This is a genomic window from Pseudomonas soli, assembly GCF_900110655.1.
Lineage (GTDB): Bacteria > Pseudomonadota > Gammaproteobacteria > Pseudomonadales > Pseudomonadaceae > Aquipseudomonas > Aquipseudomonas soli.
Genome location: NZ_FOEQ01000006.1, coordinates 111,502 through 169,172 on the forward strand (window position 1 = coordinate 111,502; position 57,671 = coordinate 169,172).

General features: G+C 64.3%; 46 protein-coding genes and 1 pseudogene (1 of these 47 running past the window's edge). 21 read left to right on the forward strand and 26 right to left on the reverse strand.

The features are described from left to right. Positions 1-168 precede the first annotated feature (168 nt). From BMY03_RS15050 to bioB, 6 genes are all read right to left on the reverse strand, one after another. The gene (locus BMY03_RS15050) at positions 169-465 is read right to left on the reverse strand and encodes a hypothetical protein (protein ID WP_038707227.1); all 297 of its coding nucleotides are present in this window, start codon (positions 463-465) and stop codon (positions 169-171) included. Positions 466-574: 109 nt separating this feature from the next. Then, on the reverse strand, positions 575-1,255 hold the full coding sequence (bioD, locus tag BMY03_RS15055) for a dethiobiotin synthase (protein WP_094011529.1): 681 nt from the start codon (positions 1,253-1,255) through the stop codon (positions 575-577). 1 nt (position 1,256) lies between these two features. Beyond that, complete coding sequence (bioC, locus tag BMY03_RS15060; RefSeq protein ID WP_038707226.1) at positions 1,257-2,081, reverse strand: malonyl-ACP O-methyltransferase BioC; 825 nt, start codon at positions 2,079-2,081, stop codon at positions 1,257-1,259. After that, positions 2,074-2,805 carry an alpha/beta fold hydrolase gene (locus BMY03_RS15065; RefSeq protein WP_023633172.1) on the reverse strand — a complete coding sequence of 244 codons (732 nt, stop codon included), beginning with the start codon at positions 2,803-2,805 and terminating at the stop codon, positions 2,074-2,076. Before BMY03_RS15065 ends, bioC begins: the two co-directional genes overlap by 8 nt. Continuing rightward, on the reverse strand, positions 2,798-3,970 hold the full coding sequence (gene bioF, locus BMY03_RS15070; protein WP_094011530.1) for an 8-amino-7-oxononanoate synthase: 1,173 nt from the start codon (positions 3,968-3,970) through the stop codon (positions 2,798-2,800). Before bioF ends, BMY03_RS15065 begins: the two co-directional genes overlap by 8 nt. 2 nt (positions 3,971-3,972) lie before the next feature. Continuing rightward, on the reverse strand, positions 3,973-5,031 hold the full coding sequence (bioB, locus tag BMY03_RS15075) for a biotin synthase BioB (protein ID WP_094011531.1): 1,059 nt from the start codon (positions 5,029-5,031) through the stop codon (positions 3,973-3,975). An 89-nt stretch (positions 5,032-5,120) separates the two neighbouring features. Here bioB and BMY03_RS15080 point away from each other — a divergent pair, with 89 nt between their 5' ends. The 4 genes from BMY03_RS15080 (at position 5,121) to rarD (ending at position 8,685) form a co-directional block, all read left to right on the forward strand. Next, a complete protein-coding gene (locus tag BMY03_RS15080; RefSeq protein WP_094011532.1) occupies positions 5,121-5,858 on the forward strand; it encodes a ComF family protein in 738 nt (245 codons plus the stop codon). Positions 5,859-5,915: 57 nt separating this feature from the next. Then, positions 5,916-6,680, forward strand: coding sequence for a TOBE domain-containing protein (locus BMY03_RS15085; RefSeq protein ID WP_094011533.1), 765 nt, complete (start codon positions 5,916-5,918; stop codon positions 6,678-6,680). A 78-nt stretch (positions 6,681-6,758) separates the two neighbouring features. Continuing rightward, entirely contained in the window at positions 6,759-7,733 is a 975-nt protein-coding gene (locus BMY03_RS15090; protein WP_094011534.1) for a serine/threonine protein kinase, read from the forward strand. Positions 7,734-7,797: 64 nt separating this feature from the next. Continuing rightward, entirely contained in the window at positions 7,798-8,685 is an 888-nt protein-coding gene (rarD, locus tag BMY03_RS15095) for an EamA family transporter RarD (RefSeq protein WP_094011535.1), read from the forward strand. Between the two features lie 252 nt (positions 8,686-8,937). Here rarD and BMY03_RS15100 read toward each other — a convergent pair whose 3' ends face one another. After that, entirely contained in the window at positions 8,938-9,456 is a 519-nt protein-coding gene (locus tag BMY03_RS15100; protein WP_023630882.1) for a glycine cleavage system transcriptional repressor, read from the reverse strand. A gap of 461 nt (positions 9,457-9,917) precedes the next feature. On the opposite strand from BMY03_RS15100, the gene BMY03_RS15105 reads away from it, so the two are divergent. Next, on the forward strand, positions 9,918-12,095 hold the full coding sequence (locus BMY03_RS15105; protein WP_023630881.1) for a malate synthase G: 2,178 nt from the start codon (positions 9,918-9,920) through the stop codon (positions 12,093-12,095). Between the two features lie 67 nt (positions 12,096-12,162). Here the strand turns inward: BMY03_RS15105 and BMY03_RS15110 are convergent. Next, a pseudogene (locus BMY03_RS15110) lies at positions 12,163-12,619 on the reverse strand (response regulator). Between the two features lie 205 nt (positions 12,620-12,824). Here BMY03_RS15110 and BMY03_RS15115 point away from each other — a divergent pair. From BMY03_RS15115 to BMY03_RS15145, 8 genes are all read left to right on the forward strand, one after another. Next, on the forward strand, positions 12,825-14,762 hold the full coding sequence (locus BMY03_RS15115; RefSeq protein ID WP_094011536.1) for a putative nucleotidyltransferase substrate binding domain-containing protein: 1,938 nt from the start codon (positions 12,825-12,827) through the stop codon (positions 14,760-14,762). Further along, complete coding sequence (locus BMY03_RS15120; RefSeq protein WP_094011537.1) at positions 14,759-15,469, forward strand: 3'-5' exonuclease; 711 nt, start codon at positions 14,759-14,761, stop codon at positions 15,467-15,469. Before BMY03_RS15115 ends, BMY03_RS15120 begins: the two co-directional genes overlap by 4 nt. A gap of 123 nt (positions 15,470-15,592) precedes the next feature. Then, positions 15,593-16,111, forward strand: a complete 519-nt coding sequence (locus BMY03_RS15125; RefSeq protein ID WP_038707220.1) for an RNA polymerase sigma factor — start codon at positions 15,593-15,595, stop codon at positions 16,109-16,111. Beyond that, on the forward strand, positions 16,108-17,052 hold the full coding sequence (locus BMY03_RS15130) for a FecR domain-containing protein (RefSeq protein WP_094011538.1): 945 nt from the start codon (positions 16,108-16,110) through the stop codon (positions 17,050-17,052). Before BMY03_RS15125 ends, BMY03_RS15130 begins: the two co-directional genes overlap by 4 nt. Positions 17,053-17,200: 148 nt before the next feature. Continuing rightward, complete coding sequence (locus tag BMY03_RS15135; protein WP_094011539.1) at positions 17,201-19,636, forward strand: TonB-dependent siderophore receptor; 2,436 nt, start codon at positions 17,201-17,203, stop codon at positions 19,634-19,636. Between the two features lie 75 nt (positions 19,637-19,711). Next, positions 19,712-20,824 carry a PepSY-associated TM helix domain-containing protein gene (locus BMY03_RS15140; RefSeq protein WP_094011540.1) on the forward strand — a complete coding sequence of 371 codons (1,113 nt, stop codon included), beginning with the start codon at positions 19,712-19,714 and terminating at the stop codon, positions 20,822-20,824. After that, positions 20,821-20,997: a hypothetical protein gene (locus BMY03_RS26375; protein ID WP_167335923.1), complete on the forward strand. Its 177-nt coding sequence runs from the start codon at positions 20,821-20,823 to the stop codon at positions 20,995-20,997. Before BMY03_RS15140 ends, BMY03_RS26375 begins: the two co-directional genes overlap by 4 nt. A gap of 65 nt (positions 20,998-21,062) precedes the next feature. After that, positions 21,063-23,849, forward strand: coding sequence for a dermonecrotic toxin domain-containing protein (locus BMY03_RS15145; RefSeq protein WP_094011541.1), 2,787 nt, complete (start codon positions 21,063-21,065; stop codon positions 23,847-23,849). On the opposite strand, the gene BMY03_RS15150 is transcribed toward BMY03_RS15145, so the two are convergent. The 8 genes from BMY03_RS15150 to glnE all read right to left on the reverse strand — a co-directional run bounded on the left by BMY03_RS15150 (position 23,810) and on the right by glnE (position 33,921). Beyond that, complete coding sequence (locus BMY03_RS15150) at positions 23,810-25,252, reverse strand: lipopolysaccharide kinase InaA family protein (protein ID WP_094011542.1); 1,443 nt, start codon at positions 25,250-25,252, stop codon at positions 23,810-23,812. The genes BMY03_RS15145 and BMY03_RS15150 overlap by 40 nt on opposite strands. After that, positions 25,252-26,004, reverse strand: a complete 753-nt coding sequence (locus BMY03_RS15155; RefSeq protein WP_094011543.1) for a lipopolysaccharide kinase InaA family protein — start codon at positions 26,002-26,004, stop codon at positions 25,252-25,254. Before BMY03_RS15155 ends, BMY03_RS15150 begins: the two co-directional genes overlap by 1 nt. Next, on the reverse strand, positions 26,001-26,735 hold the full coding sequence (locus BMY03_RS15160) for a lipopolysaccharide kinase InaA family protein (RefSeq protein WP_094011544.1): 735 nt from the start codon (positions 26,733-26,735) through the stop codon (positions 26,001-26,003). Before BMY03_RS15160 ends, BMY03_RS15155 begins: the two co-directional genes overlap by 4 nt. Continuing rightward, on the reverse strand, positions 26,735-27,541 hold the full coding sequence (gene rfaP, locus BMY03_RS15165; RefSeq protein WP_094011545.1) for a lipopolysaccharide core heptose(I) kinase RfaP: 807 nt from the start codon (positions 27,539-27,541) through the stop codon (positions 26,735-26,737). The genes BMY03_RS15160 and rfaP overlap by 1 nt, the downstream gene beginning before the upstream one ends. Then, complete coding sequence (locus BMY03_RS15170; RefSeq protein WP_038707213.1) at positions 27,538-28,662, reverse strand: glycosyltransferase family 4 protein; 1,125 nt, start codon at positions 28,660-28,662, stop codon at positions 27,538-27,540. The genes rfaP and BMY03_RS15170 overlap by 4 nt, the downstream gene beginning before the upstream one ends. Further along, positions 28,662-29,720, reverse strand: a complete 1,059-nt coding sequence (gene waaC / locus BMY03_RS15175) for a lipopolysaccharide heptosyltransferase I (protein ID WP_038707212.1) — start codon at positions 29,718-29,720, stop codon at positions 28,662-28,664. The genes BMY03_RS15170 and waaC overlap by 1 nt, the downstream gene beginning before the upstream one ends. After that, on the reverse strand, positions 29,721-30,770 hold the full coding sequence (waaF, locus tag BMY03_RS15180) for a lipopolysaccharide heptosyltransferase II (protein ID WP_094011546.1): 1,050 nt from the start codon (positions 30,768-30,770) through the stop codon (positions 29,721-29,723). 217 nt (positions 30,771-30,987) lie between these two features. Then, a complete protein-coding gene (glnE, locus tag BMY03_RS15185) occupies positions 30,988-33,921 on the reverse strand; it encodes a bifunctional [glutamate--ammonia ligase]-adenylyl-L-tyrosine phosphorylase/[glutamate--ammonia-ligase] adenylyltransferase (protein WP_094011547.1) in 2,934 nt (977 codons plus the stop codon). Positions 33,922-34,304: 383 nt separating this feature from the next. Here glnE and aceE point away from each other — a divergent pair, with 383 nt between their 5' ends. From aceE to BMY03_RS15210, 5 genes are all read left to right on the forward strand, one after another. Then, the gene (aceE, locus tag BMY03_RS15190) at positions 34,305-36,950 is read left to right on the forward strand and encodes a pyruvate dehydrogenase (acetyl-transferring), homodimeric type (RefSeq protein WP_023630463.1); all 2,646 of its coding nucleotides are present in this window, start codon (positions 34,305-34,307) and stop codon (positions 36,948-36,950) included. A 13-nt stretch (positions 36,951-36,963) separates the two neighbouring features. Continuing rightward, positions 36,964-38,595: a dihydrolipoyllysine-residue acetyltransferase gene (aceF, locus tag BMY03_RS15195; RefSeq protein WP_094011548.1), complete on the forward strand. Its 1,632-nt coding sequence runs from the start codon at positions 36,964-36,966 to the stop codon at positions 38,593-38,595. A gap of 253 nt (positions 38,596-38,848) precedes the next feature. After that, positions 38,849-41,542 carry a putative bifunctional diguanylate cyclase/phosphodiesterase gene (locus tag BMY03_RS15200; RefSeq protein WP_038707208.1) on the forward strand — a complete coding sequence of 898 codons (2,694 nt, stop codon included), beginning with the start codon at positions 38,849-38,851 and terminating at the stop codon, positions 41,540-41,542. A gap of 118 nt (positions 41,543-41,660) precedes the next feature. Then, the gene (gene msrA, locus BMY03_RS15205; protein ID WP_023632108.1) at positions 41,661-42,329 is read left to right on the forward strand and encodes a peptide-methionine (S)-S-oxide reductase MsrA; all 669 of its coding nucleotides are present in this window, start codon (positions 41,661-41,663) and stop codon (positions 42,327-42,329) included. 3 nt (positions 42,330-42,332) lie between these two features. After that, positions 42,333-42,947 carry a glutathione S-transferase gene (locus tag BMY03_RS15210; RefSeq protein ID WP_038707207.1) on the forward strand — a complete coding sequence of 205 codons (615 nt, stop codon included), beginning with the start codon at positions 42,333-42,335 and terminating at the stop codon, positions 42,945-42,947. 177 nt (positions 42,948-43,124) lie between these two features. Here the strand turns inward: BMY03_RS15210 and creD are convergent, their stop codons facing one another. From creD to rloA2, 4 genes are all read right to left on the reverse strand, one after another. After that, positions 43,125-44,453, reverse strand: a complete 1,329-nt coding sequence (gene creD, locus BMY03_RS15215) for a cell envelope integrity protein CreD (RefSeq protein ID WP_023632663.1) — start codon at positions 44,451-44,453, stop codon at positions 43,125-43,127. Between the two features lie 129 nt (positions 44,454-44,582). After that, a complete protein-coding gene (gene creC / locus BMY03_RS15220) occupies positions 44,583-46,016 on the reverse strand; it encodes a two-component system sensor histidine kinase CreC (RefSeq protein WP_094011549.1) in 1,434 nt (477 codons plus the stop codon). Next, positions 46,016-46,696, reverse strand: a complete 681-nt coding sequence (gene creB / locus BMY03_RS15225) for a two-component system response regulator CreB (protein WP_038707205.1) — start codon at positions 46,694-46,696, stop codon at positions 46,016-46,018. The genes creC and creB overlap by 1 nt, the downstream gene beginning before the upstream one ends. 108 nt (positions 46,697-46,804) lie before the next feature. After that, positions 46,805-47,305: a retropepsin-like aspartic peptidase RloA2 gene (gene rloA2 / locus BMY03_RS15230; RefSeq protein WP_094011550.1), complete on the reverse strand. Its 501-nt coding sequence runs from the start codon at positions 47,303-47,305 to the stop codon at positions 46,805-46,807. Between the two features lie 182 nt (positions 47,306-47,487). On the opposite strand from rloA2, the gene BMY03_RS15235 reads away from it, so the two are divergent. Together BMY03_RS15235 and BMY03_RS15240 are read left to right on the forward strand one after the other, a co-directional pair. Then, positions 47,488-48,375 (forward strand): acyltransferase, encoded by an 888-nt coding sequence (locus tag BMY03_RS15235; protein WP_094011551.1) that lies wholly within the window; start codon positions 47,488-47,490, stop codon positions 48,373-48,375. A gap of 171 nt (positions 48,376-48,546) precedes the next feature. Continuing rightward, entirely contained in the window at positions 48,547-49,896 is a 1,350-nt protein-coding gene (locus tag BMY03_RS15240; protein ID WP_094011552.1) for an APC family permease, read from the forward strand. Positions 49,897-49,949: 53 nt separating this feature from the next. Here BMY03_RS15240 and BMY03_RS15245 read toward each other — a convergent pair whose 3' ends face one another. Both BMY03_RS15245 and BMY03_RS15250 read right to left on the reverse strand, forming a co-directional pair. Continuing rightward, entirely contained in the window at positions 49,950-50,513 is a 564-nt protein-coding gene (locus BMY03_RS15245) for a DUF2780 domain-containing protein (protein ID WP_094011553.1), read from the reverse strand. 210 nt (positions 50,514-50,723) lie between these two features. Further along, on the reverse strand, positions 50,724-51,032 hold the full coding sequence (locus tag BMY03_RS15250) for a hypothetical protein (RefSeq protein WP_143067553.1): 309 nt from the start codon (positions 51,030-51,032) through the stop codon (positions 50,724-50,726). A 401-nt stretch (positions 51,033-51,433) separates the two neighbouring features. Between BMY03_RS15250 and BMY03_RS15255 the strand changes: the two genes are divergently transcribed. Beyond that, positions 51,434-52,285: an RHS repeat-associated core domain-containing protein gene (locus BMY03_RS15255; RefSeq protein ID WP_094011632.1), complete on the forward strand. Its 852-nt coding sequence runs from the start codon at positions 51,434-51,436 to the stop codon at positions 52,283-52,285. A gap of 326 nt (positions 52,286-52,611) precedes the next feature. Here the strand turns inward: BMY03_RS15255 and fdhA are convergent, their stop codons facing one another. From fdhA to BMY03_RS15275, 4 genes are all read right to left on the reverse strand, one after another. Then, the gene (gene fdhA / locus BMY03_RS15260) at positions 52,612-53,811 is read right to left on the reverse strand and encodes a formaldehyde dehydrogenase, glutathione-independent (protein WP_046787516.1); all 1,200 of its coding nucleotides are present in this window, start codon (positions 53,809-53,811) and stop codon (positions 52,612-52,614) included. Positions 53,812-54,017: 206 nt separating this feature from the next. Next, the gene (gene purU / locus BMY03_RS15265; protein WP_023631289.1) at positions 54,018-54,875 is read right to left on the reverse strand and encodes a formyltetrahydrofolate deformylase; all 858 of its coding nucleotides are present in this window, start codon (positions 54,873-54,875) and stop codon (positions 54,018-54,020) included. Between the two features lie 11 nt (positions 54,876-54,886). Continuing rightward, the gene (locus BMY03_RS15270; protein WP_038707202.1) at positions 54,887-55,519 is read right to left on the reverse strand and encodes a sarcosine oxidase subunit gamma; all 633 of its coding nucleotides are present in this window, start codon (positions 55,517-55,519) and stop codon (positions 54,887-54,889) included. A 144-nt stretch (positions 55,520-55,663) separates the two neighbouring features. Further along, positions 55,664-57,671 carry the 3' portion of a sarcosine oxidase subunit alpha gene (locus BMY03_RS15275; RefSeq protein ID WP_094011555.1) on the reverse strand. 1,010 nt of this gene lie beyond the right edge of the window, so the window shows 2,008 of its 3,018 coding nt (coding positions 1,011-3,018); the start codon falls outside the window, past its right edge — the gene reads right to left on this strand; it ends in the stop codon at positions 55,664-55,666.

Consider the following 57,671-nt stretch of genomic DNA (forward strand, 5'->3'; position numbering starts at 1 on the left):
TGAAACTTACGTTTAGGACGCCTCGCTGTCAAGGTGGGCTAACAATGGCATTTATGCCGCCTAATATGACAATTCGGCCAAACACCCTCAAACGTATCGCGGGGCAAGCCCGCTCCCACGAATGGAAGCGGGCTTGCCCCGCGAAGTAAGCGAATGTGGTTCAGCGAGTCAGGCGTAGGTGTCGATGAATCGGCCGAGCATTTCATCGGAAGCCTTGGCGACTTTGGCACCCAGTTCGACTTCGTGCTTGCCCAGGGCCAGTTGCACGGTGCTGGTGGCCAGATCCATCTGTTGGCTGCGGTCAACGCTGCGCAGACGCTCTGCCTGGTAGTCGCTGGACTGCCCGCTGGTGCCACGCTCGACGGCGCCGCTGGCGATCTGCTGGGCGGCCTGATCGACCCGGTTCTGCCCGTTCTGGATGGCACCCAGGCCCGCGTAGAAGGCGGAACTCGCATTGATTTCCATGTCAGGACTCCATGACGCTGGATGATGAACAGACCTTATTAAAGCAGCAGACCGGGAAAAAGGCCCGTTTAAATCCCTAATAGCCTAGTGCCAGCTGATAGGCAAAGGCCTAATCCAGCAGGTCCAGGTGCAAATGCTCTGCCACCGCAGCGGCGCTCGCTTGTTTCAACCAGGGTATGCGCCCCAGGCATGGCGCGGGCAGCCGCTCAGCCAGGCTCGACAGGTTCTCCTCCAGGCGCGATGTCCGCGGATCGACGATGTTCGCCACCCAACCGGCCAGTTGCAGGCCGTCGCGGGCGATGGCTTCGGCGCTGAGCAAGGCGTGGTTGATACATCCCAACCGCACCCCTACCACCAGGATTACCGGCAGTTTCAGGGCAATGGCCAGGTCTGACAGGTTGGCATGGTCGGACAACGGCACCCGCCAGCCGCCGGCCCCTTCGATCAAGGTGAAGTCGGCGTGCTGCGCCAGCACCTGCTGCATCGCATCACGCAGCACCGGTACGCTCAACACCACCCCCGCCTCGTGCGCCGCCACGTGTGGAGCGATGGCCGGCTCAAAAGCGAAAGGATTGACCGCTTCATACGGCATTTTGACCGAGCTTTCATCGATCAACGCCAAGGCATCGCTGTTGCGCAACCCTCTGGGCGTCACCATGCACCCGGATGCCACCGGCTTGGCCGCCAGCGTGCTCAGCCCCGACTGCATCGCCGCATGCAGCAGACCCGCGGCGATGGTGGTCTTGCCGACATCGGTGTCGGTGCCGGCAACAAAATAGGCCTGGCTCATGTCACTGCTCCCCGGCCAGCGGTTTGCGCAAGACGCCATACACCACCTGATAGGTGGCAGGCAGCCCCTGAGGCTGGCGGAACTGTTCATAGGCCTGCAACAGGCCCTGCATCCGCGCGCGTCCGGTCAACCCCGATGGGCGCCCCGGATTGAGGTTGTGCGCACCCAGTGCCTTGAGCTCGTGGGTCAGGCTGCGCACGTCGAGGTAATGCAGTACATGGGGACGTCGCTCCAGGTCGATCAGCTCCAGGCCGCTGTCCCCGCATAGACGCTGGTAATCCTCGAAACGCCGGAAGCGATTGACATGCACCATGCCATCGACGGCTTGCCAGCTGGCACGCAACTCATCGAGGGTGCCCACGCACAAGCTGCTGAATGCCAACACCCCGCCTGGGCGCAGCACCCGCCGTGCCTCACCCAGCACGCTGGCGAACTGGCCGCACCACTGCACCGCCAGGCTGCTGAACAGCAGATCTACACTGCCATCGAGCAACGGCAGACGCTCGGCGTCACCTGCCACATGGTGCCGGGCGCCGCCGTGCTCACGGGCATGGCGCAACATGCCCTCGGCGATGTCCACCGCCACACCATCGGCATCGTTGAAGCACTCGGCCAGGACCCGGCTGAAATGGCCGGTGCCACTGCCCATGTCCAGCCAGCGCGCTGGGGCGAGCCCTGCGGGCAGTTTATCCAGCAGCGCCATGCCTACGGCGCGCTGCAGGGCCGCGACACTGTCGTAGCTGGCCGCGGCGCGGGAAAACGAAGCCGCCACCTGGCGCTTGTCCGGCAGGGCACCGGGCAAGGTGGGCTGGGAAAGATCAGTCATCACCACTCTCATGCAGGAAACTCTTGATGCCCGCCGCCAGCTCCTGCGGGTACTCCAGCAGGAAGGCGTGGGAACTGTCTTCGACCAGGCCGACTTCCACGTCAGGCAACAGGTCGCTCAGGGCCTTGGCAGCCTCCACCGGTACCAGCGCGTCACTACCGGCGAACAGGTGCAACTGCGGGCCGCCGTATTGCTCCAGGGCAGCGCGTGTATCAAGGCTGGCCAGCACCTCCAGCCCAGTGGCCAGGTACAGCGGATCGGTGTCGGGCACGCCGACGCCCAGCTGGCGCAGCAAGGTGCGCGGTTGCAGCGCGCCGTCGCTGCACAAGGTACGAAAGCGCTTGAGTGTCACCTGGGTATGGCTGCGGCAGCCATCAAGGAAGGTGCCGAAGGTATCCGGCGCCATTCCGTGCGGCCAGTCCGGCCGAACGACGAAACTGGGGTTGCTGGCCAGGGTGAGCAAGCCGCAGCAATGATCGCCGCGCTTGTGCGCCAGGGCGCTGGCAAGCATGCCACCCAGCGACCAGCCGCCCAGCCACACGTCGTTGGGCAGCTTGCGGTCGAGGTAGTCGACCCAGGCCAGCGGGTCGTTGTCAGGCAGATCCGGCAACGGCATCAGTTCGACCTGCAGGCGCGGGTCCTGGGCACGCAGGCTGGCGGCCAGCGGCTCCAGTGAGGCGGTGCCCAGCCCCCAGCCGGGCAGAAGGATCATTCGGTTACGCATCGGCGGACTCCAGCTGTGGATAACACTCGGCCAATGCATTCAACAATAGCTGCACCTGCGCCTCACTGTGGGCAGCGCTCAGGGTCACCCGCAGACGGGCACTGCCGGCGGGTACGGTGGGCGGGCGAATCGCTGTGACCAGCAGGCCGCGTTCGCGCAGCAAGCGGGACAATGCCAGCGCCCGCCCCGCATCGCCGATAAGGATCGGCTGGATTGCAGTGTGGCTATCCATCAGGGTCAGGCCGATCGCCTCGGCCCCGGCACGGAACTGCCGGACCAGCGCGGCCAGGTGCTCACGCCGCCAGCGCTCCCGGCGCAGCAGCTCCAGCGCCTTGAGCGTGGCGCACGCCAATGCCGGCGGCTGGCTGGTGGTGTAGATGTACGGCCGGGCGAACTGCACCAGCGCCTCGATCAGGTCCTCGCTGCCGGCAACGAAGGCGCCGGCGGTACCACAGGCCTTGCCCAGCGTGCCGATCAGCACCGGCACATCATCGACACCCAGACCGAAATGCTCGACCAGGCCGCCGCCGTTGACGCCCAAGGTACCAAAGCCATGGGCATCGTCGACCATCAGCCAAGCGTCGCGGCTGCAGGCGGCATTGGCCAGGGCCGGAAGGTCGGCGCAATCGCCATCCATACTGAACACGCCGTCGGTAACCACCAGGGTATTGCCGGTAGCTTTCTCTAGACGACTGGCCAAGCTGGCCGGGTCGTTGTGCAGGTAGCGGCTGAAACGGGCGCCACTGAGCAGCCCGCCGTCGAGCAGGGAAGCGTGATTGAGGCGGTCCTGCAAGACTGTGTCGCCCTGCCCCACAAGCGCGGTGATAGCCCCCAGGTTGGCCATGTAGCCGGTGGAGAACAGCAATGCCCGGGGCCGCCCGGTCAACTCGGCCAGCGCTTCTTCAACGGCATGGTGCGGCGTGCTGTGGCCGATCACCAGATGCGAGGCACCACCGCCGACACCCCAGCGCTCGGCGCCATCGCGCCAGGCCTTGATCACCTCGGGGTGATTGGCCAGGCCCAGGTAGTCATTGCTGCAGAAGGCCAGCAGCGGCTGGCCATCGACCACCACCTGCGGCCCTTGCGGGCTTTCCAGCAGCGGCCGTTGACGATAGAGGTCCGCGGCACGCCGTTCGGCCAGCCGCGCGGCGAGATCGAAGGCCATGCTCAGGCCGAGGCTGCGTCGTAGAACAGCTCGCTGCTGCGCTGCTCGACCAGCGCCTGCTCGATAGCGGCCTGGTGCACTTCGTCGGCGTGCTCTTCGCGAGCTTCCGGCTGGATACCCAGGCGGGCGAACAGCTGCATGTCCTTGTCAGCCTGCGGGTTGGCCGTGGTCAGCAGCTTCTCGCCGTAGAAGATCGAGTTGGCTCCGGCCATGAATGCCAGGGCCTGCATCTGCTCGTTCATCTGCTCACGGCCTGCCGACAGGCGCACGTGGGACTTGGGCATGAGGATCCGGGCCACGGCAAGCATGCGGATGAAGTCGAACGGATCGACGTCTTCCTCGTCGGCCAGCGGCGTGCCGGCAACCTTGACCAGCATGTTGATCGGCACCGACTCCGGGTGCTCGGGCAGATTGGCCAGCTGGATCAACAGGCCTGCGCGGTCGTCCAGCGACTCGCCCATGCCAAGGATGCCGCCGGAGCAGATCTTCATGCCGGCGTCACGCACGTAGGCCAGGGTCTGCAGGCGGTCGCTGTAGGTACGGGTGGTGATGATGCTGCCGTAGAACTCCGGCGAGGTGTCGAGGTTGTGGTTGTAGTAGTCCAGGCCGGCCTGGGCCAGGGCCTGGGTCTGCTCCTGGTCGAGCTTGCCGAGGGTCATGCAGGTTTCCAGGCCCATGGCCTTGACCCCTTTGACCATCTCCAGCACGTAAGGCATGTCCTTGGCCGAAGGATGCTTCCACGCCGCGCCCATGCAGAAGCGGGTCGAACCGATGGCCTTGGCCCGGGCGGCCTCCTCCAGCACCTTCTGCACTTCCATCAGCTTCTGTTTTTCCAGCCCGGTGTTGTAGTGGCCGGACTGCGGACAATATTTGCAATCTTCCGGGCAGGCGCCGGTCTTGATCGACAGCAGCGTGGAGACCTGCACACGGTTGGGGTCGAAATGCGCGCGGTGCATGGTCTGGGCCTGGAACAGCAGGTCATTGAACGGCTGCTGGAACAGTGCCTTGACCTCGGCCAGGGACCAGTCGTGACGGGTTGTTGCAATTGCGCTAGCGCTCATCGGCGTTTCCTTATCTATGGTCTGACTGACGCCGGGACAGGAAAACCTTCCAGCGCATCACGGATAGCTCGCATAGTCACGGAAGGCCCATGAACTGTCAACCAATCAAGAACATACTGGTTTACATCTGTACAAATATCGATCAACCCTGTTTGCTCTGCGACGAGCCCGCAGGGCAGCCCTATTCCCTGTGCCTCGCCTGCGAACAGGCGCTGCCCTGGCTGCAAGAGCAATGCCGCCGATGCGCGCTGCCACTGGCCTTGGACGACCTTCTCTGTGGCAGCTGCAGCCGCCACCCACCGGCATTCAAACGGGTAATCGCGCCCTGGCATTACGGCTTTCCCGTCGACACCCTGATAAGCCGCTTCAAGCACAACAGCCAGTGGCCCTTGGGGCGGTTACTGGCCCAATTGCTCGGCCAGAGCCTGAACCAGCACTATTACGAAGGCTTGCCACGGCCTGACTGCTTGTTGCCCGTTCCCCTGGCCGGACGACGACTGCGCCAGCGCGGCTTCAACCAGGCAGCGATGCTCGCCCGCTGGCTGGGCAGACAATTGCGCCTGCCCTGCGACGAGCACCTGCTGCAGCGGGTGCGTGATACAACGGCGCAACAGGCGCTCGGCGCCAAGGCCCGGCAACGCAACCTGCGGCAGGCTTTCGCCCTCATCCCCGGCAGGGAACTGCAAGGCCTGCACCTGGCGCTGGTCGACGACGTGCTGACCACCGGGGCGACCGCGCAGACCATCGCCCGGTTGCTGCGCAAAGCCGGTGCCCGGCGGGTGGACATCTACTGCCTGGCACGCACACCGCGCCCGGGGCAGGCTTGACTTGCCCCTGTGGCGGCGGCAACGTCGCAGGACCTACACCACGCCTGATGTCCGCCCATGTCCCTACCCGCCTTGCTCGCCCAGCACATCACCCGCCGCCCACAGCGCATCGCCCTGCTGCAACATGTCGCCGAGCAAGGGTCCATCACCCGCGCCGCCAAGGCTGCCGGTATCAGCTACAAGGCCGCCTGGGATGCCATCGACGAACTCAATAACCTGGCGGCGCAGCCGCTGGTGGAGCGCAGCACTGGGGGTCGGGGGGGCGGTGGTGCCCGGCTGTCCGCCGAAGGCGAACGCATCCTGCGCCTGTACCAGCGGCTGCAGGCGTTGCAGGCAGAGATCCTGGAATCCGCCGAGGACAGCAACGACCTCGCGTTGCTCGGCCGGCTGATGCTGCGCACCAGTGCGCGCAACCAGTTGCAAGGGCGGATCAGCGGGCTGCGCCGCGAAGGCCGGCATGACCGCATCAGCCTGGACTTGGGCGGCGGTCTGGAGATCGAGGCCTTGATCACCCGGGGCAGTACCGAGCGCCTGGAACTGGCGCTGGGCGGCACCGTCGTGGCATTGCTGAAGGCGGGGTGGGTACAGTTGCTGGGGCCGGACGAACTGGCGGCGCAAGGCAGCAATTGCCTGCAGGCCAAGGTCGAGGAGCTTGTCGGTGAGCAGGACGGTCCCGTCGAGGTGCGCCTGGCGCTGGGTAACGGACAGACTTTGTGCGCTTTCGCCGAGGCTGACTGGCTGGCGCAGTATCAAGTCGTGCCGCAGAGCATGATGCGGGTGCAGTTCCATCCGTCGTTCGTGTTGCTGGGGGTGCCAGTCTAACCGTATACGACAAGGGCGGGGCCTGCCACGTGATTGGGGTAACATGCAGCCACGCCGTTCCCGCGCCTGGAGCCTTTCATGTCCCACCCCTTCGACACCCTCACCCCCGACCTCGTGCTGGACGCCGTGGAAAGCCTGGGCTTTCTCAGCGATGCGCGGGTGCTGGCGCTCAACAGCTACGAAAACCGTGTCTATCAGGTGGGCATCGAGGGGGAACAACCGCTAATCGCCAAGTTCTACCGCCCTGGGCGCTGGAGCGATGCGGCAATCCTCGAAGAACACGCCTTCACCGCCGAGCTGGCGGAGTGCGAAGTGCCCGTGGTGGCTCCGCTGCTGCACGAGGGTCGCTCCCTGTTCGAGCACCAGGGGTTTCGCTTTGCCCTGTTCCCGCGCCGTGGCGGCCATGCTCCGGAGCCGGGCAACCTCGACCAGCTGTATCGCCTGGGTCAGTTACTCGGGCGTTTGCATGCCGTGGCGGCCATCCGGCCATTCGAACACCGTGAACAGCTGACTGTGGACAACTTTGGCCATGCTTCGCTCAACACCCTGCTGGACGGGGGCTTCGTTCCTCGCGAGCTGCTGCAGGCCTTCGAATCCGTGGCCCGCGACCTGCTCAAGCGGGTCGAGGATATCTACGCCCGCACCCCGCACCAGCGGATCCGCCTGCACGGCGACCTGCACCCCGGCAACCTGATGCACCGCGACGACGTCTACCATGTGGTCGACCTCGACGACTGCCGCATGGGCCCGGCGGTGCAGGACCTGTGGATGATGCTTGCCGGCAGCCGCGAGGAGCGCCTCGGCCAACTGGCCGAGCTGATCGACGGTTACAACGAGTTCCACGATTTCGACCCGCGCGAGCTTGCCCTGATCGAGCCACTGCGCGCCCTGCGCCAGCTGCACTACAGCGCCTGGCTGGCACGGCGCTGGGATGACCCGGCGTTCCCGCCGAGCTTCCCGTGGTTCGGCCAGCCGCGTTACTGGGGCGACCAGATCCTTGCCCTGCGCGAACAGATGGCCGCGCTGGATGAACAACCGTTGAAATTGTTCTAGAAGCGCGCCGCGCTCTGTCTACAATAGGCGTCGCTTTATTTAGCTACCTAAGCAAGGATTCTGCATGCACGCCGCAAACCCGCGTCGCGGGTATATTCTGGGCCTTGGCGCCTACATCATCTGGGGCCTGTTCCCCCTGTACTTCAAAGCGATCCAGAGCGTCCCGGCGGTGGAGATCATCGTCCATCGGGTGCTTTGGTCGGCGCTGTTCGGCTCGCTCCTGCTGCTGGTATGGAAACACCCCGGCTGGTGGCGCGAACTGCGCGACAACCCCAGGCGCCTGGCCATTCTGGCCCTGAGCGGCACGCTGATCGCAGGCAACTGGCTGACCTATGTATGGGCGGTGAACAACGGGCGCATGCTCGAAGCAAGCCTGGGCTACTACATCAACCCGCTGATCAACGTACTACTGGGCATGTTGCTGCTCGGTGAGCGCCTGCGCCGCCTGCAATGGCTGGCAGTGGGCTTGGCGGCCCTGGGCGTGGCGCAACAGGTCTGGCAGGTCGGCAGCCTGCCCTGGGTATCGTTGGCGCTGGCCCTGTCGTTCGGCTTCTACGGCCTCATCCGCAAGCAGGCGCCGGTAGCGGCGCTGCCCGGTCTGGTGGTCGAGACCTGGATGCTGGTACCCCTGGCGATCGGCTGGCTGCTGCTGCACCCGACGGCCAACAGCGCCAGCCTGGCGTTTTTAAATAACAGCGAGGCCCTGTGGCTGATCGCCGCCGGCCCGGTCACCCTGATACCCCTGGTGTGCTTCAACGCCGCCGCGCGCCACCTGCCCTACACCACCCTGGGCTTCCTGCAGTACCTGGCGCCGACCTTGGTGCTGCTGCAAGCGGTGTGGCTGTTCGATGAGCACCTGACCTCCAGCAACCTGCTGGCGTTCGCGTGCATCTGGGCGGGGCTGGCGGTGTACAGCGTCGATGCCTGGCTGAGTTTGCGCAAGCGCGCCTGATCAATTAATGATCAAACAGCTACACGCCACGAAATTCGTAGCCTGTAGCGAGGTCTCCAGAGGTTATCCACACCCTCGTCCCCGTGGTTTGTGCACAAGCGACTGATTACTGAGTGTTTTTTGCTCAATGCTGGCTAACTAGCGTGGTTATTGGGCTGCAGCGGTACGCCCCCAGGTTATCCACAGGGGCGTCCCCGTTAAATCGGGATAACCGTGGGAGCCGTCTTGCCCCGCGATTGCCCGCTATCGCTATCAATCCTCCGACCGTAACTTCAACTCCACCATCAGATCATCCGCCAGACTCTCCAACCTTGCCTGCAAATCATCCAGCGACAGGGTCAACGGCAGCGCCAGCAGCGCATCGGCCTGGAACAACGGCTCGCTGCTCATCGGCGCCGGGCGCACCTCGGTGCTAAGACGCTCCACGTTCACCCCAAGCTCTGCCAGCAAGCGGGTAATGTCGCGAACGATGCCGGGCCTGTCGTTGCCCACCAGCTCCATAGCGATCGGTTTCCAGGTGCAGGACGGCTCTATGCCGCTTTCGGCGATCAATACGCGAATGCCGTGGTCGCCCAGTTTCTGCAATGACTCGACCAGTTCGGCGTAGTTCTCCGCCGGTACCGCCACTCGCAGGATCCCGGCGAACTGGCCGGCCATGCGTGACATGCGGCTTTCCAGCCAGTTGCCGTTGTGATCGGCGATGCACTGGGCGATACGTTCTACCTGCCCGGCCTTGTCAGGGGCAATCACGGTCAGTACAAGATGGTCCACGGTGCCACTCCTTCATTGCTCTGCAAGCGCCGCCGCAGATGGGGGCGATACGGGGATCGAATCAGTATAGGCAAGGCGCGGCAACCTGCCGCAGGACAGTCAGGGCAACTCATCGTGTACTGTTTCAAGATTTATCTGGAACAATCCACCTGTTTTTTGCGAACATATCGTCTCCCAGCGTGACCCCATGCGACCAATCGGTCGCAGAGCGACGCTTTTAGTCTGATGTTTACCTGCCTGCTGCTTCATGTAGTATGCATCGGCGCGGACTACAAAAACGTCGTTTCGATGTCTGCCAAGGCGCCTGTGAAAATACGCCAACCGCCCGCCGGCCCGTCTGGCGAGCCGCACCCAGCCGCCCCGGATCACGCGGGCATGCACTGGTGCCGTGTTTAGAGAAGCGCTACAGGCTTAATACAGAAGAGCGAAAGCGAAATAGCTGAGCAGAGGTGAGGCAAGCAATGACTGGATACGTTCAAGTCGGTGGCCTTCAGGTCGCCAAGGCCCTGTACGACTTCGTCAACGACGAAGCGATCCCTGGAACCGGCATCAAGGCCGATGCGTTCTGGGCCGGGGCGGCAGAGATCATTAAAGACCTCGCTCCGAAGAACAAAGCCCTGCTCGCCAAGCGCGACGAGCTGCAAGCCAGGATCGACGCCTGGCACCAGGCCCGCAAAGGCCAGGCCCACGACGCCGTGGCCTACAAGGCGTTCCTCGAGGAAATCGGCTACCTGCTGCCAGCCGTCGAGGACTTCCAGGCCACCACCCAGAACGTCGATGAAGAGATCGCGGTCATGGCCGGCCCGCAGCTGGTGGTGCCGGTGATGAACGCCCGCTTCGCCCTGAACGCCGCCAACGCCCGTTGGGGCTCGCTGTATGACGCGCTGTACGGCACCGATGCCATCAGCGAGGAAGGCGGCGCTGAAAAAGGCCAGGGCTACAACAAGGTCCGTGGCGACAAGGTGATCGCTTTCGGCCGCGCCTTCCTCGACCAGGCCGCGCCACTGGCCGCCGGCTCCCATGTCGACTCCACCGCCTACCGCATCGAAGGCGGCAAGCTGGTAGTCGCGCTCAAGGGCGGCAGCAACAGCGGGCTGCGTGACGATGCCCAGCTGATCGGTTTCCACGGCGATGCCGCTGCGCCGACCGCGGTGCTGCTCAAGCACAACGGCCTGCACTTCGAGATCCAGGTCGACGCCAGCACCCCTGTCGGCAGCACCGACGCCGCCGGACTGAAAGACATCCTGATGGAATCGGCACTGACCACCATCATGGACTGCGAAGACTCGGTCGCCGCCGTCGACGCCGACGACAAAGTGATCGTCTACCGCAACTGGCTGGGCCTGATGAAAGGCGACCTGGCCGAAAGCGTGAGCAAAGGCGGCAAGACCTTCACCCGCACCATGAACCCGGATCGCGAATACGCCGCGCCCAATGGCGGCAGCGTGACCCTGCACGGCCGCTCGCTGCTGTTCGTGCGCAACGTCGGGCACCTGATGACCAACCCGGCGATCCTCGACGCCCAGGGCAACGAAATCCCCGAAGGCATCCAGGACGGCCTGTTCACCAACCTGATCGCCCTGCACAACCTCAACGGCAACACTAGCCGCAAGAACACCCGAACCGGCAGCGTCTACATCGTCAAGCCGAAGATGCATGGCCCTGAAGAGGTGGCGTTCGCCGCCGAGATCTTCAGCCGCGTCGAAGATCTGCTCGGGATGAAACGCAACACCGTCAAGGTCGGCATCATGGACGAGGAGCGCCGTACCACGGTCAACCTCAAGGCCTGCATCAAGGCCGCGGCCGAGCGCGTGGTGTTCATCAACACCGGCTTCCTCGACCGCACCGGTGACGAGATCCACACCTCCATGGAAGCCGGCGCCGTGGTGCGCAAGGGCGCCATGAAGAACGAGAAGTGGATCGGCGCCTACGAAAACAACAACGTCGACGTCGGCCTGGCCACCGGCCTGCAGGGCCGCGCGCAGATCGGAAAGGGCATGTGGGCCATGCCCGACCTGATGGCCGCCATGCTCGAGCAGAAGATCGCCCACCCGCTGGCCGGCGCCAACACCGCCTGGGTACCGTCGCCGACCGCCGCCACCCTGCACGCCCTGCACTATCACAAGGTCGATGTGCAGGCCCGTCAGCGCGAGCTGGCTTCGCGCACCCCAGCTTCGGTCGACGATATCCTCACCATCCCGCTGGCGGCCAACACCAACTGGTCGGCCGAAGAGATCCGCAACGAGCTGGACAACAACGCCCAGGGCATCCTCGGCTACGTGGTGCGCTGGATCGACCAGGGCGTGGGCTGTTCGAAAGTGCCGGACATCAACGATGTCGGCCTGATGGAAGACCGTGCCACCCTGCGGATTTCGGCCCAGCTGCTGGCCAACTGGCTGCGCCATGGCGTGGTCACCCAGGAGCAGGTGCTGGAAAGCCTCAAGCGCATGGCCGCGGTGGTGGACAAGCAGAACGCCGGTGACGCCCTGTACCGCCCGATGGCGCCGAACTTCGATGACAACATCGCGTTCCAGGCGGCGATCGAGCTGGTGATCGAGGGTGCCAAGCAACCGAACGGCTACACCGAGCCGGTCCTGCACCGTCGTCGTCGCGAGTTCAAGGCGCGCAACGGGCTGTAAGCCGCCAGTAACACATCGCGGGGCAAGTCGCATCGGAGCATCGATGCGACTTGCCCCGCGATCGTTTTCAGCCCTGATCCATCCTCAGTTCGCGGCGCACCAGCTCCAGCAACTTGCCCAGGTCCACCGGCTTGAGCAGAAAATCCACCACCCCCAGGTGCATCACGTCCACCGCCTCCTTCACATCGGTGTCGCCCGACACCACGATGATCGACAGCGCCGCCCGCTCGGACTCGCGAACCTGGCGAATCAGCTCCAGGCCATCCTTCGGCTCCATGCGCAGGTCGGTGATCATCAGCGCGATCCGTGGTTCGTAATGCAGCTTCAACATCGCTTCCTGCACACCGTCTGCCGTCATGCAGGCGATGCCTCGGCTCTTCAGGTACAGGCTCAGCGCCTCGCTGTTCACCGGATTGTCGTCCACCACCAGTACCACGGGACGAGCCGCGACAGGCGCACTCACCCCGGCCAGTGCCTCGCGCTCGGCGTCACTCAGTATGTCTTCATGCTCGGCCATGGCCCATCTCGTCAAAAAAATCTCGTTCACAGCTTAGGACCGCGAAATTTACATAGCCCGGTTCGCCTTTCGTCGGATCCTTGACAGCCTCGCTCTAGACTTACGTCCAATGGGCACCACAGTACGGCCAGCCGACCATGGGGGCCGAGAACAACAAAGCCGACCCCTATAGATAGATATATATAGTTCGGCGTAGCGATACGGTCAGCTTCATGAGCAAAAAGGACGCCTATACCCAGGCCGGCAGGACAGCGGTACTGCAAAACATCCAGGGCACCCTGCAGTTCCTGCAGCGTTTCCCGCCGTTCAACCAGATGGAACACAGCCACCTGGCCTACCTGGTGGAACAGTGCCAGCTGCGCTTCTACGCGGGCGGAGAAAGCATCATCACGCCGGCAGAGGGCCCGGTCGAGCACTTCTATATCGTCAAGCAGGGGCGCGTGGTCGGCGAACGTCACCATGTCACCAGGCCAGGCACCGAGACCACCTTCGAGATCACCAGCGGTGAATGCTTCCCGCTGGCGGCTTTGCTCGGCGAGCGGGCCACCCGCACCGAGCACCTGGCCGGCGAAGACACCTTCTGCCTGCAACTGGACAAGGCCGCGTTCATTCGTGTGTTTTCCATGTCCGAGGTGTTCCGCGACTTCGCCCTGCGCGGCGTCAGCAGCCTGCTCGACCAGGTCAACCAGCAAGTGCGCCAGCGCGCCGTGGAAACCCTGGGCACGCAGTACTCGCTTAACACACCGCTGGGCGAACTGGCGCTGCGCCACCCGGTGGTGTGCACGCCAGACCTGGCACTGCGCGAAGCCGTGCGCCTGATGCACGAGCAACAGGTCGGCAGCATCGTGATCATCGATGAGCAGCGCCACCCCATCGGCATCTTCACTCTGCGCGACCTGCGCCAGGTGGTGGCCGACGCCAGCGCCGAACTGACCGCGCCCATCGAGCGCTACATGACCGCCAAACCGTTCTACCTGAGCCCACAGGCCAGTGCGTTCGACGCCGCCATGGCGATGACCGAACGCCACATCGCCCACGTCTGCCTGGTTGACAACCAGCGCCTGTGCGGGGTGATTTCCGAGCGCGACCTGTTCTCTCTGCAACGCGTCGACCTGGTACACCTGGCCCGCACCATCCGCCATGCACCGCGGCTGGACAGCCTGGTGTCACTGCGCGGCGAAATCGGCCAGTTGGTCGAACGCATGCTCGCCCACGGCGCGTCCTCGACGCAGATTACCCAGATCATCACCCTGCTCAACGACCACACTGTATGCCGGGTGATCGAACTCGCCATCGCCGAGCGCGGCGACCCCGGCGTGCCGTTCAGCTGGTTGTGCTTCGGCAGCGAGGGCCGCCGCGAGCAGACCCTGCACACCGACCAGGACAACGGCATTCTTTTCGAGGCCCGTGACGGCGCCGAAGCCGAGGCGATCCGCGCACGCTTGCTGCCGTTGGCCCAGCATATCAACCACAACCTGGCCCAGTGCGGCTTCACCCTGTGCAAGGGCAACGTGATGGCCGGCAACCCCGAGCTGTGCCTGTCGCGTGGCGAGTGGGCGCGGCGCTTCGCCGGCTTCGTACGCGAAGCCAGCCCCGAGAACCTGCTGCGCTCGAGCATCTATTTCGACCTGCGCGTGGTCTGGGGCGACGAGCAAGGCTGCGAGCAACTGCGCCAGGGCCTGCTGGAGCAGGTCGCGGACAACCGCATCTTCCAGCGCATGCTGGCCGACAACGCCCTGCGCCAGCGTCCGCCGGTCGGGCGCCTGCGCGAGTTCGTGCTGACCCGCCAGGGTGACGACAAGGCCGCCACCCTCGACCTCAAGGTGCAAGGCCTGACCCCGTTCGTCGATGGCGCTCGGCTGCTGGCCCTAGCCCATGGCATAACGGCCTGCAACACCCTCGAACGGCTGCGTCAGCTGATTACTCAGGGGGTAATCGACCCGCTCGACGGCGCCGCCTATGAAGAGGCCTACCACTTCATCCAGCAGACCCGCATGCAGCAGCACCAGCGCCAGAGCCGCGAGAACATGCCTTACTCCAACCGGCTCGACCCCGACAGCCTCAACCACCTGGATCGGCGCATCCTGCGCGAGTCCCTGCGCCAGGCCCAGCGCCTGCAGAGCAGCCTGGCCCTGCGGTACCAGTTGTGAACCTGTTCGCCTGGTTGCGCCCCACAGCACCCGAACTCGATGCGGCGCTGCAGCGGCGCCTGGACGCGTTGCCCGGCCCTGCTCCCCTGGGCGTGTGCTCCCTGCGCGAACAGCGCTGGGTGGTGCTGGACCTGGAGACCAGCGGCCTGAATCTCAATCGCGACCAGGTGCTGTCGATCGGCGCGGTGGCCATCGAGGACGGTGCCATCGACCTCGGCCGGCCGTTCGAACGGACCCTGCGCCGCCCCGAACAGAAGACCAACGCCAGCGTGCTGATCCACGGCCTGGGCCCCAGCGCCCTGGCCGCCGGCTGCGAACCGGTCGAAGCCCTGCTCGACCTGATGACGTTCATTGGCGACAGTCCGGTACTGGCGTTCCATGCCCCGTTCGACCAGCGCATGCTGGCCCGGGCGTTGAAGGACAGCCTGGGTCTGCGCCTGCAGCATCCGTTTCTCGACGTGGCGGAGCTGGCGCCGATGCTCAACCCCGACACCGTGCTGCGCGAGGCCGGGCTGGACGACTGGATCGCCCGTTTCGGTCTCGAAGTCCAGGCCCGCCACCATGCCAGCGCCGATGCCCAGGTGACCGCGGAACTCGCGTTGATCCTGTTCAGCCAGGCGCGCCGCCAGCAACTGGACAGCCCGCTGCAGCTGGAGCAGCGGGTGCGCCAGTGGCGACGACGCAAGGCGCAGCACCACGGCCTCTGACTTTTATCGCGCTCCCCTGACATGCTGGCAATCCGATAAGCGTCAATTGCGCCCTCCCCCTGCCTCTGCCACAATCGCGAATAATTATCGTTAGTTAACGCATTCTTTCCCGGGGAACGCTTCTTGACGTCTGCGCACAGTCCACATGCCGAACTGGTCGGAGCGCTGTACCGCGACCATCGCACCTGGCTGCTGGCTTGGCTGCAGCGCAGCACCGCCTGCCGCCAGCGTGCCGAGGACCTGAGCCAGGACACCTTCGTGCGCCTGCTCGGCCGCGAGCGTTTGGACGCCCCTCGCGAACCGCGCGCCTTTCTGGTCGCCGTGGCCAAGGGCCTGTTGTTCGACCACTTCCGTCGTGCCGCCCTCGAGCAGGCCTACCTCGCGGAACTGGCGCTGCTGCCCGAAGCCGAGCACCCGTCACCGGAACAGCAACACCTGATCCTCGAAGACCTCAAGGCCATCGATCGCTTGCTGGGCAAGCTGTCGAGCAAGGCCCGGGCAGCCTTCCTGTACAACCGCCTGGACGGCCTGGGGCACGCCGAGATCGCCGAGCGCCTCGGGGTGTCGGTCTCGCGCGTGCGCCAGTACATCGCCCAAGGCCTGCGCCAGTGCTATGTCGCTCTTTACGGTGAGCCGACATGAGGCATGCCCCGGTTTCCAGCAAGGTGCTGGAAGCGGCCATCGCCTGGAAGCTGTGCCTCGACGAAGGTAGCGGTACCCCGGACGAACGCAGCGAGTTCACGCGCTGGCACGCCGCCCACGAGGAGCACGCCCGCGCCTGGCTGCAACTGGGCATGCTCGACCAGCGCGTCAACGCTGCCGCCGGACCGGTACGCCACGCCCTGCTGCAATCCCGGGCCGGGTTGCGCCAGCGCCTGGGCGGCCTGGCCGGCATGCTGCTACTCGGCGGTCTGCTGGCCTGGGCTGGCGCACCGTCACTGTCGCCCACCTACTGGCTGGCCGACCAAAGCACCAGCACCGGCGAGTTGCGTACCCTGCGCCTGGAAGACGGAACCCTGCTCAGCCTCAACAGCCAGACCGCGGTGGACATCGACTTCCAGGGCGAACAACGGCTGATCGTCCTGCACCAGGGCGAGATCTCGGTGGAAACCGGCCACAAGGACAGCCGCCCGTTGCTGGTGCGCACCGAGGAAGGTCGCCTACGCCCGCTGGGCACCCGCTTCCTGGTCAAGCGCGAGAAGGCCGGCACACGCCTGGAGGTGCTGCAGGCATCGGTAGCCGCCAAACCCCAGCACAGCGGCGACGAGCAGGTGCTGCGCGAAGGCCAGCAAGTCCTGATGAGCGCCGACGGCCTGGGCAGTGTCAGCCCCGTGGCGGTCGGCAGCGACGCCTGGACCCGCGGCATGCTGGTGGTGGACAACGTGCGCCTGGCCGACCTGGTGGCCACCCTCGGCCAGTACCGCAGCGGCCACCTGGGCGTCAGCGACGCAGTGGCCGAGCTGCGCGTGAGCGGCAGTTTCCCGCTGACCGACACCGACCTGGCCCTGGCCTCGCTGCAACCGGTGCTGCCGGTGAAGATCGAACGGCATACGCCGTGGTGGGTCACCGTTACCGCCAAATAGCCCCAGCCAGACCGCCCTTTGGCAGCCGGCTTGCCGCCTCCCAAAGGGTTTTGCAAATCAGTCGTATTTTTTTTCACACCCCCCTGTCACTTTTCCACTCTCGCTCGGCAAGGAAGCAGTCAGCACTATTTCGTCGAGGAGCCGCTGAATGTCCCGTGCCGTTGATGCTTTGCTTCGCCCCAGCCTGATGGCCCTGGCCATCGGCCTGGCCACCCCGTTGGCCAGCACCGCCCTGTTCGCCGCCGAACAGTCCGCCATGCGTGCCTACAACCTGCCCAGCGCACCGCTGGCCAGCACCCTGAACCAGATCGCCAGCCAGGCCGGTATCGCCCTGGCGCTGGATCCGGCGCTGGTCAGTGGGCGCAATTCGGCACCGGTAAGCGGCCAGTTCGACGCCGTCGGCGCTCTACAAGCCGCGCTACGTGGTACGGGCTTGCAACTGCAGCAGAGCAGCGCCGGCAGCTATAGCCTGGTAACGGCAAGCGAGGGCACGCTGGCACTGCCGGAGACAAACATCGACGCCAACAGCAGCTTTGAAAGCGCCTGGGGCGTGGTAGAGGGCTACACCGCGACCCGCACTGCGGCGGGCACTAAGACAGATACTGCCATCGCGGAGTTGCCACGCTCAGTTAGCGTGATCACTCGCCAGCAGATGGAAGACCGCCCGGTCCTCAACCTGAATGACGCCTTGCGCTACACCGCAGGCGTGCAGAGCAGCGGATACGGCGCAGACTCGCGCAATGACTGGCTGCTGGTGCGTGGCTTCGTGCCCACCCAGTTCCTCGACGGCCTGCCACTGCCTCAGGGCAACTACGCCACCCCCAAGATCGAGACCTGGAATCTGGAGCGTATTGCCGTACTGCGCGGCCCTGCTTCGTCCGTCTATGGCCAGACCCCGCCTGGTGGCCTGCTGGACATGACCAGCCGTCGGCCCCAGCTGGAAAGCAGCCATGAAGTGGAAGCCCAGGTGGGTAGCAACAACCATAAGCAGATCAACTTCGACAGCACCGGCAAGGTCGACGATGCCGGCCAGTTTCTTTACCGTGTCAGCGGCACCGTGCGCGACAGCGGCGCACCAGTCGATCATATTCCGGACAAACGCTACAACATCGCTCCCAGCCTGACCTGGAACATCAACGACGATACCAAGCTGACCTTCCTCAGCCAGTATACCCGCGACGATACCGGCATCACCGGCCAGTTCCTGCCGTTGCAGGGCACCAAGCTGGCCAGCCCGGCAGGCAAGATTTCCCACCACAAGAACCTGGGCGATCCCGACTGGGAATCCTACGACCGTACCTACTACCACCTGGGCTATGCGTTCGAGACCCGACTGAACGACATGTGGCAGTTCCGCCAGAACCTGCGCTACGTGCGCAACGAACTGGACTTCAAAGGGATCACCGCTGGCGGTTCGATCTGGCCCAAAGGCCCGGATGAAGCCGTCAGCCCCGATGGCACCGTGCAACGCACCGCCGGTATTGTCGAGGAGGACATCAGCCAGTTCGCCGTGGACAACAACTTCCAGGCCGATTTCCAGACCGGCGTGGTCAGCCACACCCTGCTGCTTGGGCTCGATCACCAGCGTTCCAGCAGCAATGCCCACTGGCGCTGGGGCTCGGCCGGCGTGCCGCCGAGCAACATCCACAACCCGGTGTACGGCCAGGACTTCTCGAACGTCCAGTACTTCGACATGTACGACTACACCCAGAAAACGCAGCAGACCGGCCTCTACCTTCAAGACCAGATGGCCCTGGACAACTGGCGCCTGACACTGGGTGGCCGCGAAGACTGGGTGCACACCGGTACCACGTTCCACAACATGAGCGATGCCACCAATACCCAGCGTGACAAGAAGTTCAGCGGCAATGCGGCGCTGAGCTACGTTTTCGACAACGGCATGACCCCCTATATCTCCTATGCCGAGTCCTTTGAACCTGCGTCAGGCTCCTCGGTCAACAGCACCGATGCCTTCAAGCCCACCGAAGGCAAACAGTATGAGCTAGGTATCAAGTACCAGCCGCCAGGCAGCAAGAGCCTGTTCACCGCTGCGGTATTCGACCTGACCCAGGAGAACATGTCGGTCACCGAGGCCAACGTCACCCGCCAGGTGGGTGAAGTCCGGGTCAAGGGCCTGGAGCTGGAGGCCACGTCCGATGTAACCGAAAACCTCAAGTTGGTGGGCTCCTACACCTACAACGATAGCGAGATCGTCAAGGGCACCACTGAGGAGAAAGGCAAGCGCATGGCCCAGGTGCCACGCAACCAGGCTACCGCGTGGGCCGACTACACCTGGCACAGCGGCCCGCTGGACGGCTTCGGCGTCGGGGTGGGTGTGCGCTATGTAGGTGACACCTATGGCAACACCACAAACACCGACTGGGGCCACGTCGGCTCGTATACCGTGTACGACGCCTCGGTGCACTACGACCTGGGCCGCCTGAACGGTACCTTCAAGGGCGTGACGGTTGCCGTGGATGCCAAGAACCTGTTCAACAAGGACTACCTGTCGACCTGCGATGGCTACTACTGCTACTACGGCGACGAGCGCAACGTAATGGCCAGCGTCAACTACAAGTTCTGAGTGGCCATCGCGGGTCAAGCCTACTCCCGCAGATCGTGGGAGCGGGCTTGCCCCGCGATGGTGTAAGGAGCCGTGATGAAAAGCCAAACCATCCGCCGCTGGTCAGCGATCCACACCTGGAGCAGCCTGGTGTGCACGCTGTTCCTACTGCTGCTGGCCCTGACCGGCCTGCCGCTGATCTTCCACCACGAGCTGGAACACCTGCTGGGCGATGCCCCCGAACTGCGCGAGATGCCCGCCGGCACCCCGCATCTAGACCTGCAGCAACTTGTGCTCAAGGCCGAGCAACACCGCCCTGGCGAAGTCATGCAGTACTTCGGCTACGAAGAGGACGAACCCAACGGCGTGGTGGCGATCATGGCCGCCACCGCCGGCACCCACCCGGACCAATCGCACACCTTCATGCTCGATGCGCGCACCGGCGAGGCCGTGGCCATGCCGGCAGCCAACGGCGGTTTCATGATGCTGATGCTGCGTCTGCACGTGGACATGTTCGCCGGGCTGCCCGGCAAGTTGTGGCTGGCCTGCATGGGCCTGCTGTTCATCATCGCGATCATCTCCGGCACGGTGCTGTACGCGCCGTTCATGCGCCGCCTGGAGTTCGCCACGGTGCGCCACGACAAATCCCGGCGCCTGCGCTGGCTCGACCTGCACAACCTGATCGGCGTGGTGACCCTGACCTGGGCCCTGGTGGTCGGCGTCACCGGGGTAATCAGCGCCCTGTCCGACCTGGTGATCGCCGCCTGGCGCAATGACAGCCTGGCGGCCATGGTCGCCCCCTACCGCGATGCCCCGCCGCTCACCGAACGCGCCCCGGCCACGCAGTTGCTGAAGATCGCCGAACAGGCCGCGCCAGGCATGCGTCCGGACTTCATCGCCTTCCCCGGCACGCGCTTCTCCAGCGAACACCATTACGCGGTATTCATGAACGGTGCCACGCACCTGACATCCCACCTGTTTACCCCGGTACTCATCGACGCCCGCACCCTGGAAGTGACCGCGGTCGGCGCCCGGCCCTGGTACATGGACGCCATGGGCCTGTCCCAGCCCCTGCATTTTGGTGACTACGGCGGCCGCTCCATGCAGATTCTGTGGGCGGTGCTGGACGTGCTGACCATCGTCGTGCTCGGCAGTGGTCTGTACCTGTGGTGGGGCAAGCAACGCAAAGCCAGGGAGGCACGTGCATGAGCCACAAGTCACAGCCAACCCTGCGGATTTTCGCCTGGCCCCTGCTCATCGGCTTGCTGGGCGCCGCCGGGCTGTTCGCCGCCCTGCTGGGTGATGGGCCCTGGGACGCGCTCGCCTGGCTGGGTCTGGGCGTCCCCGCCGTGCTCGGCGTGCGCAGCCTGTGCGGTCGATAGCCGGATACCACAGGCCGCCCGCAAGGGCCCAGTAGCGTGGACGCTCCCCACAGCAAGGAGCGGCCATGCGTCCCCTGGAACGTATCGAATTCATCGACCAACAGATTCTCACGCTGCTCGCCGCAATGCCCGTACCCGGCCGGCACGCGCAGGCGAGGCCCCGACTCCACCATGAGATCGCCAGTTTCTGGACGGCTACCGATACCCAGGGGCGCTCACGCCGTCTGCGGCTGGTGGACCTGCGCAGGGCATTGATGCAGGCCGAGCTCGGTTTGCGCGTCCACGACCAGACGCTGAGCGAGCAGCAGGCGCAGCTCGTCAGTAGCTGCCTCGACCTGCCCTGCGCCTGGCAACGCCACCGCCAGCCGGTGGCGCAACGCGTACAGGTGTACCGACCGGTCCTGAGCCGCGACCGCCCCCAATGGCGGGCCGCACTCCCTGGCACCTTCGTGCTCATGGCTGGCACAGCGGAAGGCGCAAACCAGGTTCCTGCACAAGCACATGGGCCGGCGTACCTGTTCGGCCTGCCCCAGGGCATCGAGGTCTACACGTCGCTGGCCGAGCTGCATCAGGAGCTGTGCGAGCGGCTCGACGACCCGATCCAGAGCACTCCACTGTTGCAACTGCTGGTCGAGCCTGAGCAGATCGCCAACGCCCGTCTCGCTGACCGCCTGCGCTACCAATGGTACGCAGACGACCCTATCGAGGCCCAGGTGGACAGCCTGATAGAGGCGCAACGGCGGCGTCTCCACACTGCCTGGGCGACAGCAGATGTGCAGGCCGACATCGGCAAGGCCGTTGCTCTTGGCGATGAATGTGGCAAGCGTCCGCTGCTCGATACCCGCTATGCCCTGCTGCTGGAAAAGCACCTGCCCAACTGGCTGCGCCAGGCAGGCCCGCAAGCCCTGACGCATATCATGCAGACCCTGCAAGTACTGGTGGCCACCGGTCAGCAGGTAGCCGCCCCCGGCATTCTCACCCTGCGCCAGTTCCAGGAACAGAACCGCCTCGAGGACTGGGCACGCCAGCGCGTGCAACAACACTTGCGCAATGACCTGGGGTTGACCATTGCACCTGCGGATATCGAGGTCTACGTCACCCAAACCCGGCAGGTCGGCCCCCACCTGAATCCATTCAACCCATCCAGCTACAACACCTGGCGCGGGCTGGAAAAGGTCGGCGGCCAGCTCGTCGAGAACATCCACGAGCGCTACTCCCTTGATCAACTGGCGCTGCGCAACGTGGCCTGGTTCGATTTTGACTATTGGCTCACCGCCCGCATCGTCCACCGCCTTGGCAAGCCATTGCCAGCCGAACTGTCGCCAGGCTACATCAAGCGCATGGTGCGGCATCTGAGCGTAGGGGGCAGCTATGTCGAGTACCTGAGGGCGCAACTGATCGATTCGACGGTTGGCGCCTGGCGTCTGCATGCCCATTGCCGGATCAACCGTGCGCGGATGCGCGCCGAAGCGGCCAAGGCGCGCTATGCTGGGCATCTAGCCGCTGGTGGCAGCGAACGTGGCTATGCATGGGTACGCCAGGTGCTGGACTACCCTCACAACGCCTTGCGCCCACCGGTGGATGGCGACTCTCTCACCGTGCGGCAATTGTTGATCGGTGGCCATACTGTGCAAGGCGTATTGCTCATCAACTGCAGCACGCCTCGGGCAGGCCTGTTCGTGCTGTACACCCCCGACGCGCCAGACCGCAGGGCCTGGCGTGCGTTCGCCAGCCCACGCGAACTGCTACGACTGCTCAAGCGCAAACCCGCCTTGCGCAGCTATGTCACCAGTCGCATGGCGCAACGTTCCAAGGCCGCCACTGAAGGATTATTGGTCAAAGGTCGCCTGGGCCCAGTGCTGAGTACACCCGCAATCGCCGACGATCTGTTCTTCGCCTACTACATGGCCGAAGTCCACGGCATGCTGGCAGTCGCCGATGCCAACAGCCGCACTTCGGCGGAAGCAGACGCGCAACAAGCTGTCGCCATCTCCTGGCGGGTACTCGACCTGATCAGCCTGATACTGCCGTCGAGGTTACTGATCCCGATGTCGCTGGGGCGCATGGCGATCGAGATCTGGGGCAGCGCGGAGGCCTATCGCGCCGAAGACCTCAATGGTGTGCTGCAGCATGTGTACAGCGCACTGGGTCACTTCAACGATGCGACCACCAGCCTGGCCACCACCGGCCTGATGCGCCGCCTGCTACGCGGCATGCCGGCGCAGCCGCCGTTGCCGATGCCCAGCCACTACAGTGTCGCGGCCCCAGCCGAACACCTGCGCTATCGAATCGATGGCATCTATGGCGAGGGGGTCTTCGAAAAAGCTTCGGAATTCGAAGGACTGAGCCACTACTTCATCCAGGATGCACAGCAGCGACACTACCGGGTCACCTTCGATGGCCAGCGCTGGCGCGTGATCGACCCCGCCCAGCCGGATGCTTACCAACTACAGCCGCTCAAGCGCCTGGCCGATGGCCGTTGGGTGATCGACTCACCACTGCTCTGGTATGACGGCCTGCCAGACCTGGAGCGGCTGTTCGATGACTGCCGCCTACCCGAAGAGCTCGACGGGACAGCGATCGGCGACATCGACGGGCTTTACCTGGCCCATGAGCAGCTGTACCTGCAAACCCGCGGCGGCCAGCTGGCGCTGCGCCGCCATCTGCTTCAGGGCCGCTACCACCTGCCGATCCCGGCTACCCGTAGCACCGGCGTGGAGCCTTGGGCAGTGTTACGCTGGCAGGATCATCAGTGGCGTATCCAAGTTCGCCAGGCCGGGCGCAGCAGCGCCTGGCTGACGCTGCCGCAGGCTTACGCTGTCAGCCGAGGCAGCACAGCGTCCAGGCGCTGATGCAAGGCGCTGCCGCTCGGCCAGTTGCGCAGCAAGCGCGCCCGGTCACGGGCAAACGCCGGAGCGAAGCTGAGCTGGGTGGCATGTTGGCACATGGCGTCGAGGTCGATCAGCGACCATTGGCCGTCCTGCCAGAACAGGTTGTGGCCCTTGAAGTCGCCATGGCTGATGCGCTCGCGGATCAGTTGCTGCATTACCAGCACCAGGGCCTCGACCTGCGCGTCGGGCGCCTCGCCACTTTGCACGTAGGGTGCAAAGCATTCGATCAAGTCCGGCCCGTCGGCGTACTCGGTCACCAGATAGGCCGTGCTGCGCAGCCCCATCACCCGCTGCTCCAGCACCGCCAGGGGGCGAGGCGTGGCGATGTCGAGAAACTCAAGGCGGTGCCCTTCGATCCACGAATGCCAGGCCCGGCTCGGGCGCCAGAAGCGCTTGAACCAGTGGGCGGTATTCTTGATGTTGTAGCGCTTGAGCACCAGCGTGCGGCCGCCCACCTCGATACGCGCCACACTGGCCGCCCCACCGGTCTTGTACAGGTGGCCCTGGTCAATCAGTACATCGGCCTTCTCGAGCACCGGCAGCAGCGCCTCGACTTCGCCGCGACGGATGGCGCGCAGGCCCGACAGACTACGTTCGACGCTGAACAGCGTACATTCGCGCCCGGCCTTGTCCAGGTAGTCTTTCAGGCGCCAGTTGCGCACCTTGTCCACCTGCTTTTGCAACGCCTCCAGCGGCAGCGCATGCTCGGCGTTGGCCAGGATGTAGTGCACCAGCGCCTCCTCGATGAAAGGCTCCAGGCGCTTGGGCAACTGGGCGAAGAACACCCCGAGGTTTTCCAGCACGCGCTGACGCGACAGCTGCTGGCCGGGGGTTTCGGCCTTGATACCGGCGCCGTCGATCAGGTACAGCGTGCCGTCCTGGCGCAGCAGGTTGTCCAGGTGCAGGTCCTCCTGCCACAACCCCTTGGCGTGCATGTGCGCAACAGCGGTCAACGCCTCGCCAAGCACCAGGTGCTGCTCGTCGGCGAGCATCGGCAATGATTCCACCTTGGCCCAGGCGTCACCCAGGCTTTCGGCGTGATCGAGGTATTCGAACAACAGCCAGCCACCTTCGCCTTCCTTGAGGCCATCGACCAGCAGCCGCGGCGTGGTCAGGCCCTGGTCGGCCATCAGTCGGGCGCCATCGCGTTCGCGCTGGAAGTGGCGAGCGGCATTGCCGCCGACCAGCAACTTGGCCAGGACCTTGGTGCCACGCCAGATGCCGGCGCCGACATAGCGCTGGCCCGGCAGCACGCGCAGCAGGCTGAGCAGTTGCAGGTCGGCGCTGCCCGCCGCGTCAGCGAGGGTGATGGTCAGGGGCAGGCTTGGGCTGCGCCCGGCCTCCTTCAATTCGGACAGGCGCATCAGCGGGCCTCTTTGTGACGGCGGCGTTGGGTCAGGCGTTGCAGCCAAGTGGAAACCAGGGCGCTGTCTGCCGGCTGCTCCAGGTAGGCGGCCAGCAGCACACGCACGTCTGCCTCGCTCCAGGCACGGGCACGCCTTAGCAGCGGCTCGAGGTCCTTGACCCGGTCACGCATGCCGAACAGCAGCGGGCGGGTCTTCTCCAGGTCGATCAGCTGTGCCTGCCAGCCCTCGCGGCGCTCACGCAGGAAGATATGCTTGGGGTAGAAGCAACCGTGCATCTGCCCGGCGGCGTGCAGGGTGCGGGCCAGTCGTCCACAGGCTTGGAGAATCGCCTCGCGCTGCGGCGCAGCCATCTGCGACCAGCGGGCAAGCAACTGCTCGAGATCAATCCATTCGTCCAACGCGCGGGTCATGAGAATCGCGCGATGCTGCCCAGCCTGTTTGCGCTCGCCGTAGAACACCGCCTGCAAGGCAGGGATGTCGAGCTTCTGGTAGCGGCTGATGTTGCGGAACTCGCGGGCGAACGTCGGCTCGCCAAATGGCCGCTGCAGGCTGCGAGTAAAGTAGTCGCTCTGGCGCTTGAGGTAGAAGCCCTTGCCCTCCAGCTCCAAACGGAAAACGCTGCTCCAGCCACCACGGCCAGTGTTGGGTTCATCGACAGCGTCCAGTTGCAAAGCCCAGAGCGCCTCGAAGTCGCCCAGTCCGTGGCGTTGCAGCAGTGCCTGATCGGCACTGGCCAGGTAGTCGGTCATTCTCTTCCCTCGAAAAAACCCAGGACCTGACGGATACGCTTCTTGTCGCGGCCATGCAGACGCGCATGTCCACGGTATTGCAGATAAAAGCGCAGGCGCTGGGTCGCCGACAAATGATATTTGGCAACCTTGTCCAGGCATGCCAGATCCTTGATCAACCGATGGCGCAGCATGAAGCCGCGCCAGAAGTCACCGGTTGGGCAATCGATGAAGAACAGCGTGCCCTGGTCATCGACCAGCAGGTTGCGCCACTTCAGATCGTTATGGGCGAAATGATGGTCGTGCATCACCCGCGTATGTCGCGCCAGCTGGCGGCTGACATGGTCGACCCAGGCCGCGTCACGCAGGCGCGGATCATTGCGCTCAGCCAACGCCGAAAGGTCCTCGGTGCGTGGCAGTTCGCGGGTGATCATCGCCCCACGGCCAAACGCCAGGCCCTGGCGCTCGAGGCCCCAGGCGACCACGTCGGCGGTGGGGATGCCCCACTTGGCGAACTGCTTAAGGTTCTGCCACTCGGCCTTGACGCGCGGGCGCCCCAGGTAGCGACGCATGTGCTTGCCGGCGCCAGTGTAGCGTTTGACGTAGTAGTTGACCCCGTCCCGTTCGATACGGATGACCTCGCTCAGCGGGTCGCGGGTCAGGCGCTCGCCCTTGATCGCGAACACCGCGTCGATACTGCCGAAATCGGCCGCCAGGTGCGCATACTCAGGCGCCAGGTTCCAGCTCGCCATCAGAGTGCGTCCCCGTAACGTTGCTTGCGGTCATAGAGTTTCTGCGCCTTGCGCTCCAGCCAGGCGAGCAGTGCGGCCTCGTCCTTGAGCACCTGGCGCAACGGGCGCTGGAAGTAGCCACGCAAGAAGCGCAGCTTGTCGCGGCGGGTCAGGCCGATGTCCAAGGCCGAGAAATACAGGGCGGCCAGGTCCTTGTCGCGCCAGCGGCGGGTAATTTTCGCCCGTGTCTGAGCGCGGTGCAGGTCGATCACCGACAGCTTGAAGTCTTCCGGCGTCACCGGGCGGTCGGTGTGCAGCAGGAAATGACAGATGTAGCAGTCGCGGTGATTGACCCCTGCGCGGTGCATGCCGCCGGTCATCTTCGCCACCTCGGCGATCAGTGCGCGCTTCAGGCGCGGCGCTGGCGGCTGCTTCACCCAATCGATGCTGAAGTCTTCCAGGCTGACGGTCGGCGCCAGCTCCTCGGTGACGATGAACGAATGCTGGGTGGCCGGATTGCCACCGCGCTCGCCGTAGGCCACGGCGGTCATGGTTGGCACGCCAGCTTCATGCAGGCGCTGGATCGCACGCCACTCCTGGCCGGCACCGAGCACCGGCAGCTTGGCGCTGAGCAGGTTCTTGAAAATCTCGCCCCAGCCGATGCCACGGTGGATCTTGACGAAGAAGCCCGCGCCATCGACCTCGGTACGCAGGGTGCGACGGCCTTCCAGCTCGCGATATACCTCGCCCTGCAGGGCCTCGACGGCATCGAAGGGGTCACGCCCGGCCCACAGGCGCTTGAACGGTTCGGCCAGTATCAGCTTCATGCGGTCTCCTGCCCAAGGATCACATCGGCGGCATGCTGCGGCATGCTGTACAGGTCGGCGGTGGCGGCGAACGCCACGCCGTTGCTCGCCCAGGATGCACGGGCCGCGGCGTCTTCGAGCATGCGTTGCAGATAGGCGTTGAGCTGGTCCTGCTCGAATGGCTCGTCCAGCACCAGGCCGCTGTCGGCCTCGGCGATGTAATGGGCATAGCCGCACACCTGCGACACCAGCACCGGCAGGCCGGCGACCAGCGCCTCTAGCAATACGGTACCGGTGTTTTCGTTGTAGGCAGGGTGGATCAGCAGATCGGCGCCAAGCAGGAAGCGCGGAATATCGCTGCGCCCCTTGAGGAACTGCACCTGGTCGCCCAGGCCGAGAGCCGTGCTCTGCACCTGGAACAGCTTGGGGTCGTCCTGGCCGATGACCATCAGTTTCGTACGCTTGCGCAGGGCTGACGGCAGCGCCGCGAGGGCCTTGAGGCTGCGGTCGACGCCCTTGGTCTTGAAGCCCGAGCCGATCTGCACCAGCAGCAACTCGTCGTCGGCCAGGCCGAACTCCTGGCGGAAGGCGGCGCGGATGGCCTCGGCGTCGGCCGGGCGCCGGCGGTCCTGGGAAATGCCCGGCGGCAGCAGGTGGAAACGCGCCTCGGGCGTACCGTAGTGCTTGATGAACAGCGGCTGCTGCACCTCGGAGATCATCAGGATCTCGGTACGTGCATCCTTGGCGAACACCGCCCGCTCGTACTCGGCGAAGTGGCGATAGCGGCCCCAGCGGCGGTAGAGGCCGCCGCGCAGGGTCTGGGCCTTGTCCTCGAAGCAGCCATCGGCGGCGTAGTAGACATCCAGGCCGGGCATCTTGTTGAAGCCGATCAGGCGATCGACCGGACGCTTGGCCAGGTCCGCCGCCATCCACGCACTGAGCTTCTCGTTGCGGCGATGGTTGAACAGCGCCTTGACCGGCGCCACCAGCACCTCGAAGCCCGGCGGAATATCGCCTTCCCAGATCAGCGTGTACACACGGATCTGGTGGCCACGCTTCTGGCATTCGAGGGCGATGCGCATGAAGTCACGCTGCAACCCGCCAAAGGGGAAATACTTGTAGAGCACAAAAGCCAATTGCATCAACGAACATCCTCAGCCAGCAGCAGCGCGCTCAAGCGGCCCGCCACATGCTCGGGATTCAGGCGAGTGAAGCACAGCGGCCACTCGCGTTTGAGATCGAACCGGCGCAGGTCCTCGGCACTCGGTTTATAGGTGCACTTCTTCTGCAGGCACGGGGCGCAGGGGAAGTCGCTCGCCTGGTGGATCTGGGCGCGTCCGTAGGCACCGGTCAGACCAGGGTTGGTGGGGCCGAACAGGGAGATGGTCGGCACATCCAGGGCGGCGGCCAGGTGGCCCAGGCCGGTGTCCACCGCCACGCAGGCCTTGGCGGCGGCCAGCACACGGGCCACGCCCGCCAGGTTCAATTTGGGCAGCACCTGGCAATTGCTCAAGCCCTGGGCGATGCGCTCGGCGCGGGCTTTTTCCGCAGGATTGCCCCACGGCAGCATCACCTGCAGCTTGCGCCGGCCCATGCGCTCGGCCAGCTCGCGCCAGTAGGCCTCGGGCCAATGTTTGGTGGCCCAGGTGGTGCCATGCAGGAACACCACGTAGGGCGCGGCGGGCGGCAGTTGCAAGCGGTTGAGGTCAAGGCCGTAGTTGCCCAGCCCTTCCGGCAGGTCGTAGGCAAGGGCCAGGGCGAACAGTTGGCGCACGCGTTCAACGGCGTGCTGGCCGACAGCGACCGACAGCCGCCGGTCATAGAAGCGGCTGGCCCAGCCCTCACGAGCCGAGTAACGGTCCAGGCCGGCTACCGGCGCTTTCACGTAACGGGTCAGCCAGGCCGACTTGACCAGGCCCTGGGCATCGATCACCAGGTCGTACTTGCGCTCGCGCAGGCGCTGCTTGAAGGCCTTCCACTCGCCGCTCTTGAGCGTCTGCCAGATATTCTTGCGCCAGCGGCGGATAGCCACCGGAATCACCTGATCGACCGCCGGGTGCCAGCTGGGGATCTCGGCGAAGCCTTCCTCCACCACCCAGTCGAAACGGATGCCGGGGATGGCGTGGGCGGCGTCGGTAAGGGCCGGCAAGGTATGGATGACGTCACCCAGCGACGACGTCTTGATGATCAGGACCCGCACTCAGTCGACCTCGGCCACGGTTGCGATCAGGTCGGAACCACCCAGGCTGTGCAAGGCGGCGATCACTTTCGCCGGCTCCAGCAGCCGCAGGCAGTTGTAGTGGCCGAAGCGGCAGGTGCGGTCGAAGCATGGGCTGCATTCGATACCGGTGCGCACCACTTCCACCTGGTCGGCCAGCGGCGGGGTAAAGCCCGGCGAGGTCGAGCCATACACCGCCACCAGCGGACGGTTGAGAGCGGCAGCCACGTGCATCAGCCCGGAGTCATTGGACACCACCGCGCTGGCGCAGGACATCAGGTCGATGGCCTCGGCCAGCGAGGTCTCGCCGGCCAGGTTGCAGGATTCCTCACGCAGGCCCGGGATCAGTCGGTCGCGGATCTGCTCACCGACAGGGTGGTCGTTCTTCGAACCGAACAACCACACCTGCCAGCCCTGGCGGATCATCGCCTCGGCCACTTCGGCGTAATGCTCGGCGGGCCAGCGCTTGGCCTCGCCGAACTCGGCGCCGGGGCACAGGGCGAGCACCGGGCGGTCCAGCTCAAGGCCGAATTTGGCCAGGGCGGCCTCGCGGCTGGCCGCCTCGATTTGCAGGGCCGGGCGCGGATACGGCTTGGGCAGTTCGCTACCCGGTGCGTAGGCCAGGGCCATGAAGCGCTCGATCATCAGCGGGTAGCGCGCCTTGTCCAGCTTGCGCACATCGTTGAGCAGCAGGTAGCGCATCTCGCCGCGCCAGCCGGTGCGCTTGGGGATGCCGGCGAAATACGGCACCAGCGCCGACTTGAGCGAATTGGGCAGCAGGATCGCTTGGTCGTACTGGCCGGCCAGCGACTTGCCGATGCGCCGCCGCGTGGCCAGCTCCAGCGCGCCGTGGCCGAGCGGAAAGCTCAAGGCCTGGCGCACCTCGGGCATGCGTTCGAGGATCGGCCGGCTCCACTCGGGTGCCAACACGTCGATCACACAGTCGGGGTGCTGCTGTTTGAGGCTCTGGAACAGGGTCTGCGCCATTACCATGTCGCCGACCCAGCTGGGGCCAATGATCAGTATTCTCATGCTTTATCCAGAAACATTCGGGGAGGCTGCAGGCTGCGCTACAACCTGGCCTCCCCTCTTTATATTCAGGCGATGTGGCGGACAGTGTACCACCGAGGGCGCGCTGCGCCCTTTTCGCCGGCAAGCCGGCTTCCACATGGACCGCATTCACCTGTGGGAGCCGGCTTGCCGTGGCGACGAACCGCGACGAAAAGGCCGCAAAGCGGCCCCGACAATCTCAGCTCAAACCCAACTGCCCCCAGATCCGCCGCACCTCGCGACGCTCCTCGGCGAACTGCACCGCGTCGATCACCCCGGCCTGCTTCTGCAAGGCCTGGCGGTGCGAGGCCGAGCGGAACGCCTTGTACAGCTCGCGCAGCAGCACGGCGTCGGCGGCGGGCATCAACCCGGCCTGTTCGAGCTCTTCGAGGATACGGATGTTGTCGGTCCAGCGCAGTATGGCCGGATGGTCGTGGGACCAGGCCAAAGCGGCGTATTGCACCATAAATTCGATATCCACGATACCGCCGGCATCCTGCTTGATATCGAAGGGTTGCCCGGCATCGAAGGCATTGCCCGCCGTGCCCGCGGCGGTGGCCTTGGTGCCCAGGTTGTCGCGCATCTTGGCGCGCATCTCGCTCACTTCGGTGCGCAGCTTGTCCAGGTCACGGGGCTGGCCGAGCACCTTGGCCCGCACGCTCTCGAACGCACTCGCCACCTGTGGACAACCCACCAGCACCCGGGCCCGCACCAGGGCCTGGTGCTCCCAGGTCCAGGCCTCGTTCTGTTGGTAGCGCTCGAAGGCGCCCAGCGAGCTCACCAGCAACCCCGAGGCGCCGGACGGGCGCAAGCGCATGTCCACGTCATAGAGCTGGCCGGAGTTGGTCTGGGTGGTCAGCAGGTGGATGATGCGCTGGCCCAGGCGGGTGTAGAACTGCGCGCTGTCGATCGGCTTGGCGCCGTCGGTCTCGGCGTTCGGGTCACCGTCGTGGATGAACACCAGGTCCAGGTCCGAGCCGTGACCCAGCTCGAGGCCGCCGACCTTGCCGTAGCCAACGATGATGAAGCCAGGGTCGCATAGGCTGCCGTCGCTGCGCTTGGGCTGGCCATGGCGTGCTACGGTCTGGCGCCAGGCCAGGGCCAGCACCTGGTCGAGAATGGCCTCGGCGAGCCAGGTCAGGTAGTCGCTGACCTTCATCAACGGCAGGTTGCCACTGATCTCCGAGGCCGCCACGCGCAGGCTGTGGGCCAGCTTGAAGTGGCGCAGGGCCTCCATCTGCTGTTCCAGGTCATCCTCGGGGATACGGGTGAGCCGTTCGCGCAGCTCGGCGGCCAGCTCCGGTGCCAGCGGCGGGCTGAACAGTCGGCCTTCGTTGAGCAACTCGTCGAGCAGCAGGGGGTAGCGCGCCATCTGTTCGGCGATCCATGGGCTGGCCGCGCACAGGGTCAGCAGACGGCGCAGCGCGCCGGGGTTTTCAGTGAGCAGCACCAGGTAGGCCGAGCGGCGCGCCACCGCCTCGACCAGGGGCAGCACCCGCTCCAGCACCAGGTCCGGGTTGTCGTGCTCGACCGCCTGGGCCAGCAGCCGCGGGATGAAGGCATCCAGGCGTTCACGACCGATGCGCTGCATCGAACGCAGTGTCGGGCTGACCCGCAAGGCATTGAGCCGGCGCAGCGCCTCGGCAGGCTGGTGGAAACCGGCCTCCTGCAACTGGCGCCCGGCGGCTTCTTCATCCTGAGCCTGCTCCCACAGGGGCGACCATTCGCCACCGACTACCAGTTCGCCCTCGGCCTCATCCTCATCCGGATCGGCGATCACCTGGCGGAAATGCCAGTCGATCCGCCCACGCCAGTTCATCAGTTGGGCATGGAAACCATCCCAATCGGCAAAGCCCAGCATATAGGCGATGCGCGCGCGGTCGGTCGGGTCGTCCGGCAGCATCTGGGTCTGGCGGTCGGCGATGGCCTGGATCGCGTGCTCCGTGTAACGCAGGAACTCGTAGCCGTCGCGCAGCTCGGTGACCACCGCCGGCGGCAGGTAGCCCTGGCCCTCCAGGGTGGTCAGCACTTTCAGCAATGGCCGCTGCTGCAGGCTCAGGTCGCGCCCGCCATGGATCAGCTGGAATGCCTGGGCGATGAACTCGACCTCGCGGATGCCACCGGCCCCCAGCTTGATGTTGTCGGCCATGCCCTTGCGCCGCACTTCCTGCTGGATCAGTTGCTTCATGGTGCGCAGCGCCTCGATGGCGGAGAAGTCCAGGTAGCGCCGATAGACGAATGGCCGCAGCATCTCCTGCAACTGCGCGCCGGCCGCCTGGTCGCCGGCCACTACCCGCGCCTTGATCATGGCGTAGCGTTCCCAGTCGCGCCCCTGGTCCTGGTAGTACTGCTCCAGGGCATTGAAGCTGAGCACCAGCGCGCCTGCAGAGCCGTAAGGACGCAGGCGCATGTCGACACGGAACACGAAGCCATCGACGGTGACCGGGTCGAGCGCCTTGATCAGGCGCTGGCCGAGGCGGGTAAAGAACTCCTGGTTGTCCAGCGAGCGCTTCACGCCTTCGGTTTCACCGCCCTCGGGGAAGGCGAAGATCAGGTCGATGTCCGACGACAGGTTCAACTCCACCGCGCCCAGCTTGCCCATGCCCAGCACCACCAGGTGCTGGGGCTGGCCGCTGCGGTTGCCGATGGGTGTGCCGAACTGCTGGCAATGGCGCGGGTACAGCCATTGATAGGCTTCGTCGATGCTGGCATCGGCGAGGTCGGACAGGTCGCGGCAGGTCTCGGCCAACGCCGCCTGGCGGGTGACGTCGCGCCAGATGATGCGCAGCTGCTGGCGATTGCGCTCGCGGCGCAGGTTGCGCGCCAACTCGTCCTCGGATTGCGCGGCCTGGGCGGCGCCCTTGATGCGCGCACGCAATTCGCCTGGTGCGAAGGCACGTGCCATCTCGCCGCCGGCCAACAGGTCGAACAGCATCGCCGGCTCGCGTTGGGCCTGGGTGAGCACGAATTCGCTGGCCGCCGCCACCTGGTCGAACTGCCGACGCTGATCTTCTGTCCAGCTGCTTGTCGCCAGGCCAGGGTGCGCAACCAGTGCGTCTGCTAGGAACTGTCGATTACGAACGACCAGTGGTTGGAGAGCGGCAGGCAGATCGAGCGGCAAAGGCAGGCGCATGGTCTATCCTTGATCGGCGTGAATGAGAGGGGTTGAGGGGGTCAAGCGCAGGCTGGACCACGGTTGGACTGTCGTACAAAAGTTGGAAATAGCCGAAAAAACCGAAAGATTGGCAAAAAACATCAAGATCCACCCGTTAGCAACACAACGCCAACCAACATGAACGTTTTTCCTCACAACCCAGGGTGCGACCAAACGTCGCATTTGTGTAGTTTTACTACTACGCCCAACGTGCAAAAGCATGAAATGCGAAAGCATTTGTAGTAAAACTACACCGCGCCGGATGACTGTCCGGTAATCCAAGAATTCACGACGTCTGCCCATAAGGCCAGTCGCAAACTCAGGCCATCGATTCTGGTGGCCTTTCCGCCCTGGAGCAAGCCATGCAAGACCTCGATCCAATCGAAACCCAGGAATGGCTGGATGCCCTGGAGTCGGTCCTCGACAAAGAAGGCGAAGACCGCGCTCATTACCTGATGACCCGTATGGGCGAGCTGGCCACCCGCAGTGGCTCGCAGCTGCCGTATGCCATCACCACGCCGTACCGCAACACCATCCCTGTCACCCACGAAGCACGCATGCCCGGCGACCTGTTCATGGAACGCCGCATTCGCTCGATGGTGCGTTGGAACGCCCTGGCCATGGTCATGCGTACCAACCTGAAAGACTCGGACCTGGGCGGACACATCTCCAGCTTCGCCTCCAGCGCCACCTTGTATGACATCGGCTTCAACTACTTCTTCCAGGCCCCGACCGACGAACACGGCGGCGACCTGATCTTCTTCCAAGGCCACGCTTCCCCGGGCGTCTACGCCCGCGCCTTCATGGAAGGCCGCATCAACGAAGAACAGATGAACAACTTCCGCCAGGAAGTGGACGGCAACGGCCTGTCTTCGTACCCGCACCCATGGCTGATGCCTGACTTCTGGCAGTTCCCGACCGTTTCGATGGGTCTGGGCCCGATCCAGGCCATCTACCAGGCGCGCTTCATGAAGTACCTGGAAGCCCGTGGCTTCATCCCGGCCGGCAAGCAGAAGGTCTGGTGCTTCATGGGTGACGGCGAGTGCGACGAGCCGGAATCCCTGGGCGCGATCGCCCTGGCCGGCCGCGAGAAGCTGGACAACCTGATCTTCGTCATCAACTGCAACCTGCAGCGCCTCGACGGCCCGGTTCGCGGCAACGGCAAGATCATCCAGGAACTCGAAGGCGTGTTCCGTGGCGGTGGCTGGAACGTCAACAAGGTCGTCTGGGGCCGCTTCTGGGACCCACTGCTGGCCAAGGACACCAATGGTGCCCTGCAGCGCCGCATGGACGAAGTCATCGACGGCGAGTACCAGAACTACAAGGCCAAGGACGGCGCGTACGTCCGTGAGAACTTCTTCAACACCCCAGAGCTCAAGGCCATGGTCGAAGACCTGTCCGACGAGGAGATCTGGAAGCTCAACCGTGGCGGCCACGACCCGTACAAGGTCTACGCGGCATACCACCAGGCTGTGAACCACAAGGAGCAGCCGACCGTCATCCTGGCCAAGACCATCAAGGGTTACGGTACCGGTGCCGGCGAAGCCAAGAACACCGCGCACAATACCAAGAAGGTCGATGTCGAAAGCCTGCGTCACTTCCGTGACCGCTTCGACATCCCGGTCAAGGATGCGGACCTTGAGAACCTGCCGTTCTTCAAGCCTGAAGAAGGTTCTGCCGAAGCCAAGTACCTGGCCGAGCGTCGTGCTGCCCTGGGCGGTTTCGTGCCTCAGCGCCGCGCCAAGAGCTTCAGCGTGCCGACCCCGCCACTGGAAACGCTGAAAGCGATCCTCGACGGTTCGGGCGACCGCGAAATCTCCACCACCATGGCCTTCGTGCGCATCCTGGCGCAGCTGGTCAAGGACAAGGACATCGGCCAGCGCATCGTCCCGATCATCCCGGACGAAGCCCGTACCTTCGGTATGGAAGGCATGTTCCGCCAGCTGGGCATCTACTCGTCGGTTGGCCAGCTCTACGAGCCAGTCGATAAAGACCAGGTGATGTTCTACCGCGAAGACAAGAAGGGCCAGATTCTCGAGGAAGGCATCAACGAAGCCGGCGCCATGTCGTCGTTCATCGCTGCCGGTACCTCGTACAGCTGCCACAACCAGCCGATGCTGCCGTTCTACATCTTCTACTCGATGTTCGGCTTCCAGCGCATTGGCGACCTGGCGTGGGCCGCAGGCGACAGCCGCACCCGTGGCTTCCTGATCGGCGGTACTGCCGGCCGTACCACCCTCAACGGTGAAGGCCTGCAGCACGAAGACGGTCACAGCCACATGATGGCGGGCACCATCCCGAACTGCCGCACCTACGATCCGACCTACGGCTACGAGCTGGCGGTGATCATCCAGGACGGCATGAAGAAGATGACCGAAGAGCAACAGGACATCTTCTACTACATCACTGTGATGAACGAATCCTACCAGCAGCCAGCCATGCCGGCCGGTGTCGAGGAAGGCATCATCAAGGGCATGTACCTGCTGGAAGAAGACACCCGCGAAGCCGCGCACCACGTACAGCTGATGGGCTCCGGCACCATCCTGCGCGAAGTCCGCGAAGCCGCGAAGATCCTGCGTGAAGAGTTCAACGTCGGCGCCGACGTGTGGAGCGTCACCAGCTTCAACGAACTGCGTCGCGACGGCCTGGCCGTGGAACGCGCCAACCGCCTCAAGCCTGGCCAGAAGCCTCAGCAGACCTACGTCGAAGAGTGCCTGGCCGGTCGTAAGGGCCCGGTCATCGCCTCCACCGACTACATGAAGCTGTTCGCCGAGCAGATTCGCCAGTGGGTGCCGAGCAAAGAGTTCAAAGTCCTGGGTACCGACGGTTACGGTCGCAGCGACAGCCGCAAGAAGCTGCGTCACTTCTTCGAAGTCGACCGCCACTTCGTGGTGCTGGCTGCCCTGGAAGCCCTGGCTGACCGTGGCGAGATCGAACCCAAGGTTGTGGCTGACGCCATCGTCAAGTTCGGCATCGACCCGGACAAGCGCAACCCACTGGACTGCTGAGGAGTATTTTTAAGTGAGCGAACTCATTCGCGTACCTGACATCGGCAGCGGTGAAGGTGAAATCATCGAGCTGTTCGTCAAGGTCGGTGACCGTATCGAGGCCGACCAGAGCCTGCTGACCCTGGAGTCCGACAAGGCCTCCATGGAGATCCCGGCCCCCAAGGCCGGCGTGGTCAAGGAACTGAAGGTCAAGCTGGGCGACCGCCTGAAAGAAGGCGACGAGCTGCTGGTCCTGGAAGTCGAGGGTGCCGCTGCCGCGGCACCTGAGGCGCCTGCCGCTGCTGCTCCGGCGCCAGCTGCTGCCCCAGCGCCTGCCGCCGAAGCCGCCCCTGCTCCGGCCGCAGCCCCGGCTGCCGCCAGCGTGCAGGACATCCACGTGCCGGACATCGGCTCATCGGGCAAGGCCAAGATCATCGAAGTACTGGTCAAGGTCGGCGACACCGTCGAAGCCGACCAGTCGCTGATCACCCTGGAGTCCGACAAGGCCTCCATGGAGATCCCGTCGCCCGCCGCTGGCGTGATCGAAGCCGTGCTGTGCAAGCTGGAAGACGAAGTCGGCACCGGCGACCTGATCTTCAAGATCAAAGCCGCCGGCGCTGCCCCTGCTGCCGCGCCAGCGCCAGCCGCCGCTCCGGCCAAGGCTGAGGCTGCTCCAGCCGCGGCACCTGCCGCTGCTGCTCCGGCTGCCGCCCCCGCACCGGTCGCCACCGCGCCGGCCGCCGGCAGCAACGCCAAGGTCCATGCTGGCCCTGCCGTTCGCCAACTGGCCCGTGAATTCGGCGTCGACCTGGGTTCGGTCGCGGCTACCGGTCCGCACGGTCGCATCCTCAAAGAAGACGTGCAGGTCTACGTCAAGGCCATGATGCAGAAGGCCAAGGAAGCCCCGGCTGCCGGTGCTACCGGCGGCGCTGGCATCCCGTCGATCCCGGCTGTTGACTTCAGCAAGTTCGGTGAAGTCGAAGAAGTCGCCCTGACTCGCCTGATGCAGGTCGGTGCCGCCAACCTGCACCGCAGCTGGCTGAACGTACCGCACGTGACCCAGTTCGACTCCGCCGACATCACCGAGCTGGAAGCTTTCCGCGTTGCGCAGAAGGCCGTGGCCGAGAAGGCTGGCGTCAAGCTGACCGTGCTGCCGCTGCTGCTCAAGGCCTGCGCCTTCCTGCTCAAGGAACTGCCGGACTTCAACAGCTCGCTGGCGCCAAGCGGCAAGGCGATCATCCGCAAGAAGTACGTGCACATCGGCTTCGCCGTGGACACCCCGGACGGCCTGCTGGTCCCGGTGATCAAGAACGTCGACCAGAAGAGCCTGCTGCAACTGGCTGCCGAAGCCGCCGCCCTGGCCGAGAAAGCTCGCACCAAGAAGCTCTCGGCCGACGACATGCAAGGCGCCTGCTTCACCATCTCCAGCCTCGGCCATATTGGCGGTACCGGCTTCACGCCGATCGTCAACGCGCCGGAAGTGGCGATCCTGGGTGTCTCCAAGGCAACCATGCAGCCTGTCTGGGACGGCAAGGCCTTCCAGCCCAAGCTGATGCTGCCGCTGTCGCTTTCCTACGATCACCGAGTGATCAACGGCGCCGCCGCCGCGCGCTTCACCAAGCGCCTGGGCGACGTGCTGGGCGATATCCGCACCATGCTGCTGTAATCGCTGCACGCTGCCCCTCAAGCGAGGGGCAGCACCGTTTTCGAGCTGCCACGCTCGTACCTCAACCCCGCCAATTGGCGGGGCTTTTTTTATTGGGCCCGCTCCCACCAAGGACCTCGCTTCAGATTTCATCCTGTTGGCCGACAACCTGTTCACAGCATCCCGCATGGGCGCTTGCCAGCCCACGGGACATGATGCAACCTTGCCCGATACGCCGTGCCTCAGGCCGCGCCCCAGTTCAAGCGAGTCTTCGATGAAAAGCCAACCCGATGCCGCCAGCCGTGTGGCGGCCGAGGTCGTGACGCAGCTCCCCGTGCCCTCGCGGCTCGGCATGCTGCGTTTCGAACGGCTGAACGAAGCCAGTTGGGCGATGCTCTACCTTGATCCGGCGTGCGACCGCCAATTCGGCCTGCCCGCTGCCGAGCTCTGCGCCCTGATCGGCTCGCCCTATGCCAGCCTCATGGAGCCTCAGGCCCGCTATAAGCTGCACGACGAGATCCAGCTGCAACTGGCTCAGCGCGGCCACTACCGGGTGCACTACACCCTGCACGCCAGCCCAGCGCCACTGCGCCTGCTGGAAGTCGGCGAAAGCTACAAACAGCACAGCCGCCAACTGCTGCGTGGCTACCTGACGGTGTTCGACGATCACCCGCAAGACGCCCCCGACCTCGATGCGAACGACCTGGAATCGCGCAACAATCGCCTGCAACTGGCGCTACAGCTGAACCAGCGCGCCCAGCAGGAGCAGCTCGAGCACCTGGATCGGGTACGCGCCCAGCAGGACCTGATCCTGCGCCTGGCACGCCAGCGCTACAGCGTCGGCAACTCGCTGCTCGAAGCCGCCGAACTGATCACCCGCAGCGCCTGCGAGATCTACCGGGTCGACTGCGCCAGCATCTGGTACCTGAACGATCAGCGCCTGGAGCCGATCAGCGCCTGGTACCGCCGCGAACAACAGCACCGCATGCCCGAGGCGATCGACGCCAGCCGCTTTCCCGACTACCTCGAGGCCTTGCACGCCAGCCGCGCCATCGACGCCCACAACGCCAGCCACGACCCGCGCACCCGCGAGATGGCCGAGTCGCTGTACAGCACCGACGACAACGCGATGCTCGATGCCAGTATCCGCATCGATGGCCAGGTGGTCGGCGTGCTGTGCCTGGAGCAGACCGGCCAGCCGCGGGCCTGGCAGTCGGACGAGATCGCCTTCGCCGGCGAGCTGGCCGACCAGTTCGCCCAGGTCATCAACAACCACAACCGACGCACCGCCGCCAGCGCCCTGCACCTCTTCCAGCGGGCCGTGGAGCAGAGCGCCAGCGCCTTCCTGCTGGTCAACCGCGACGGCGTGGTGGAATACGTCAACCCCAGCTTCACGGCGATCACCCAGTACAGCACCGAGGAAGTCCAGGGCCACCACCTGGCCGAACTGCCGGCCCTGGAAAACCTCAGCGAGCTGCTGTTCGACTCGCCGTCGAGCCTGGCCATGGGCAACAGCTGGCAGGGCGAGTTCAAGAGCCGGCGCAAGAACCTCGAGCCCTACTGGGGGCAACTGTCGATCTCCAAGGTGTACGGCGACAACCGCGAGCTGACCCACTACATCGGCATCTACGAAGACGTCACCCAAAGCAAGCTGGCCCAGCAGCGCATCGAGCGCCTGGCCTACACCGACAACCTGACCAACCTGGGCAACCGCCCGGCGTTCATCCGCAACCTCGACGAGCGCTTCGCCCGCGACAGCAACAGCCCGATCTGCCTGCTGCTGGTGGACATCGACAACTTCAAGCGGATCAACGACAGCCTCGGCCACCAGACCGGCGACAAGCTGCTGATCAGCCTGGCCCGGCGCCTGCGCAACAGCCTGGCCAACGGCGGCAGCCTGGCGCGCTTCGCCAGCAACGAGTTCGCCGTGCTGCTCGACGACACCAGCCTTGATGACGGCCAGGGCGTGGCCCACCAGCTGCTGCGCACCCTCGACAAGCCGATGTTCGTCGACAACCAGCTGATCAACGTCACCGCCTCCGTGGGCCTGGCCTGCGCGCCACTGCACGGCAGCGACCCGGCCACGCTGATGAAGAACGCAGGCCTGGCCCTGCACAAGGCCAAGGCCAACGGCAAGCACCAGGTCCAGGTGTTCACCGAGGTGCTCAACGCCGAGGCCAGCTACAAGCTGTTCGTCGAGAACAACCTGCGCCGCGCCCTGACCCAGAACGAACTGGAAGTGTTCTACCAGCCCAAGCTGTGCCTGCGCAGCGGTCGCCTGCTGGGCCTGGAGGCGCTGCTGCGCTGGAACCACCCCGAGCGCGGCATGATCCGCCCCGACCAGTTCATCAGCGTGGCCGAGGAAACCGGCCTGATCATCCCCATCGGCAAGTGGGTGGTGCGCCAGGCCTGCCGCATGAGCCAGCAGCTGCGCGAAGCAGGTCTTGGCAACCTGCACGTGGCCATCAACCTGTCGCCCAAGCAGTTCTCCGACCCGGAGCTGGTCGGCTCGATCGCTGGCATCCTCAAGGAGGAAGCCTTGCCACCGCACCTGCTGGAACTGGAGCTGACCGAAGGCCTGCTGCTCGAAGCCACCGAAGACACCCACCGCCAGCTCGACGAGCTCAAGGCGCTGGGCCTGACCCTGGCCATGGACGACTTCGGCACCGGTTACTCCTCGCTGAGCTACCTGAAGAAGTTCCCGATCGACATCATCAAGATCGACCGCAGCTTCATCAACGAGATCCCCGACAACCAGGACGACATGGAGATCACCTCGGCGGTGGTGGCCATGGCCCACAACCTCAAGCTCAAGGTGGTCGCAGAAGGGATCGAGACGCCCGAGCAGCTGGCATTCCTGCGCCGCCACCGCTGCGACGTCGGCCAGGGCTACCTGTTCGACCGCCCTATTCCGGGGCGCGAGCTGAGCGAAAAACTGCGCCGCTATCCCCGTGGTCCGGTGGACTGACAGCAGCGTAAAGCTCGGGCACTATAGAAGCCATTCGGTCCCCATCGCGTGCGCCGATGCGACTTGCCCCGCGATGGGTCCAACACCTATCCCACTGAAAAAACACAGAGGAACGGCCATGGTCCTGCGTTCGGAAATCCTGGTGAACAAAAATGTCCTGCCCACCGCGGAACAGGCCCTGCCTGGCCGCGAAACCCCGATGACCCTGCCCGAGTTCCACTACGTGTTCGAAGGCACCCCGCTGCTCGGCCCGTTCTTCGAAGGCGACATCGACTTCGCCATCTTCGGCCTGGGCTGCTTCTGGGGCGCCGAGCGGCGCTTCTGGCAGCGCGAAGGCGTGGTCAGCACCGTGGTCGGCTACGCCGGCGGCTTCACCCCCAACCCGACCTATGAAGAAGTCTGCTCGGGCCTGACCGGCCACACCGAAGTGGTGCTGGTGGTGTTCGACAAGAACAAGGTCAGCTACCGCGAACTGCTGGCGATGTTCTGGGAACTGCACAACCCGACCCAGGGCATGCGCCAGGGCAACGATGTCGGCACCCAGTACCGCTCGGCGATCTACTGCACCTCGCCGCAGCAACTCGAGGAAGCCCAGGCCAGCCAGGCCGCCTTCCAGGCCGAACTGAGCAAGGCAGGCTTTGGCGAGATCACCACCGAGATCGCCCAGGCGCCGACCGTGTACTTCGCCGAGGCCTACCACCAGCAGTACCTGGCCAAGAACCCGGACGGCTACTGCGGCATCGGCGGCACCGGCGTGTGCCTGCCGCCCAGCCTGCAGGGCAACTGAGCCATGATCCTGTTCCATTCGCCGTTGTCACCGTTCGTGCGCAAGGTGATGATCGTCCTGCACGAGACCGGCCAGTTGGAGCGCGTCAGCGTGCAGGGCGTGAACATCAGCCCGCTGAACGGCGACGAGCAGCTCAACCGCGACAACCCGATCGGCAAGATCCCGGCCCTGCGCCTGGACGATGGCAGCGTGCTGCACGACAGCCGGGTGATCTGCGAATACCTCGACAGCCAGCATGTCGGCCTGCCGTTGATCCCCCGCGAGGGCTCGGCGCGCTGGCGGCGCCTGACCCTGGCCGCGCAGGCCGACGCGATCATGGATGCCTCCGTGGCCACGCGCTACGAGACCTTCCTGCGCCCGGTGGACAAGCAGTGGGACGGTTGGGTGACAGCGCAGGGCGAGAAGATCCGCCGCGGGCTGGCGAGCCTGGAGCACGAGCACCTGGCAGAGATCATCTCCGGCTTCGATATCGCCGCGATCGGTGTGGCCTGCGCCTTGGGTTATCTGGACTTGCGCCAGCCGGAGTTCGACTGGCGCGGAGAGTATCCGGGGCTGGCGGCGTGGTACGCCGAGGTCAGCCAGCGGGCGTCGATGCTGGCCACCGCACCGGCAGCCTGACCGGGCCCTATCGCGGGGCAAGTCGGGCCGCCGCATCGCCGCTCCCACGCCAAAATCTGGATCGAAACCTGGATTTGCGTGGGAGCAGGCTTGCCCCGCGATGGCCTCACCTTGGCAGTACAGGAAACAACTGCCCGATCCGCTGGGCCAACCACAGCCCGATCTCTCTATCCTCCCTCATCCCAACCTCCCCACCCGCGACCAGTCCAGCCGGCGGGTCAGCACCATGAACACACCCAGCAGGCCAAAGCACAGCAACGAGCCCATCAGCAGTGCGTAGTCCTCGGCGCTGAGCAGCCCGTAGAGCATGCCGTACAACGCCGCCAACCCCGCCGCAAAGCCCACCCCGCGTCCCAGGCTGCGCAGCACGTGCACCAGGTAGAAGCCGATCAGCAGCACACAGCCCGACGCCGACAGCCCATAGGCCAGGCCGAACCCCAGGTGCTCCGACAACGACAGCAGCAGCAGGTAGAAGAACGCCAGGGCCACGCCCACCAGGATGTACTGCACCGGGTGCACGCTGAGGTTCTTCAGCACCTCGAACAGGAAGAAGCCGGCGAAGGTCAGGGCGATGAACAGCAGCGCGTACTTGATCGCCCGCTCGCTCTTGAGGTACTGGTCCACCGGGTCGACGAAGCTGACGCCGAAAGCCCGGTCGGTGAAGTCAGCGCACTTCTGCGCAGTGGCGCACAGGCGCACCGCCTCCTCCAGGTTGGTGGCGAAGAACGTGGTCTGCCAGTGGGCGCTGAAGCCTTTCTCGTCGATGGCGCGGCGGCTGGGCAGGAAGTTGCCGATGAAGCTCGGGTGCGGCCAGTTGGCGCGCATGTCCACGGTACTGCTGCGCCCGACCGGCAGCACGGCCAGTTGCCCGGTGCCCAGCAGGTCCAGGTCGAAGGCATAGGTGAACTCCCGGGCCTGCGGCTCGCTGAACTGCGGCAGGTCCACATGCACGCCGCCAGGCAACCAATCGACTCCGTTGCCGGGCTGGAACGGCAGGCGCTGGTCGTCCAACTTCAGTTCAAGGCTGTTCTCGATGCCGCGGATATCACTGATGCCGACCATCAGCCGCGGCTTGTCGAAGCGATAGTCGTCGTAGTCTTTCTCGATCCCCCAGCGCTCGGGCAGCTTGAAGCGGCCGCTGATCCTGCTCTTGGCATGGAACAGGCGCGCCTGGTAGATGCCCCGGGCACGCAGCTCGGTATCGACGCCCACATCCATTTCGAAGGTTTCCGGCAGGAAATACAGCTGGCCGTGGACCGTGCTGGTTTCCTGGACGCTCTTGCCGTCCTTGTCGATCCAGCGGCGCTCGTACTTGCGATAGGGCACTACCACGACCGGGCCACTGACCAACTGGTCGAAACTGGAGCTCGCGGCGATCTCGCCGAGCACGTTGTTGCGCAGTTGCTGACGTTCGTCGATCAAGCCGCCGATCATCAGCAGGGGAATCAGCAGCAGCAGGATCAGCACGGCAATCAGGCCGAGCTTGAAACCTAGGGTCTTGTTCATGGGGTTGGGCTCCGTTTGCGATGGGGGCAGTGTCTGCCCGCTGCGTGGAGCCCTTGGGGAGGGAATGTGGAGATTGTGTGGAGATTGGAGCGGTCAGCAGAAAGCCTGTGGGAGTGGGCGACTTGCCTCTCAGGTAAGTCGCCGCGCCGGCAGCCACAACCTCACCCGCACGCCACCCTCGACGTTGTCCACCGCCAGCGCCCCGCCATGCAACTGCATCACCTCGGCCACGAAGTTCAGCCCCAGCCCGGTGCTCTTGCGCCCGGTGCCGGGCCTTGGCAGCGAATAGAAGCGCTCGCTGACCCGGCCCAGGGCATATTCGGGGATCGCCTGCCCCTGGTTGAACAGGCTTAAGGCCACCCGCTCGCCATCGCGCTCCAGCTCGAAGGCCAATGCGCCTTGCTGCGGGGTGAAGTCCAATGCATTGTCCAGCAGGTTGGCCAACGCCTGGCGCATCAGGAATGGATCGCACAGTAGCCTGAGGCCCGCCGGGATCCGCTGGCGCACCTGCAACCCGGCACCGTCGATCCTTGTACCTTGGGCCAGCAACAGTTCGTCAATCAACGCCGCCACCGCCACCTGCTGCTCGTCCTCCAGGGCCTGCATCTGTTCGACCCGGGCCAGGTTGAGCAACCGCTCGATCATCTGCTGCAGGCGGTCGCTCTCGCGCTCGATGTTGCCGGCAAAGCGCGCCCGCTGCTCTTGCGGCATGTCGCCCTGCAGCAGCTCAGAGGCGCCACGGATCGCCGCCAGCGGGCTCTTGAGTTCATGGGTGAGCGTGTGCACATAGCGTTCAACGTAGGCCTTGCCTTCGAGCTGGGTGCGCATGCGTTCCACCGCCGTGGCCAGTTGCAGCAGCTCGCCGCCCTTGTAGTGCGGCAGCGCGGCACGCTGCCCCTCGCTGACCGCCTGGGCATAGTGGGTTAGGCGGCGCAGCGAGCGGGTCAGCCACCACGACAGCGCCGCCCCCACCAACAGGCCAAGCACGATCAGCCCGAGGCCGAGGATCAGCAGGCGCCGCTCGGAGCGGTCGATGTATGGCTGCAGCGAGCTGTTGGGCTTGGCCACGGTGACCACGCCGATGATCTGGCCACCGTCGAGGATCGGCGCCGCCACATGCATCACCGAAGTGCTTTCGTCATCCGGGTCGCTGCGGGTCGAACGTGCGCCGTACTGGCCGCGCAAGGTCAGGTAGACGTCATTCCAGCGCGAATAGTCCTTGCCCACGTCCCGGCCGCTGGAGTCGAGCAGGACGATGCCCTTGGCATCGGTCACGTAGATCCGGTGGCTGACCTGGTTTTTCGCCAACCCCCAGATCTGCGCGCTCGGGCGCCGCTCGCCATAGGAGGCCAGTACCTGCGACAGGCGGCTCTGGGTCAGGGTGCCGTTCTTCACATCGTCATGCAGGATCTCGGCCAGCAGGTTGGCGGTGTCCACCAGGGTTTCTTCCGATGACTGACGCACCACCGGGCGGATCTGCTCGCGCACTGTATTGAGCAGGAAATAACCCGCCAGGCCGACGAACAGGAAGTACACCAGGAAGATGCGAATCCCCAGGCGCATCAGGCGTGCTCCGGGCTGTAGCTGTAGCCCAGGCCGCGGTGCGTCTGGATCGCCTCGGCGTCAGGGGCAACCTGGCGCAGCTTGGCGCGCAGGCTCTTGATATGGCTGTCGATGGTGCGCTCGTAGCCCACATCCGAGGCCACGCCCAGGCCATCGAGCAGTTGCTCGCGGCTGAACACCCGGCGCGGTTGCTCGAGCAGGCTTTGCAGCAAGCGGAACTCATGGCGGGTGAGCGCCAGCGCCTGACCCCGGTAGCTGATACGCATCGCCAAGGTATCGAGCTGGAACGGTGTGCTGTCGCTGGCCACTTCAACCCTCGGCGCCATGCGCTTGAGGATCGCCCGCACCCGCGCCGCCACCTCGCGGGGGCTGAATGGCTTGACCACGTAGTCGTCGGCGCCGATCTCCAGGCCCAGCACGCGGTCGATCTCGGCGTCGCGAGCGCTGAGGAACATCACGGGCACCTCGCTGAAGCGGCGCAGCTGGCGGCAGGTCTCGAAGCCACTGATATCGGGCAGGCCGATATCGAGGATCACCAGGTCGGCCGGGCGCAGGCGCTGCTGCTCGACGGCGGCGCTGCCGAGGGTCACCCACTCGGTGCTGTGGCCATCGGCCTGCAGGGCGTAGATGAGGGTGTCGGCGATGGCGGATTCGTCTTCGACGATGAGGATGTGGGGCATCTGAGCGGCAAGCCTCGAGCTGCAAGCTTCAAGTGAAAGCGGATCGCGGCAACTTACACCGATCCGCCGTTTCTTGCAGCTTGTCGCTCTATGCTTGCAACTGCTGCATCAGCAGCCCGGATTGCCTGCCGTGAACTTCTCGCGCGGATCCACCGCCGCCTTGAACTTGCGCAGGGCCTTGGAGCCGATCAACAGCGGATAGCGGAAATTGCTGCGGTCGACCAGGTTGACCTCCACGGTGCGTTTCACATCGCCCAGGCACATTTCCAGGTCGATCACCGGGCGATGCGAGAGCGCTGGCGACTCCTCCTCGTCATCTTCCTCGGCGCGGTTCTTGATCTTGCTGATACGCGACACTTCATGCTCGTAGAGCTTGTCGCTGGCGCCCTCGGTCGCCAGGCGGAAGCGCACCCACTCGTTGCCATCACGGGTGAACATCTCGATGTCCTTGGCCGACAGCGAAGCGGTCCAGGCACCGGTATCCATCTTGGCTTTGAGGGTCTGGCCGATCTCCGGCAGCTTGATGTTCTCGTAACGGCCATAAAGCGTCGGTTCGGCGGCCATTACCGGCAGCGCCAGAAGGGACAGCAGGGCAAGCAAGGGTTTCACAGGGCAGGCTTCCTTGAGAGGGGTCAGTGCTTAGACTGTGCGGGCAGGATAGGTTCGTCGCCACAGGTTAAACAACATAATGTGAAACATTTGTCCCAGTTAATGGACGTACGACGTTTGGCTAAGGGCCATACCCTGCTTATCATTGCCAACCGTTCACCTCACACAACAAGAGTCCCCTTATGCGTCGCCTGCTGACCGGCATCCTCACCCTCACCCTGCTGCTGCTCAACACCCTGGTGCTGATCGGCCCGCTGCTGGTCTTCGCCCTGCTCAAGCTGGTGCTGCCGGGCCGTGGCCGCGACTACGCGTCGGCCGCGGTGATGTGGATCGCCGAAACCTGGTCGGAAATCGACAAGGCCATCTTCGCCCTGTGCATCCCCACCCAGTGGGACATTCGCGGCGTCGACACGCTGCGCCAGGACACCTCGTACCTGTGCGTGAGCAATCACCAGACCTGGGTGGATATCCCGGCGCTGATCGAGAGCCTCAACCGCCGCGTGCCGTTCTTCAAGTTCTTCCTCAAGAAAGAGCTGATCTGGGTACCGCTGCTGGGCCTGGCCTGGTGGGGCCTGGATTACCCGTTCATGAAGCGCTACAGCAAGGCCTTCCTCGACAAGCACCCCGAACTCAAGGGCAAGGACCTGGAGATCACCAAGGCCGCCTGCGAGCTGTTCAAGCGCCAGCCGGTGACCGTGGTCAACTACCTCGAAGGCACCCGCTTCACCGAGGCCAAGCGCGCCGAGCAGCAATCGCCCTACCGTCACCTGCTCAAGCCCAAGGCCGGCGGCGTGGCTTTCGTACTGGCGGCGCTGGGCGAGCAGCTGGATGCGCTGCTCGATGTGACCATCGTCTACCCGGGCGACAAGGCGCCGGGGTTCTGGGATCTGCTCAACGGCAGTATCAGCCGGGTGATCATCGACATCCGCGTGCGCGAGCTGGACCCGGCGTTGTGCGCGGGCGATTACGAGAACGATCCGACGTTCCGTCAGACGGTGCAGGCCTGGGTCAACCAGCTGTGGCTGGACAAGGACCAGCGGATCGCGCAGTTGCGCGCAGAGATGCGCTGAAACCAATGGCCCTGGCGCGCTCTTGCCCGCGATAGGGCCTACAGATACCTCACCAAACCCCGATTAAAATCCAGATTTATAATCGACATAAGGAACTCTTTGTTTGTCACCACCCACCTGAGTGGATAAAAATCGATCAACCACAACTACAAGAAAAGCCAGGATCGATCGATGGCCAACCCTCCCTGCTCCGCCCCCGCGCAACTGCGCCGCGTCCTGGGCCTGCCCGCCCTGGTGTTCTTCGGCCTGGTGTACATGGTCCCGCTGACCATCTTCACCACCTACGGCATCGTCACCGAACTCAGCGGTGGCCGCACCGCCGCTGCCTACCTGGTCACCCTGCTGGCCATGCTGTTCACCGCCACCTCCTACAGCTTCATGGTCAAGCGCTTCCCGGTCGCGGGCTCGGCGTACTCCTACACCAACATGGCGTTCGGCCCCAACGTGGGTTTCCTGGCGGGCTGGTCCCTGCTGCTCGACTACCTGTTCATCCCGATGATCAATTACCTGCTGATCGGGCTGTTCCTCAACATCGCCTTCCCGGCCATCCCGGCCTGGGCCATCGTGCTGGCGGCCATCGCCGTGGTGACCGTGCTCAACGTGGTCGGCATCCACTCGGTGGCCAAGACCAGCAACCTGATCGTCGGCGCGCAGATCGTCTTCATCGGCGTGTTCGTCGCCCTGTCCTGGCAGGGCCTGGCCGGCCAGCCGGTGGACCTGCTGGCGCCGCTGCGCGGTGATGGCAGCGCGCCGGGCTTCGCTGCCTTGATGGCAGGGGCTGCGGTGCTGTGCCTGTCGTTCCTCGGCTTCGATGCCGTGTCGACCCTGGCCGAAGAATGCAAGGACGCCCGCCGCGACGTGCCGCGAGCGATCATCCTCACCACCCTTGGCGCCGGGCTGCTGTTCACCGTGCTGGCGTATGTCAGCCAGCTGGTGCTGCCGGGCAGCACCTTCGCCAACACCGATGCCGCCGCCAACGAAGTGATGATGAAGGCCGGCGGGCAGTTCCTCGCCAACTTCTTCACCGCTGCCTTCGTTGCCGGCAGCCTGGGCTCGGCGCTGGCCTCGCAGGCGGCGGTGTCGCGCATCCTGTTCACCATGGGCCGCGACCACGTACTGCCGCAGCGCAGCTTCGGCTACCTGTCGCCGCGCTTCGGCACGCCGTTGTTCGCCACCCTGCTGGTATCGGCGTTCTCGCTGCTGGCACTGGTGATCGACCTGGCCACCCTCGCCTCGCTGATCAGCTTTGGCGCGCTGGTGGCGTTCTCGGCGGTGAACCTGGCGGTGGTGAAGACGCACCTGATGGATGACGCGGGACAGCGCACGCCGCTGGGCCTGCTGCGCTATGGCGCGGTACCGCTGGTGGGGTTGGGCCTGACCTTGTGGCTGTGGACCAGCCTGTCGGCGCTGACGCTGGTGATCGGCTTGTGCTGGTTTGCGTTGGGGCTGGCGTACCTGGCGGTGCTGACGGCTGGTTTCCGTCGGCCGGTGCGGTTGGTGGATTTCTCCGAGACCGCGTAGCCCCGCATGTTTCCTGCAGGAGCGGCGGTGCACCGCTCCTTCAGAGGGTGGGGTCAGACCGACGGGGTGTTTACCGCCGGGCTACCCCACAAACTCCCCAGGTTCTGCAGCAACGACCCGGCAATTCCCTGCTGCCCCAGGTACTGCAGGATCAACGGCGCGAATTGGCCGATCATCCCGGTATCCATGCCCAGCGCCTTGAAGGCGGTATCCAGGTCATTGCGGTTCTCGACTTCACCGCCCAGCGCATTGCTCAGGGCCGAGCTGTTCTTGTCATTGCCCAGCAACTGCCCCAAGCCGTTCAGCCCACCCAGCGCATTGTTGCCCGACAGCAGGTCGAGCCCCGGCACGGCCTTGGTCAACTGCCCGTAGTCATCGCCGCTGAGGTTGTTGCGCGCCAGGCCCAACATGGCCCCCGCGCCGCCGATGGCTTGCTCCGGAGTGATCTTCAATTCGCTACCCAGCGTGTTGAGCAGGTTGGCCTGGGCGGCTGGCGCTTGTCCCTGAACCTGCTGGTTCTGCATGGCCGAGACGGCATTGGCCGCGTCGCTGAGGTTGAAGGCGAACACCGGGCTTACGGCCAGGGTCATCAGGGTTGTCAGGGTGAATGCTTTCATCGGGAGGGACCTCGTCGGCCGGAATGGCCGGGAAACGAAGGGTTGGACTGGGGTGCCGGAGGTTTGTTCCGGGCCGGCCATCGGTGTTCATCCCAAGGGCCCAATCGCTGGCAAGCCAGCTCCCACAGTGGATTGCACAACAGCCTAAGGCCTGCGCTGTACCTGTGTGTGGGCTTGCCGGCGATGGGCCGCACAGCGACCGCGGCTATTTCAACCCGGCTGATAAAAGCCCGAGGCAGGCACCTGCTTCAACGCCCCCACCAGCGCATCTGACTGCCCCCAGGCGACAGTCAGATGCTGCAGGCTCGACGCCTGGAGCTGCTTCACATCGCCGTCGGTCGCCAGCTCTTGGGCGTGATAGCCGTCGGTATAGGCGATGAACATGAAATGGCAGACGTTCATCAGCACCTCCTCGATGGGCACGGCGCCTTCGAGGAGAGCAGTGGAAAGGGATTGGCCGGGTGGGAGTTGTAATTTGGCGTGGAGGTCTTCGGGTGGGTCGGGGGACGATTTTTTCATGACAGTCACCTGAATGCAGTGATGCTGCATTATTCGTTTCCACACAAAAGGGTTGCAGCTGTACACGGGGTGGACTCGGATGCATTCAGGAAAACCCGGTAGGCACTAAGCCTCCCGCGCACAGCCGCCATAACGACACGTTCCAGGACGCATATCCGGGTTTCCACACCCGATCGCTGAACCGACAGCGACCGGGAAAGCCTAGTGGGCAGGATTTCCCCGGACAATCAGAAGTGCATCGACATATCGCGTAGGATATTTCCTGCAACCTCAAGCAGTATGTGGGGTATAGCCTCATTCTGGGTAGGATTCTTTTTGAGACCTAGCATTTTTGCCAGTAGCGGGCCTAGCTCCATTGCCGCAAATTTGTGAAGGAGACCCAAGATCATTTGGAGACAGTCATGCAACCGAAGCACCTCTCCCCCTCGGCAACATCGTTACTGGCAACAGACATGCAAGGTTCAATATTGCGTGCGCATACAAAACAAGAGCCTCTTTCACTATCGTATGCGACCTACGGGTTCGACCCACATGCAATCTCGGACAGCCCCCAGCTCCGATTCAACGCGGAACTTCGCACAGTTGCAGGCTTCTACCTACTTGGCAGCTACAGAGCCTACAATCCAATACTGATGCGTTTTCACTCGCCCGACCGCTTAAGTCCTTTCGGAGCCGGTAACATCAATGCTTACGCTTACTGTTCTAATGACCCGGTAAATTATACGGACGCCTCCGGCTACATGAAAAATCCGCTAAGAAGCCCAGCGGGCTTAACGCTAATCGGCGATAAAAGCAATATAAACGGGAAGCTCTACAGAAATGAACAAATCAACGGTCAAACAAAACTAGTACCAGCTCCTAAATTCACCGATTCAGAAACTATCCATCTACAAAATTTAAGTCAAGAACAAACGCAAGAAATTCAGAAAACGAGCCAAAACATTCAAGATTACAAAAAAAAATATGGTCGCGGCATTAAAAAAATGCTTGAAGCGGAAGCCGCCATAGATGACCTTAACACGCAGCGCAAAAAATACGTTGAGTTACTTAAAAGGACTCAAGACCTTGGCACAATAACAGACGAAATCTCTGCTATAGATGACAAAACAAAAAAAAATCGCATAATATTTACAGAATTATCAGCACAGTATTCAGCCCCCAAAAAAAATCTTATTCTACTCACCCATCATCTAAAGCAGCTTGAAGCCGACCTTGACTACGCGCAAAACCTTATGCGAACCAACACCAAATAATACTTTTAATTATACATAAACCGTCAGATTTCTGGCTTCACAGCAGCTTCAGGCGCAAAGTCTCTCAACATAGGTTTCCCGTATGACACAGAAACATAAGCGCATGACCTCCACGACATTACTAGCAACTGATATGCAGGGCTCAGTGCTCCGTCATTCCCCCCCAAAAAACCGTAATACTTTTTACGAAAGGCTCTCTGAAAAAGACGAAACATCTCCAACTGCAAATTCATCAGAGCCGAAAAAGTCGCACACTTAAAGTGCCTATCGAACATGAGCAATACAAAAAACAGAGCCCCTATATACGGGGCTCTGATTATTCCGACCTACGCCGCACTAAACGTCTTATGCGGATCAATCACAAACTTCTTCGGCACCCCTGCATCAAACTCGCCATACCCCTCGGGCGCCTGATCCAGGCTGATCACCTGCACCCCCACCACTTCGGCGATATTGATGCGGTCCCACATGATCGCCTGCATCAGCTGGCGGTTGTACTTCATGGTCGGGGTTTGCCCGGTGTGGAAGCTGTGGGACTTGGCCCAGCCCAGACCAAAGCGGATGCTCAGCGCGCCGATCTTGGCGGCAGCATCCACCGCGCCCGGGTCTTCGGTCACATAAAGACCCGGGATGCCGATGTTGCCGGCGACGCGGGTCACTTGCATCAGCGAGTTGAGCACGGTGGCCGGGGCTTCGTGCTTGGCGCCTTCATGACCATGGCCACGGGCCTCGAAGCCGACGGCATCGACGGCGCAGTCCACTTCCGGCTCGCCGAGGATATCGACAATCTGCTCATGCAGCGGGGTGTCCTTGGACAGATCGACCACCTCGAAACCCTGGGACTTGGCATGGGCCAGGCGCAGCGGATTAAGGTCGCCGACGATCACGCAGGCGGCGCCCAGCAGGCGGGCGGACGCTGCGGCAGCCAGGCCGACTGGACCGGCACCTGCAACGTAGACGGTGCTGCCCGGGCCAACGCCTGCGGTGACGGCACCGTGGTAGCCGGTGGGCAGGATGTCGGACAGGCAGGTCAGGTCGCGGATCTTCTCCATGGCCTTGTCGCGGTCCGGCAGTTTCAGCAGGTTGAAGTCGGCGTACGGCACCAGCACGTATTCGGCCTGGCCGCCGGTCCAGTCGCCCATGTCGACATAGCCGTAGGCGCCGCCGGCGCGGGCCGGGTTGACGGTAAGGCAGACGCCGGTGTGCATCTCTTTGCACGAGCGGCAGCGACCGCAGGCGACGTTGAACGGCACCGACACCAGGTCGCCGATTTTCAGGCGCTCGACATCACGCCCCATCTCGACGATTTCACCAGTGATTTCGTGGCCCAGCACCAGGCCGACCTGGGCGGTGGTGCGGCCGCGGACCATGTGCTGGTCGGAGCCGCAGATGTTGGTGGAGACCACCTTGAGGATGACACCGTGCTCGATCTTCTTGCCGCGCGGGTCCTGCATCTTGGGGTAGTCGATCTTCTGCACCTCGACCTTGCCCGCGCCGAGATACACCACTCCACGGTTACCAGACATGCTCTTACCTCGCTTGATTTGTATTTATGCAGCGGTGGTGGAAAGCGCCGCCTTTCCGTGGGCGGCCTGTGTTACTGGAATGAAGGGATTGTGGGCTTGATGGGGGATGGGGCGGTGACTGGATGCGACAGGGGGATACCTGTTTGCGGCGCACCATCTGTCGTAAAAAACCATCGCGATGCGACTTGCCCCGCGATGGTTTCGGCTTAGAGAACGACAGTCCTATTCGCGTTTAGGAACACCCTTCTTTCGATGTGATAGCCAACCGCCCGTGCCAGGGTCAGGCACTCGATATCCCGCCCCTTGGCGATCAGGTCTTCCGGATAGTGGCTGTGATCCACCACCTCCACGCCCTGGGCGATGATCGGCCCTTCGTCCAGGTCGTTGTTGATATAGTGCGCGGTGGCACCCACCATCTTCACGCCCTTGTTGTAGGCCTGGTGATACGGCTTGGCGCCCTTGAAGCCAGGCAGCAGCGAGTGGTGGATGTTGATCGCCCAGCCATCCAGCCGGCGGCACAACTCCGGCGACAGCACTTGCATGTAGCGGGCGAGGATCACCAGTTCGGCGCCGCTCTCCTCGATCACCTGCAGCACCTTGCGCTCCTGCGCCGGTTTGTCGTTGGGGTCGAGGGCGAAGTGGTAGTACGGAATCTTGTGCCAGTGCGCCAGGGGCTCCAGGTCGGGGTGGTTGGACACCACCGCTACCACGTCCATGGCCAACTGGCCGATGCGTTGGCGGTACAGCAGGTCGTTCAGGCAGTGGTCGGCCTTGGACACCATGATCACCACCTTGGGGCGGTGATTCGGCGCGGTCAGCTCGAAAGCCATGCCGAAGGCTTCGCTGCGTTCGGCGAGGCCGGCACGGAAGCCCTCCTCGTCGAAGCCGTCCGCGGCGCGGAACTCCACACGTATGAAGAACCGCCCCGATAGCCGGTCATCAAAGGAATGGTGCTCGGTGACGTAGCAGCGCTGCTCGTAGAGGTGACGCGTCACCACATCGACCGTGCCGAGCATGCTCGGGCAGTCGGCGGTGAGAATCCAGGTGTCCGGTGCCCGACTCATGGTGCTGCTCCTTAGGCTTCGATGGCCAGGCCGTACTCGGCCGACGCGTCCTGCAGCCACAGCCACCAGTAGTCGGAGAAGCTGCGGCGAATCACCAGCTCCCAGGTGTCCTCGGCGGTGCGGCGGATCACCAGTTGCGACTTGGCGAACACGGTGCCGACGGCCTTGCCGACCGGGAAGTTGTTCGGGTGTACATCATAGCTGGTGGATTTCATCAGCACGTCGCGCACGTTGGGGCCGCGCAGCTCGAGCAGGGTCTGCCCACCGGTGACGTTGACCACCTGGATATGCTGGCCGTCGAGGGCATCGCGCAGCTTCTGCTCGACGGCGAACTCCTGGCCGCCGGGGACGATCAGCAACCACTCGTCCGGGCCGACCCATTGCAGCGACATCTCGCTGTTGGCGACCACGGTCAGGGCCACCGGCAGCTCCAGGCCAAGGGCCTTGTGCACGCCGCCGGCGAAGGCCTGGTCATGGCCGTCGCCACGCAGGGTCAGGTGGCCGAGGAATTTCTTTTCGCGCAGGGTCACGCCTGCATTCTTGCGGCCCTTGCCGACCAGGCTGGCCAGGTCGGCGTGGTGCAGTGGCGACTGAGCCTTGGCTTCAGGGCCTGGGTTTTGCTGGAAGACGTTGATAGCGCTCATTTCTTACCTGCCTTGAATTCTTGTAGGTCAGAGCGGCATCGGCACCGTGGGAGCGTGCTTGCCCCGCTATGGGGGCGCCAAGGCCTCCATCGCATCGCGGGGCAAGCCCGCTCCCACAGTATCCGGTGTCGCCAGCCGGAAGCCTTAGACGTTCTGCCGCTCACCCTTCGGGTCGAAGAACACCGAAGACACGATTTCCGCCTCGATCACGCTGCCATCGGCCTGCGGCGAATACACCCGCTCGCCCATGCGCTTGAGGCCGCCCTTGACCACGCCCATGGCGAAGGAATAGCCCAGGGAGTTGGCCGCGTAGCTGGAGGTGACGTGGCCGACCATGTCCATCGGGATCGGCTGCTTGGGGTCGAACACCAGCTGGGCGCCCTCCGGCAGCCACACGTTCGGGTCCACGGGCTTGAGGCCCACCAGCTGCTTGCGATTGTCGCGGGTGGTGTCTTCACGGTTCATGCCGCGCAGGCCGATCCAAGAGAAGGCCTTGTTGCGGCCCACGCACCAGCTCATGTTGAGGTCGTCCGGGGTCATCGAGCCGTCGGTGTCCTGGCCGACGATGATGAAGCCTTTCTCGGCGCGCAGCACGTGCATGGTCTCGGTGCCGTACGGGGTCAGGTTGTACTTTTTGCCCGCCTCGACGACCTGCTCCAGCACGCCCATGGCGTAGTTGGCCTGCACGTTGATCTCGTACGACAGCTCGCCGGTGAACGAAATGCGGAACACCCGCGCCGGCACGCCGCCGACCAGGCCTTCCTTCCAGCTCATGAACGGGAAACCGTCCTTGTCCAGGTCGATGTCGCTGACCTCGGCCAGCAGCTTGCGGCTGTTGGGGCCGGACAGGGTCATGGTCGCCCAGTGGTCGGTGACCGAGGTGAAGTACACCTTCATTTCCGGCCATTCGGTCTGGTGGTACAGCTCCAGCCACTGCAGCACGCGAGCGGCGCCGCCGGTGGTGGTGGTCATGATGAAGTGGTTGTCGCCGACGCAGGCGGTCACGCCGTCGTCGAAGACCATGCCGTCTTCCTTGCACATCAGGCCGTAGCGGGCCTTGCCCACGTCGAGCTTGGTCCAGGCGTTGCTGTAGATGCGGTTGAGGAACTCGCGGGCGTCCGGGCCCTGGATGTCGATCTTGCCCAGGGTCGAGGCGTCCAGCAGGCCGACGCTGTCACGCACGGCCTTGCATTCGCGGGCCACGGCTGTGTGAATGTCTTCGCCTGGCTTGGGGAAGTACCACGGGCGCTTCCATTGGCCGACGTCCTCGAACTCGGCGCCGTTCTTGATGTGCCAGGCATGCAGGGCGGTGAAGCGCACCGGCTCGAACAGGTGGCCGCAGTGCCGACCGGCTACCGCGCCGAAGGTCACCGGCGTGTAGTTGGGGCGGAACATGGTGGTGCCCATTTCCGGGATGCCGATCCCGAGCGAACGGGCGGCGATGGCCAGGCCGTTGATGTTGCCCAGCTTGCCCTGGTCGGTGCCGAAGCCCAGCGCGGTGTAGCGCTTGACGTGCTCGACCGACTCGAAGCCTTCGCGGGTGGCCAGCTCGATGGCTGCGGCGGTGACGTCGTTCTGCTGGTCGACGAACTGCTTCGGCGCACGGGCGGTGCCTTTGTCGTGGGGCACCTGGAACAACGCCACGGTGGCTTCTTCCTTGCGCGCCAGGGTTTTCGGCAAGGTCCCGACGCTGGCCTTGAAGCCCGCCTCGGTGGCGGCGCGAACACCGCCTTCGAAACCGTCGGCGATCACGTCACCGAGGGCGTAGACACCGTTCACGCCACCGACGCACACGCGCTTCTGCGGGGCATCGCCCGGCACGAAGCCGAGGATGTCCTCACGCCAGACCGGGCGACCGCCCAGGTGCGAGGCCAGGTGCACCACCGGGCTGTAGCCGCCGGAGGTGGCGATCAGGTCGCAGTCGAGGGTTTCACCGGGGCTGGTGACCTTGTGCGCCTGCACATCGATGGCGGCCACGCGGGCGCCGGTGACGTGCTTGCTGCCCTTGGCCTCGATCACGGCGCTGGAGGTGAGGATGCGGATGCCCTTGGCACGCGCCTCTTCGACCAGCGAACCGCGTGGGTTGTGGCGCGCGTCGGCGATGGCGACCACTTGCAGGCCGGCGTCGTGCCAGTCCAGCGCGGCGCGGTAG

What these genes read in the sequence shown, in the direction of transcription:
- BMY03_RS15155 (WP_094011543.1), bottom strand. Translation starts at nt 26,004, where the DNA reads ATGACCGACTACCTGGCCAGTGCCGATCAGGCACTGCTGCAACGCCAC.
- BMY03_RS15090 (WP_094011534.1), top strand. Translation starts at nt 6,759, where the DNA reads ATGTCCCACCCCTTCGACACCCTCACCCCCGACCTCGTGCTGGACGCC.
- bioC (WP_038707226.1), bottom strand. Translation starts at nt 2,081, where the DNA reads ATGACTGATCTTTCCCAGCCCACCTTGCCCGGTGCCCTGCCGGACAAG.
- BMY03_RS15255 (WP_094011632.1), top strand. Translation starts at nt 51,434, where the DNA reads ATGCAACCGAAGCACCTCTCCCCCTCGGCAACATCGTTACTGGCAACA.
- purU (WP_023631289.1), bottom strand. Translation starts at nt 54,875, where the DNA reads ATGAGTCGGGCACCGGACACCTGGATTCTCACCGCCGACTGCCCGAGC.
- BMY03_RS15050 (WP_038707227.1), bottom strand. Translation starts at nt 465, where the DNA reads ATGGAAATCAATGCGAGTTCCGCCTTCTACGCGGGCCTGGGTGCCATC.
- BMY03_RS15245 (WP_094011553.1), bottom strand. Translation starts at nt 50,513, where the DNA reads ATGAAAGCATTCACCCTGACAACCCTGATGACCCTGGCCGTAAGCCCG.
- BMY03_RS15065 (WP_023633172.1), bottom strand. Translation starts at nt 2,805, where the DNA reads ATGCGTAACCGAATGATCCTTCTGCCCGGCTGGGGGCTGGGCACCGCC.
- bioB (WP_094011531.1), bottom strand. Translation starts at nt 5,031, where the DNA reads ATGAGCGCTAGCGCAATTGCAACAACCCGTCACGACTGGTCCCTGGCC.
- BMY03_RS15105 (WP_023630881.1), top strand. Translation starts at nt 9,918, where the DNA reads ATGACTGGATACGTTCAAGTCGGTGGCCTTCAGGTCGCCAAGGCCCTG.
- BMY03_RS15130 (WP_094011538.1), top strand. Translation starts at nt 16,108, where the DNA reads ATGAGGCATGCCCCGGTTTCCAGCAAGGTGCTGGAAGCGGCCATCGCC.
- BMY03_RS15235 (WP_094011551.1), top strand. Translation starts at nt 47,488, where the DNA reads ATGCGTCGCCTGCTGACCGGCATCCTCACCCTCACCCTGCTGCTGCTC.
- BMY03_RS15150 (WP_094011542.1), bottom strand. Translation starts at nt 25,252, where the DNA reads ATGCGCCTGTCCGAATTGAAGGAGGCCGGGCGCAGCCCAAGCCTGCCC.
- BMY03_RS15200 (WP_038707208.1), top strand. Translation starts at nt 38,849, where the DNA reads ATGAAAAGCCAACCCGATGCCGCCAGCCGTGTGGCGGCCGAGGTCGTG.
- BMY03_RS15270 (WP_038707202.1), bottom strand. Translation starts at nt 55,519, where the DNA reads ATGAGCGCTATCAACGTCTTCCAGCAAAACCCAGGCCCTGAAGCCAAG.
- bioD (WP_094011529.1), bottom strand. Translation starts at nt 1,255, where the DNA reads ATGAGCCAGGCCTATTTTGTTGCCGGCACCGACACCGATGTCGGCAAG.
- BMY03_RS15135 (WP_094011539.1), top strand. Translation starts at nt 17,201, where the DNA reads ATGTCCCGTGCCGTTGATGCTTTGCTTCGCCCCAGCCTGATGGCCCTG.
- BMY03_RS15160 (WP_094011544.1), bottom strand. Translation starts at nt 26,735, where the DNA reads ATGGCGAGCTGGAACCTGGCGCCTGAGTATGCGCACCTGGCGGCCGAT.
- BMY03_RS15080 (WP_094011532.1), top strand. Translation starts at nt 5,121, where the DNA reads ATGAACTGTCAACCAATCAAGAACATACTGGTTTACATCTGTACAAAT.
- BMY03_RS26375 (WP_167335923.1), top strand. Translation starts at nt 20,821, where the DNA reads ATGAGCCACAAGTCACAGCCAACCCTGCGGATTTTCGCCTGGCCCCTG.
- creB (WP_038707205.1), bottom strand. Translation starts at nt 46,696, where the DNA reads ATGCCCCACATCCTCATCGTCGAAGACGAATCCGCCATCGCCGACACC.
- BMY03_RS15140 (WP_094011540.1), top strand. Translation starts at nt 19,712, where the DNA reads ATGAAAAGCCAAACCATCCGCCGCTGGTCAGCGATCCACACCTGGAGC.
- BMY03_RS15170 (WP_038707213.1), bottom strand. Translation starts at nt 28,662, where the DNA reads ATGCAATTGGCTTTTGTGCTCTACAAGTATTTCCCCTTTGGCGGGTTG.
- fdhA (WP_046787516.1), bottom strand. Translation starts at nt 53,811, where the DNA reads ATGTCTGGTAACCGTGGAGTGGTGTATCTCGGCGCGGGCAAGGTCGAG.
- creC (WP_094011549.1), bottom strand. Translation starts at nt 46,016, where the DNA reads ATGCGCCTGGGGATTCGCATCTTCCTGGTGTACTTCCTGTTCGTCGGC.
- creD (WP_023632663.1), bottom strand. Translation starts at nt 44,453, where the DNA reads ATGAACAAGACCCTAGGTTTCAAGCTCGGCCTGATTGCCGTGCTGATC.
- BMY03_RS15250 (WP_143067553.1), bottom strand. Translation starts at nt 51,032, where the DNA reads ATGAAAAAATCGTCCCCCGACCCACCCGAAGACCTCCACGCCAAATTA.
- BMY03_RS15210 (WP_038707207.1), top strand. Translation starts at nt 42,333, where the DNA reads ATGATCCTGTTCCATTCGCCGTTGTCACCGTTCGTGCGCAAGGTGATG.
- waaF (WP_094011546.1), bottom strand. Translation starts at nt 30,770, where the DNA reads ATGAGAATACTGATCATTGGCCCCAGCTGGGTCGGCGACATGGTAATG.
- bioF (WP_094011530.1), bottom strand. Translation starts at nt 3,970, where the DNA reads ATGGCCTTCGATCTCGCCGCGCGGCTGGCCGAACGGCGTGCCGCGGAC.
- glnE (WP_094011547.1), bottom strand. Translation starts at nt 33,921, where the DNA reads ATGCGCCTGCCTTTGCCGCTCGATCTGCCTGCCGCTCTCCAACCACTG.
- BMY03_RS15240 (WP_094011552.1), top strand. Translation starts at nt 48,547, where the DNA reads ATGGCCAACCCTCCCTGCTCCGCCCCCGCGCAACTGCGCCGCGTCCTG.
- rarD (WP_094011535.1), top strand. Translation starts at nt 7,798, where the DNA reads ATGCACGCCGCAAACCCGCGTCGCGGGTATATTCTGGGCCTTGGCGCC.
- BMY03_RS15145 (WP_094011541.1), top strand. Translation starts at nt 21,063, where the DNA reads ATGCGTCCCCTGGAACGTATCGAATTCATCGACCAACAGATTCTCACG.
- BMY03_RS15085 (WP_094011533.1), top strand. Translation starts at nt 5,916, where the DNA reads ATGTCCCTACCCGCCTTGCTCGCCCAGCACATCACCCGCCGCCCACAG.
- aceE (WP_023630463.1), top strand. Translation starts at nt 34,305, where the DNA reads ATGCAAGACCTCGATCCAATCGAAACCCAGGAATGGCTGGATGCCCTG.
- BMY03_RS15115 (WP_094011536.1), top strand. Translation starts at nt 12,825, where the DNA reads ATGAGCAAAAAGGACGCCTATACCCAGGCCGGCAGGACAGCGGTACTG.
- msrA (WP_023632108.1), top strand. Translation starts at nt 41,661, where the DNA reads ATGGTCCTGCGTTCGGAAATCCTGGTGAACAAAAATGTCCTGCCCACC.
- rfaP (WP_094011545.1), bottom strand. Translation starts at nt 27,541, where the DNA reads ATGAAGCTGATACTGGCCGAACCGTTCAAGCGCCTGTGGGCCGGGCGT.